Here is a 55,581-nt window from a genome sequence, read left to right on the forward strand (position 1 = left end):
GTGCCGCCGTCACTGGTGACGGTGCCCTTGTAGGTCCCGGTCGGCCGGTAGGTGCCCCAGTTGTCGACGATGTAGTACTCGACGAGCGGGTTCGAGGTCCAGCCGTAGAGGGCGAGGTAGCCGTTGCCGGAGGGGTTGAAGCTGCCGGAGTAGTTCACCGTCCGCCGGCTGCCGTTGCTCCACCCCTTGCCCCCGACGAAGTTCCCGACGTTGCTCCAGTTCATCCGGTAGTTCCCGCCGGAGCCGAGCGTCATCTGGACGGAGCCACCGCCGTCGGTCCAGAAGGAGTAGTAGTAGCCGCCGTTGTTCCCGGTCTGGCTGGTGGTGATGACGGTGTCGGCCCGGGCGACCCCGGGCAGCAGGGTGGCGATGAGCGCAAGGGCGGCCCCACCGGCGAACACCCTGAAGCGATTCTTGGTGAGCATGCTTCCTCCTCGTCGAGGCTGGCGATGGGGACAGCATGTGATCGCAATGGGTGACGGGACAATGACTTTCGGAAAGTTTCGGGAGTACGGCAGGGTTTCCCTTAGCTCGCTCGACGACGTCGCGGGGCGGCGATCAGCCGGATCCAGGCTTTCCCGCCGGCGGTACCGACGGGGCGGTAGGTGTGGGCGAAGCACCGTTCACTGTGCCGAACGACCTCGTCGAAGATCCAGTCCGACGCGGCGACGGCGAGCACGGCATCGGTTTCCCTCAACGCGTGCTTCAACTCGACGGCATCGACCAATCGGTGGGCATGAAGAATGGACGAACCGATAGCACCGTGGTCGTCGTAGGACACTTCCCCGGCGTGCAGGGCGAGCCGGAGCCGGATCTGTTCGGGTGGCCGGTGAACCTTGTTGTGGGCGGCAAGCTCATCGGCGAGGGCGGGGACGAGCAGGTCGGCGAAGAGGGCCTTCGAGATGTGGGCGGGGACGAGGACGAGAACGCCGTCGCCGAGGTCTTCGTGCCGACAGGCGGCCCACGGGATACCAGCCTCGATGAAGGCGCGCTCGAGTGAGCGGTACATTCCCCGGCGGATCCTGATCTTGTTGGGGTTGGTCCGGCTGTAGCGCCCGAAGCCTTCGACGTCGACCACGACAATCGTGCAGTGGGAGGTGTTCAGTCCGAGGCTGCCTTGCCAGTCGATCTCACGGGGGAACGGCCTCGTCGGAACCACCCCGACCGCGCCCGGCAGCGCACCGGACCGCAGGGAAGCCCGGCGAATCCTCCCACTGGGTCGTGTCCGAGGCTCCGACATGGCTGCGATTCATCCGTTTGGGGGCTCCGCCGTCGGCGAGTCTCGAGCCCGTCCCGAAGAGTTACCGCTAGGTTAGCTGAACCAGTGGCGTGCAGTCCCTGCACCGGAATATTGTTCGGTTACCGTAACCGGTGCGGAGGACTACCTCGGATGACTGTGCCGCCGTCGCCCGTAGTGGCGTCGTGGGAGCTTGCGCTGCGCCTGAAACAGCGGCGGAATGAGCTGAACATCAGCGTCGAGACCGTCACCAAAGCACTGGGGTTCACCCGCAACTACTGGTCGGCCGTCGAGAACGAACGCAAGCTCCTGTCCTCAGAAGCACTAAAGCGGGTACTCGACCTGTTCAGGTTCGAGGCCCATGAGAAGGCTGAACTCAGGGCGCTTCGCGCAGCGGCGAGAGAACGCGGCTGGTGGTCCGCCTACTCGGCACTCTTCGACGCCGACATCCAACGGCTGTTCGGGCTGGAGCACGGCGCTCGCGCCATCAGGGACTACGAGTCACTCCTCATTCCCGGCCTCCTGCAGACGGCCGACTACATCCGGGCGATCATGATGCCTGCGGTGACGCTGCCGCAGGTCGAGGTCGATCAGCGCGTCGAGGCCCGGCTACATCGGCAGGCGCGGCTCGCCGACCCGAACGATTCCTTCACTCTCACTGCCGTCATCAGCGAAGCAGCCCTGCGACAGCAGATCGGCGGCCGGAACGTGCTCAGGCAGCAGCTCATGCATCTGGCCGAGCTGATCGAGAGCCATGAACGGAAGCTCGACGTCCGCGTGATTCCTTTCACCGCCACTGAATGCGGGCTCTTCGGAGCCGCGACCGTACACCTCATCGAATTCGAGAATCCCCAGCTGCCCACACTGGCCTGGCAAGAATCCGTAACCGCCTGGGGGGTCATCAACGACCCAATACAGGTACGAGATATCACCACAACATACGAGGAGGCCTATCGCACCACGGCGGCTCCTCGTAATCAGACCCTGCAGATAATTCGTGATCACATACGGGAACTTTGAGGATAAATTGAATCAAGATCTTCCGCAATCTCTCGTGCCGTGCGGCGACGGATGGTTCAAGAGCAGCTACTCCAACGCCGGCGGCAGCTGCGTCGAAACCCGGTTGACTTCCGATGCAGCACTGGTCCGCGACACCAAGGATCGTCGGCCGGGTCAGCCGGTCATCGAGTTTTCTGCTACCGCTTGGACTTCCTTCCTCCACCTAGTCTCGCCGGGAGACTCGACTGCCGGCCGATGAGTGGGGTGGGGGAAGCTCTGCAGGGCCCCTCACCCCGAAGCGCGTTGGTCCGGCCCATCCGGACCGACCAGCCGGATCCACGCACGTGCCGCTGTTTCTTTCTCCCGGACAAACACCGGTTCATAATAATCCGGGCAGCTCAACGGACTGTGCCGGATGATCTCCTCGTGATACCACCCGGAAGCGATCAACGCGAGGCCCCCACCCGAGCAAGCGGAATTCTCCTTCAGCACCGCGGAATTGAGCAGCCGGAACGCGTGCACGATCGCCGATCCCGTCGATCCGTGCGTGTCGTAAGTTACTTCTCCCGCGTGGAGCACCAATCGGAGCCCGAGCTGCTCCGGTGGTCGGTGGCAACGGTTGTGCTCAGCCAATGACTTCGTGAGTGCGGCAGGGAGCAGTTCGCTGAACACCGCTTTCGGATAACCCGCCGGCGCCAAGACCAGCACCCCGTCACCGAGGTCCGCGTGGTCGCAGTCGTTCCACCGCACGCCGCTTTCGGCCAGTGCCAGCTGGAACGCGCGGTACAGCCCCGCCCGCAGCGTCAACCGGTGCAGGTTGGTGCGGTCGGGGGTCGAAAACCCGTCGATGCCGACCGCGAGAATGGTGCGGTGCACCGGGTCCCCGACCGGTTCCAAGGGCGGCACACTTCCCCAAAGCCACCGCCACGCATCCGTCCACGACATGACGTGATCGTGAACGCTCGTGGTTGACACATCGGTTACCAACCGGTGGACAAATTCTTGACAGCCCCTTGACCTGCACTGAAACGCGCCCGTCGCCGGGTTACCGTGCTGGGCAGGAAGTCCCTGCCGACCAACCACAAGGTGCGATGCAGTTCCGGATCCTGGGGCACGTCGAACTCCTGCTCGGCGACCGGGAGGTCGCGCTCGGGCGGGCCAAGGAACGGTCGCTGCTGGGCGTGCTCATGCTCCACCACGGCAAGGTCGTCGCCGTGCGGACCGTTACCGAAGCCCTCTGGGACGACCCTCCCGACCATGCCCGGAAAGACCTTCATGCCTACGTCAGCCGGTTGAGAGCCTCCCTGCGCGACGCCGGCGTCTCGGCGAAGATCGTCACCCAGCACGCCGGCTACCAGTTCCTGCCCGAGGGCGACGATCTCGACTACGCGCGCTTCAAAGAACTCGTCCGGAACGGCGAGCTGGCGCGGGAAGCCGGCCGGTTCGACGATGCCGCCGCCGCCCTGCGCGAAGCCATGAGTCTCTGGCGCGGGCCCGTCGTCGAAGACCTCGGCACCGTCTGGATGGAGCAGAAGCGGGAGGACATCGACCGCTACGAGCGCGTCGCCGGCTACCAGGCGTTGTGCGCCGTCGAGCTGGAGCGCCGGGACTACCGCGCTGTGCTGCGGATCCTCGACGAGGCCATGGTCGACCACGAGCTGGACACGCAGTACATCGCGCAGCGGATCACCGCGTTGAACGGGCTCGGGCACTACGAAGTCTTCGACACCTACTGGAAACAGGTCTACGACCGGTTCGCGCGGTCGTTCGGCACCGGCCCCGGGCAGGACCTGCAGGAACTGCACCAGCAGCTGCTGCAGTCCCGGGACTCGCCCGCGCCCGCCGATCGGCAACGGACCCAGGCAGCCCTGCGCGCCGTTCCGCCCGCGCAGCTGCCTTCGACGGTCAGCCAGTTCGTCGACCGCACCGAAGACGTCGGCCGGCTCGACGACCTGTTCGTGCGCTCCCGGGTCGGCGGCCCGCCCGCGACCCTCATCGTCGCCGTCACCGGGCCGGCCGGCGTCGGCAAGACGGAGCTGGGACTGCACTGGGCGCACGCCGTCCGCGAGCGGTTCCCGCACGGCCAGCTGCACGCGGACCTCGGCGGCTACGGCACCGGCCCGCCCCGGGACGCCGCCGACGTGCTGGCCGAGTTCCTCGACGCGCTCGGCGTCGCCGCGTCGGCGATCCCGGCGAGCCCGAGCGCGCGGATCCGGATGCTGCGAACCCTCCTCGACGACCACCGCGTGCTGGTCTTCCTCGACAACGCCCGGGATTCCGCGCAGGTCGTGCCGCTGCTGCCGGGCAGCGCGCACTCCGTGGTCGTCGTGACGAGCCGGCACCGGCTCAGCGATCTGGTGACCCACCACGGCGCCTTCCGGCTGGAGGTGCGGCCGTTCTCCGAAGCCGAGATCGCCCGGCTGCTCGGCAACCTGCTGCGCGACACCCCGGCCGAGCCGCCCGATCCGGCGGCGGTGCTGGCGCTGACCGGCGGCGCCCCGCAGGCCGTCCGCACCCTCGCCGAGCTCCTGCCCGGCGCCGGTGGCCTGCCGAGCCCGGCCGAGCTCCTGCTGGCCGGCGAACTGGCGTCCGGCACGATCCTGACGTCGGTGCTGTGGTCCTACCACGCCCTCGGCGCACCGGCCGCGCGGCTCTTCCGCTCACTCGCACTGCACGTCTCGCCCGGCCTCGCGCTGGAAGCGATCCTCGCCCTGGACGGGACCGACGAGGAATCGACCCGCGGCGCGCTGACCGCGATCGGGTCCCTCTACCTGGTCAGCCGGGACGACGGCCGCTACCGGATGGACGCCCTCACCCGCGCGGCCGGCGAACGGCTCGCGCTCGCCCACGACTCCCCCGCCGACCGCCGGCAGGCCGAGGCACGGCTCCTGGACTGGTACATCGCCCGGGCCACCGACGCCGCCGAGGTCCTGGCGCCGGCCTTGCGGCGCACCGCGGAACTGCCGGCCGGCCGCCTGCCGGATTTCGCGGCCGCGGAAGAGTTCCTGGCCGGAGAAGAGGCGAGCCTGTGCGCCGCGATCCGTCGCGCGGCGAGCGACAACCTGGCGCGGGCGGTGACGCTGCTGCGGCTGGCGCGGCCCCACCTCGCCTTCGACGGCGCCGGATCCGACTGGCCCGAAGCCGTCGAGACCGTCCTGCTCGCCGCCCGGGACGGCCACGACCTCGACGGCGAGGGGCAGGCGCTGGCCACGCTGGCTCGGATCCACGACGACCCGGACAAGATCGCGGAATCCCTGGAGCTCGCGAACACGATCTTCGGCAACACCGGCAACGGCCGGGACCGGTCCGAAGTCCTGCTCCTGCTCGCCCGACACGCGGAAGACGCCGGTGACCGGGCTCGGGCGCTGTCGTGCCTGCGGGAGGCCCTCGACATCCAGCACAGCCTCAACGAACCCGGCCAGTGCGCCGCGGCGCACGGCGACCTCGGCACGTACCTGCGCCGTCAGGACGAGCTCGAAGAAGCCGAGACGCACCTCTCCCACGCGAAGATGCTGTACGCCGAACTGGGCGACCACCGGCGCCACGCCGCGACGGCACTGGAGCTCGGCCTGCTGAGCCGCCGCACCGGCCGGACCACGGAGGCCATCCGGTGGTTCACCGAAGCCGTCGAGCTGCACGAGCGCTACCCGGCCGGCCACGAGCAGACGCTGACCGCGCTGGTCGAACTGAGCGAAACCGCCTGCGACGCCGAAGAACACGGCGATGTCCTGCTGTACGCCCGGAAGGCGCTCGGCGTCTCCCGCGCCGACCACGTCCAGGTCGTCCGCGCGCTGGTCGCCCTGGTCCGCTCCCTGGCGGCGACCGGCAGGCAGGTCGAGGCGTGGACCGAGTCCCGCCAGACGCTCGCCCTCGTCGCCGACGTCGACGACCCGGTCCGCGGCCACGTCCGCGAGCAGTTCACCAAGCTGGGGCTCTGGCCGCCCGATCGGGATTAGGGAAATCCCGTCTCGTTCCCGGCTACCTTGGCCGGCGCAGGAGTTCCGGCAACGAGGGGGCAGTTCCATGAAACGCATTTCCCTGGCGATCGCGATCGGCCTCGCCGCGGCGGCCTTGCCCGTCATCGCGAGCCCGGCGTCGGCCATCACCTGTGGTACCCAGTGGACCCAAGGCAGCTCCGGCCCGAACGCCCGCGACTACCAGTGGGGCAACTGCGGCACCACCGCCACGAAGATCAAGGCGTACTCGCTCACCTACGGCGGCGCCTTCAAGACCCTGATCGGCGAAAAGTGCGTCCCCGCCGGGGCTGTGGTTCCGCTCGGGCGGACCACCGACTGGCGCGTTCTCTCCTACACCGGCGAAGACACCGGCGCGGGCTGCTGAAACCGTGCGGGTGAGCCGGCTCCGGCTCACCCGCACGGTTTCACTCCCGCAGGCCGATCGCGTCGATGGGCCGGGACCGCAGCGCCACCCACGTCGACAGCCCCATCGTCACCATGCCCAGCAGCGCCGCGCCGCCGACGATTCCGAAGTAGACGGACGGCGGGCCCGACGGCAGCGGGCTCCCCCGCAGCCCCACGTTCAGCAGACCCAGCGGTACCAGCGCGACCACCGTCCCCAGGGCCACCGCGATCCCGACCGTGGCCAGGGCCTCGAGCCGCATCATGTGGGTCACCTGGCGGCGCGTCGTGCCGACCAGACGCAGCAACGCGAACTCGCGGGACCGCTGTGCCGTCGTCAGGACCAGCGTGTTGGCCACCGAAATCGCCAGGTACCCGACGATCACGCCCACCGCGACCAGGTTCAGGTAGAACTGCGCCTGCCGCTCGCCGCCCTCGGGAGCCGGTCCCGGAGAAGCCACCGTCAGCCCCGGGTACGGCAGCGAGCGCAGCGCCGAGGAAACCGCGGCGGGATCGGCGTTCACCGCACGCCGGACGAGCACCGAGTCGTCCAGCCGGCCACCGTTGTGCTCCCGGGCCAGCCCGACCGGCAGCACGAAGTCGCCGAACGCCAGGTCGTGCGTGTACGTCGCCACCAGGCGCAGCTTCGCCGGGACGCCGTCGCCGAAGTAGAACGACACCTCGTCCCCGATCTTCTTGTCCAGCCAGTCGGCTTCCGAGCGGCTCAACGCCACCGTGTCACCGCGCAGGTCCGCGAGCCGCCCCGAGTCGACGCCCAGCTCGAGTGCGCCGCGGACCTGGTCGCCCGCCAGTCCCTGCGCGGGCTTCCGCTGGACGTCCATGGCGTCGCCGGTGGCCGTCGCGACGATCACCGAGGTCCGCACCACCGGCGTCGCCGCCGCCACGCCCGGCAGCCGCCCGGCCGCCGAAGCGACCTCCGGCGAGACACCCGCCGGGCCGGCCAGCACGTAGTCGGCTGTCGTCGAGCGGGCCGTCTCCTCCGCCGCGGCCGCCGTCGACGACGTCTGGCTGTAGAACGTCGCCAAGGCGAACGCGATCGACAGCATCAGCGGCGTCACCGCCGCCGCCAGCCGCCGCGTGTTGGCCTGGGCGTTCGCGCCGGCCAGGTACCCACTGATCCGCCAGACCCGCCCCAGCACCGGCGCGAGCACCCGCGTCACGAGCGCGGTCACCTGCGGGCCGACCACCGCCAGCCCGATGACGACGACCAGCGTCGCCATCGTCGAGATCGCGGTCGCGATGTCGCCGCGCAGGAACAGCGGCACCAGCGCGCCGCCGAAGCCGGCCAGCACCAGGCTCCAGCCGGTGATCAGGCGGCCCCGGCCGAGCTCACGGCGCTCCACCGCCGCCTCGCCGAGCGCTTCGACCGGCCGGATCGTCGACGGCCGCCGCGCCGCCGCCCACGCCGCCAGCCGGGCCGCTCCCAGGCCGAGCAGCAGGGCGGCCAGCGACGGCAGCGGGCTGATCGCGAGCCCGAAGTCGGCCGGGATCACCCCGATCGCGGCGAACGCGTCCCGCAGCCCGGACGCCACCGCCAGGCCCAGCGCGCCGCCGAGCACACCGGCGACGAGCGCGACCAACGTCGTTTCGGTGCCGATGAGCTTGCGGACCTGCTTCGGCGTCGCCGCGACCGCGCGCAGCAGCGCGAACTCCCGGCGCCGCCGGTTGATCGTCAGGGCCAGGGTGCTGGCGACCACGAACACGGCCACCAGCAGGGCGAACCCGCCGAACGAGCCGGCGATGGCCAGCAGCAGCATCCGCGTCTGGCTGACGTCGAGGAACTCGATCGTGCTGCGTTCGACGCCCGTGGTGACCTCGGCGCCGTCCACGACCGCGCCGATCGGCCCGGCGAGCGTCTCCGGCGCCACCCCGGGATCGGCCAGGACGCCGATCGCGTGGGCCCGGCCGGGCTGCCCGGCCAGTTCCGCCGCCTCCTGCGGGGTGAAGAACAGCGCCGACTGCCGCGACAGGGCGTCGACGATGCCGCTCACCCGGAACGTCTGCGGCACCGACCGCGTCGCGATCCGCACCTGGCCACCGACACCGACTCCGGCCCGCTGGGCGAGGGCGGCATCGAGGACGACGTCGTCGGAGGCCGAAGGGGCGGCGCCCGCGCGCACGGTGAACGGCGCCAGCACGGCCGCGTCCCAGTTGTGCCCGAGGGACTGCGCACCGCCGAGCACCTCCCCGGAAGCCGTCACGACCTGCGCCGGGAAGCTCTGCTCGGCCACCGCCGCGCGGACACCGGGCACCGAAGCGATCCGCCCGGCCAGTGCCTCCGGGACCGACGGCTGCTCGCCGACCTGCTCGGACGTCAGCGCGTCGGCCCCCGGCGGGTGCACGGTCTGGGCGCCGCCGACGACGACGGCCGCGGCCGCGTAGCGCTGGGTGGGGACGCCGGCGCGCAGGCCGGACTCCATGAGGACCCCGCAGCCCGCCACCAGGGCGGTGCCGCACAGGATCGCGATGAACGCGCCGGCGAACCCGCCGAGCCGCGTCCGGATCGTCTGCCAGGCCAGGGACAGCACGGTCACCACTCCCCGAGGTGCGTCATCCGCTCCGCCACCCGCTCGGGGGTGGGGTGCGGGAGGTGCCCGGCCAGCTTGCCGTCGGCGAGGAAGAGCACGCCGTGCGCGGCCGAGGCCGCGACCGGGTCGTGGGTCACCATCAGCACGGTCTGCCCCATGCCGTCGACGACGGCGCGGAGCAGGTCCAGCACCTGCCGCGCGGTGCGGGTGTCGAGGGCGCCGGTCGGCTCGTCGGCCAGCACGACGTCGGGCCGCGCGATGAGTGCCCGGGCGATCGCGACGCGCTGCTGCTGCCCGCCGGACAGCTCCGCCGGGCGGTGCTCCAGCCGCTTCGCCATCCCGACGCCTTCGACGATTTCGCGCAGCCACTGCGGGTCCGGTTTCGTGCCGGCCAGCCGCAGCGGCAGCGTGATGTTCTGCAGCACGTTCAGCGACGGCATCAGGTTGTAGGCCTGGAACACGAACCCGACGCGGGTGCGCCGCAGCCGGGTCAGCTCGTTCTCCTTCAGCCGCCCGATCTCGGTGCCGCCCAGCAGCACCCGGCCCGACGTCGGCCGGTCCAGCCCGGCCGCGCAGTGCAGGAAGGTGCTCTTGCCCGAGCCCGACGGGCCCATCACGGCGGTGAACGTCCCCCGCCGCACGTCCGCCGTCACGCCGTCCAGCGCGGTGACGGCGCCGTCGCCGGAGCCGTACACCTTCCGCACCCCGGCCAGTTCCAGCGCATTCGCTGTCGTCATCGGTGATCCCCTTTGTTCTGTCACCGGGAAAACTAGGGCGGCGGGGGCGCGCGTTCGATCCTGTGGAGGGGTGGATCCGGGGTAGCGCCAGCACCACCACGGGGGTGGGGTGGGACACTGTCGCCGTGACGACCCGCCTGCGCGAGTGCTGGTCGGCGGCTCGTTACCTCGTCGTCGGCGCCGGCACGTCGCTGTTGTCGATCTTCGCCCTCGCCGGGCTCTTCGCCGTGCTGCTGCTGTGCCCGTTCGGCGTCGGCATCCCGTCGCTGGCCCCGGCGATCCGGCTGGCGCGGTGGCCGGTCGGGGTCGACCGGCGCCGGGCCGCGCGCCGGCTGGGCGAGGCCATTCCCGAGCCGTACCGGGACGGCTCGCCGCTGAAGGACCCGGCGACCCGCCGCGACCTCGCGTGGCTCGCGATCCACGCCGCGACCGGGCTGGTCCTCGGCAGCCTGGCCGTCGGGCTGCCGCTGGGCGCGGTCCAGCAGGTCGTCACGGTGATCCTCTGGCCGGCGGTGCCCGGCGGGATCGAAGGCTCCCTCGGCATCCTGGTGAACTCGTGGCCGCGGGCGGGGCTGGACTTCCTGGTCGCCGCCGCCATGGCCGCGGCGACGCTCCTGCTGCCGCGAGCCGCGCGCTGGCAGGCGCGCACCGCGCGGAAGCTGCTGCGCCCCGCGCCGGGCGTCGTCCTCGCGGACCGGGTCGCCGAGCTGACCGCGACGCGGGCGGCCGCGCTGGAGGCGCACGGCGCCGAGCTGCGCCGCATCGAGCGTGACCTGCACGACGGCACCCAGGCGCGGATCGCCGCGGTCGTGCTGCAGCTGGGCATCGCCGGCCAGCTCTACGACCGCGACCCGGAAACGGTGCGCGACCTGCTGGTCAAGGCCCAGGACACCGCGACCGACGCGCTCGCCGAGCTGCGGACGGTCGTGCGCAGCATCTACCCGCCGCTGCTGAGCGAACGCGGCCTCGCCGGCGCGGTGCAGGCGCTCGCCGAGCGCACGCCGGTGCCGACCGCCGTCACCGTCGAGTACGAAACCGGCCGCCCGGCCGCGGTCGAGGCCGCCGCGTACTTCGTCGTCGCCGAGGCGCTGGCCAACGTCACCAAGCACGCCGACGCGTCCACTGTGGACATCACGCTCGGCGGCACGGCTTCCCTGCTGACCCTGGAGATCCGCGACGACGGCCGCGGCGGCGCCGACCAGAAGCGCGGCAGCGGGCTCGCCGGCATCCGGCGCCGCGCCGAAGCCTTCGACGGAACCCTCACCCTGACCAGCCCACCCGGTGGGCCGACCGTGCTGCGAGTGGAGCTGCCATGCGGGTCGTGATCGCCGAGGACGACGCGTTGCTGCGCGAAGGCCTCTCACTGCTGCTGAAGACGGCGGGCATCGAAGTGGCCGCCACGTTCGACAACGCCGAGGCCTTCCTCGCTTTCGTCGAAGGCGACCGGCCGGACGCCGTCGTGATGGACGTCCGGATGCCGCCGACCCACCGCGACGAGGGCCTGCGCGCCGCCGTCCGCGCCCGCGAGATCCACCCGGGCCTGCCGGTGCTGGTGCTCTCGGCCCACGTCGAGACGAGCTACGCGGTCGAGCTGCTCGCCGACGGCGTCGGCGCCGTCGGGTACCTGCTCAAGGAGCGGGTCGGCAAGGTCGAGCGGTTCCTCGAGGCGCTCGAGCGGGTCGCCAAGGGCGGCACGGCGATGGACCCGGAGGTCATCGGCCAGCTGATGTCCCGCCGTCGCGCGAAGGACCCCCTCGAAGCGCTGACCGCGCGGGAGCGCGAAGTGCTGGCGCTGATGGCCGAGGGCTACAACAACGGCACGATCGCCGAGCTGCTCGTCGTCAGCGACGGCGCGGTGCTCAAGCACATCCGCAACATCTTCGCGAAGCTCGGCCTGCCGTCGGACGAAGGCGGCGGCCACCGCCGGGTGCTGGCGGTGCTCGCCTACCTCGGCCGGGACGCGGGGTAGCGCAGGCACCACCCCGGATCCGGGTGCGGACGGCATCGTTTCCGTCCTCGTGCGGTTCTAGCGTTTGCGTCATGACCAACACCACCGCACCCACCCGCACCGCGACTCCCTTCGTTCTCTGGCCGGTCCTGCTCGTCAGCGCCGCCGTCAACGCGATCGGGTCCTTCACCGGGCTGGCCGACCCGTTCCGGATCACCGCCGGCGCGATCGCGACGGTCGCCCTCGTCCTGCTGGTCGTCCACTACGTCCGGCGCCGGAGGGCGTGAACCACCAGCGCCGCCGCCACGAGTCCCGCGGCGACCCGGAACGGGTTCGCCGCCCCCGCGAGCACCGGGCCGGCCGTCGCGCCGATGTTGAGCGCGGCGGTCGCGTAGGAGCCCGCCATCGTCGGGGCGCCGGCGGCCAGGTGCAGGATCCGGGTGATCACCGTGCCGCCGACCGCGAAGGACAACGCGCCCTGCGTGAAGGCTTCGACGACGAGCGCCGCGGGCACCCGGGCGGTGAGGGCCAGCACGACCCAGCCGGCGAGCAGCAGTGAGCCCCCGATCGTGATGACCCGGCCGGGCCACCGGTCGGCGAGGCGTCCCGCCGCCGTGATGCCGGCGAAGCACCCGGCCCCGAAAGCGGCGAGGACCACCGGCACCGGCGCGACCCCCTCGGCGACCGGCGCCAGGTAGGTGAAGACGCCGAAGGTGGCCGCGTTGACGAGCGCGCCGAGCAGGAGCACGCCGGCCAGGGGACGGAGTTCCCGGAGTTCGCTCCGGAGGTCGGCGGTGCCGCCCGCCGGGGTGTCGGGGACGCGCGACACCGCCGCGAAGGCGGGCAGGCAGAGCCCGGCGACCGTCCAGAAGGCCGCCCGCCAGCCGAAGGCGGCGTCGAGCAGCGCCCCGCCGGGGATGCCGGCGACGCACGCCAAGGTCGTCCCGCCGAGGAGGACGGCGATGGCGCGACCCCGGCGTTCGACGGTCAGGGCGACGGCGAGAAACCCGGCGTTGGCGACGGCGGCGACCACCCGCGTCGCGAGCAGCACGGCGAAGGACGTCGTGAGCCCGCCGACGACGTGCGCGACGACGAAGAGGACCAGGAAGGCCCGCAAGGCGATGCGCCGTCGCCAGGTCCGCGAAAGGGCGGCCATGAGCGGCGCGCCGGCGACCATCCCGGCGGCGAAGGCGGAGGTGAGGGAGCCGGCTTGCGCGACGGAGACGCCGAGCGCGGCGGCGATGCCGGGCACGAGCCCGGCGAGCATGAATTCGGACGTGCCCATGGCGAACACGCCCAGGGCGAGGAAGTACAGGAACACAGCGAAGACTCCAGGGAGCACGAAGACGGTGGACGCTTCGTGGTCACCCGGGACCCGGGCGTGCGGGAGTTACCGGGCCACCGGGATGACCGGCGGCCCCACCCTGGACGCTTCGGGGCTCGACACGGACCCGACTTTACCGGGGTCCGGTGTGCCGTTCGAAGGTGGCCGCGCTGCCGTGAATGACTCATTCACGTCGTCCGACGACAGGAATGAGTCATTCACGTCGTTTCGAGCCGCCGGCCGTGCGAGCCGGGCACGACCCCCTCAAGACACCCCGGCGGCCCGGAAGCTCGCCCGGTAGGCCTGCGGGCTGGTCCCCACCACCCGCTTGAACCGCTCCCGGAACGCACCCGGCGAACCGAACCCCACCTGGGCCGCGATCCGGTCCACCGGCTCACCGGTCGCCTCCAGCAGGTGCTGCGCCCGCCGGACCCGGGCCCGCAGCAGCCACTGCAACGGCGTCGTCCCCGTCTGCTCGCGGAAGCGCCGGTTCAACGTCCTCGTACTCATCCCCACCCGCGCCGCGACGCCGGACAGCGTCAGCTCCGAAGCGCAGTTCTCCTCCATCCACGCCAGCACCGGCTCCAGCTCGGACCCGCGGGGCGTCGGCGGTACGTCGTGCGCGATGAACTGGGCCTGGCCGCCCTCGCGCTCCAGGGGCATCACCGACAGCCGGGCCGCTTCGGCCGCCACCGCCGAGCCGTGGTCGCGGCGGATCAGGTGCAGGCACAGGTCCAGCCCGGCCGCCGCGCCCGCGGAGCTCAGGAGCTGTCCGTTGTCCACGTACAGCACGTCCGGGTCCACCTCGATCGCCGGGAACGACCGCGCCAGCTCGGGCGCCGCCGCCCAGTGGGTCGTCGCACGCAAACCGTCCAGCAGGCCCGTCTCGGCCAGCACGAACGCGCCCGAGCAGATCGACGCGATCCGTGCTCCCCGCGCCGTCGCGTCCCGCAGAGCCGAGATCACCGCGGGAGGTACCGGTGGGTTCGACGCCCGCCCCGGCACGATGATCGTGTCCGCGTCCGCCAGTCCGCGCAGGTCCCACGGCGGCCGCAGGGTGAACATCCCCGCGTCGAGCTCGGGTGCCGGACCGCAGATCCGGACCTCGTAGGCCGGTGAGCCGTGCAGGAGCGTCCGCGAGAAGACCTCGATGGGCGTCGCCAGGTCGAACGGGACGACCTGGTCCAGCGCGAGGACGGCCACGATGTGCATGTCCCCACGATAGATCGTCCACTAAGGACGGAGGCTGCGCAGCATCAGGTTCGCGAAGTGCTCCCCCACCTGCTCGCCGGACAGCTCGCCGTCCGCGTGGTACCACATGCCGAGCCTGTGGATGGCGCCGAAGTGGTAGTTGATCACCAGGTCGGCCGGGACGTCGTCCCGGAAGACGCCCGTGCGCTGGCCTTCGGCGACCAGGTCCCGCACGCGCTCGTGGTAGGTGCGCCGCTCGGCGCGCACCTGGACCTGCTTGGACTTCTCCAGCAGCGGGAACGACAGGAAGAACACGGTCGCCGCGTCGAGGTCGGCGATGCTCGTCACGACCACGTCCACGATGATCGCGTGCAGCCGCTCCGGCAGCGGCAGGTCCGACTCCGCGATCGTCACCATCCGGCGGGTCTGCATCCGCAGCATCGCCGTGTAGATCTCGAAGAGCAGGTCGTCCTTGGACTCGAAGTAGTGGTAGAGGCCGCCCTTGGTGACGCCCGCCTCTTCGACGATCTCACGGACCGTCGTCGCCTCGAACCCCTTCTCCGCGAACAGGCGCACCGCCGCCCGCACGACCTTGTCCCTGACCGTCATGCCACCACCCTATGTGAGCGGGCGGGCCGGCTCGCGCGGCGCCACGAGCCGGCCCGTTCCTCACCTACCCAGCAGATTCACCTGCTCCGGGGTGGCGCGTTCACCGGAATACGGCGTGATGGCCCCGGTGCCCCGGTCGGTGACCGACGGTGGCTGGATCACCGTCGTCGTGGTGTCCGGGTTGATCTTGAACACGTACGCACCCGTGTAGCCGGAGTGCGAGTCCTTCGAGAACCCGAACGGCGTCAGGCCCGGCCCCTTGAGGGCGCCCGAGCTCATGGCGTCGACGATCTTCTGCCGCGTCGGGTCCGGCCCGGCGGCCTTCAGCGCCTGGCCGAACGTGTACGCCTGCACCATCCCGTAGAACAGCGTGTTGGTGAGCGGCTCCTTCGGGATGTACTTGTCGTGGATGCCCTTGAAGTAGGCGACCCACGGGTCGGACGTCTGCGCGACGTCGGGCAGGTAGCCGGTGCCGATCAGCCCGTTGAGCAGCTGCGCGCTCGACACGCTCGCCCCGCCGCGCTTGGCGAAGTCCTGCAGCAGCCCGGACAGCGTCGCCGGGTCGGCGCCGATGCTGCTGACGACGAACTGCGGCTTGTACCCGATCTTCGCCGCGGCCAGGATCGCCAGCGCGGTGAACGCCGGGATGCACTCGCAGACGACGACCTCGGCGCCCGCGGCCTTGAGCGCGGACAGCTGCGGCGTCACGTCGGTGTTGGCGCTGTCGTAGCCCTGCCGCGCGACGGTCTGGTCCTTCACGAACTGGTCGAGCCCGGCCTGGGTGTCGCGGCCGATGTCGTCGTTCTGCGTGAAGTACCCGATCTTCTTGCCGGCGAAGGTGTCCTTGACGTACTTGCCCTGGATCTTGCCCTCGCGGGCGTAGTCCAGCTGGTACCCGAAGGTCATCGGGGACTTCTGGGGGTTGTCCCACGCCAGCGCGCCCGAGGACACCAGCAGGTCCGGCACGCCCTCGGAGTTGAGGTAGTCGACGACCTTCGAGTGCGTCGGCGTGCCCAGGCCGCCGACGATCGCGAACACCTTGTCCTGCAGGACGAGCTTCTTCACGACCTCGACGGTCTTCGTCGGGTTGTAGCCGTCGTCCTCCACCTTGTAGTCGATCTTGCGGCCGTTGATCCCGCCGCCGTCGTTGATCGCCTGGTAGACCGCGCGGGCGCCGACGGAGATCTTGCTGTACCCGGGCGCGGCCGGGCCGGTCAGCGGCTGGTGGGTGCCGATGACGACGGCGTCCTTCGTGACGCCGACGGCCGAGTCGGCGGCCTGCTGACCGCCGCCGTCGCTCTCCCCCGCCCCGCCGCACGCGCTGAGCGCGAGCGCCAGCACCGCGATTCCCGCGACGGTTCTAGTGGTTCTCATGGTTCTCCTTCTTTTCGGCGGATCGACGGAGAAGCCCGCGCAGCCGTTGGAACCCGCCCTGGATGCCGCGCGGGAAGGCGAGCACGACGACGATGAGGATCACGCCGTAGACCGCGAGCGGGAGGTTGTTGGCCACGTCGGTGTTCAGGTGCAGGGCGTCGGCGAGGTCCTCGGACCAGGCCTGGAAGTAGACGAGCGCGACCGCGCCCCACAGCGCGCCCCACAGGGAGCCGAGCCCGCCCAGCACCACGGCCGCCAGCAGGCTCAGCGACAGCGCGGGCGTGAACGAGCCGGGCGCGGCGGTGCCGAGCAGGAACGCCTGCAGGCCACCGGCGAGCCCGCCGCAGACCGCGCTGATCAGGAACGCGAGGATCTTCGTGCGGCCGACGGCGATCCCGCCCAGCGACGCGGCGACCTCGTCGTCACGGACGGCGCGGAAGTCGCGGCCGAGCCGGCCGCGGACGATGTTCAGCACCAGCACCAGCGCGATGAGCACGCTGAGCCAGACGATCCAGGTCTGCCAGCGCAGTTCGGGAACGCCGATCCCGGCCGGTCTGCTGTGGACGGTGAAGCTCAACCCGTTGCTGCCGCCCAGGAAGTCCTGGAACCGGCGGGTCAGCGCGGGCAGGCCGACGGCCAGCGCGAGCGTCGCCCCGGCGAGGTACGGGCCGCGCAGCCGGGCCGCGGCGGCCCCGGCCAGCAGCCCGGCGAGCCCGCCCGCGGCCGAGGCGAGCAGCAGGTCGGCCCACAGCGGGAACGACGGGACCCGCCGCACCAGCAGCGCCACCGTGTACGCGCCGATGAACATGAACGCGCCGTGGCCCAGCGAAACCTGCCCGGTCAGGCCGGTGAGCAGGGTCAGCCCGGCGACCGCGACCAGGTAGTAGCCGATCGTCGCGATCCGCAGGTTGGTGAACTCGTCGGTGACCAGGGTCAGCACCACGACGACGGCGAACGCGCCCAGCGCGAACAGGACGTGGCGCAGCAGCGGCGGCACCGTCCGCTTCTTCGTCACCGGCTCGACGCGGGTTTCCGGAATACTCGTGCGCACGGTCATACCCGCCTCACCTTCGCGCGGCCGAACAACCCGCTGGGACGCACGATCAGCACGACGACGAGGATCGCCAGCGCGGCGATCGTCACCATCTCCGGTCCCAGGTAGCCGGACACATAGGACAGTCCGACGCCGAGGACGAACCCGCCGGCGATGGTGCCGAGGGGGTTGTCCAGGCCACCGAGCACCGCCGCGGTGAGGGCGTAGACGAAGACGCCGTCCAGCACGTTCGGGAAGAGGAACGGCGGGGTGGCGAGCAGCCCAGCCAGCGAGCCGACCGCGGCCGCCAGGCCCCAGCCGACGGTGAGCATCAGCCCGACCCGCACGCCGAGGGTGCGGGCCACCTCCGGGGCGAACGCGGCCGCGCGCATCCGCAGGCCCAGTGGGGTGTACTTGAACACCACCAGCACGAGCGCGGCGATCACGAGCACCACCAGCACCACGAACAGGTCGTTGGCGGAGAACCGGCCGACGAAGTCGAAGGCGTACGGGAACGCCAACGGCTCGTTGGACCAGATCATGCCCGCGATCGCCTGCAGCACCAGCAGGAGCCCGAGGGTGACGATGATCGAGCTCAGTTCGGAGCGGTGCCGCAGCGGCCGGATCAGCAGCCGTTCGGTGGCGACGCCCAGCACGGTCCCGGCCACGATCGCGACGGCGAAGCCGAGCCAGTAGCTGCCCGTCGCCCTGGTCACCGAGTACGCGAGGTACGTCGAGATCAGGGCGAGCGCGGGCTGCGCGAAGTTCACCACCCGGGTGGCCCGGTAGATGATGACCAGCGCGAGCCCGAGCGCCGCGTAGACCGCGCCGGCGGAGATCCCGCCGAGGGTCAGGTCGAGGAATTCCTGCATACCGGACCGTTCTCTCCCTGGTGGTTGCTCAGAAACCGAGGTAGGCGTGACGGAGGCCGTCGTCGGCCAGCAGCTCCGCGGCGGTGTCGACGGCGACGACCCGGCCCAGTGCCAGTACGTAGCCGCGGTCGGCGATGGACAGCGCGCTGTGCGCGTTCTGCTCGACGAGCACCACGGTGAGCCCGGTCGAGGTCCGCAGGTCCCGCAGGATGCCCATGATCCGCGCGGTGATCAGCGGCGCGAGGCCCAGCGACGGCTCGTCGAGCAGCAGCAGGTCGGGCCGGCTCATCAGGGCGCGGCCGATGGCGAGCATCTGCCGTTCGCCACCGGACAGCGTCGCGGCGGGTTTCGCCGAACGTTCCTCCAGCGGCGGGAAAAGCTCGTACATCTCCTTGCGCGCGGCCTCGCGGTCGGCGCGGTCGCGGCGCCACAACGCGCCGAGCCGGAGGTTCTCGTCGACGGTCAGCTCGGTGATCACGCCGCCGCCCTCGGGCACGTGCGCCACCCCGCCGCGGGCGATGCGGTCGGCCGCCAGCCCGGTGAGTTCCCGGCCGTCCCAGGTGATCCGGCCGCCACGCGCCGGCTGCAGGCCGCTGATCGTGCGCAGCAACGTCGTCTTGCCCGCGCCGTTCGCGCCGAGCACCGCGGTGATCCCGCCGCGCTCGACCGCCAGGCCGACGCCGTCGAGCGCGCGGACGGCGCCGTAGGCCACGGAAAGCTCGTCGATCTCAAGCACCGGGCGCCTCCTCGGCGGGGTCACCGAGGTAGGCCTCGGCCACGCGGGGGTCGGCCTGGATCTCGGCCGGGGCACCCGCCGCGATCACCTCGCCGAAGTTGAGCACCACGACGCGGTCGCAGACCTGCATGACGAGGTCCATGTGGTGTTCGACGAGCACGACCGCCATGTGCCGCCGCAGCGAGAGGATCAACGTCGAGAGCTCGACGAGCTCGGCGGCCGAAAGCCCGCTGGCGGGTTCGTCGAGCAGCAGCAGGTCCGGTTCGGCCACCAGCGCCCGGGCGAGGGCGACGCGTTTTCGCACGCCGTAAGGCAGAACGCCGGGCAGCCGGTCGGCGAGGTCGGCGATCCCGAGCTCCCCGAGCGTCGCCCGGGCACGCGCGGCCAGGTCGGATTCGTCGCGCGCCGAACGCCCGGCGCCGACGAGCGCGGGGAGCACGCCGGTCTTCGCGTGGCGGCCCGCGCCGGCCATCACGTTCTCGAGCACGGTCAGCCCGGCGAAGAGGCCGAGCCCCTGCAGGGTGCGGACGATCCCGAGCCCGGCGAGGTGCTCGGGGCGGTGCCGCACGAGCGGTTCGCCGCGCCACAGCACCCGGCCGGACTGGGGCCGGACGAACCCGCAGATGACGTTGAAGAGCGTGGTCTTCCCGGCACCGTTGGGTCCGATGACCCCGACGACGGTGCCGGCGTCGACGCTCAGCCGCACGTCGTGCAGCGCGGTGAGCCCGCCGAACCGCACGGTGAGGCCGTCCACCACGAGCAGGTCCTCGTCGGGCCGTGCCTCACCAAGAAGCGTCATCGTCGACTCTCCCGTCTCTCCTGTCCCACTATGTGGACCAGGCCGTACCGCGCGGTCGGTATGAAGAGGGTGGGGTGCGGCGCCGGTCGTGTCAAGGTGCGAACCAGCGGAAACCGGATCACCGTGACCGGTCCGTGAATTTCGGGAAGCCCGTGCGCCGGGAGAAGTCCTGACCACACAAGAAGGGCGGGTGCGCTCTTCAGCGCACCCGCCCTTCCCCGCCGGCCCCGGTCAGCCGGTACTCGCCTGCGGCGTGATCATCGCGGAAGCGTCGAGCTTCGTCTGGACGACGCCCAGCTGCTGCAACAGGTCCGGCACCCGCTGGATGCGGCGAGCGTCCAGGGTGGACCCGAACGCGGGCATCACCATCAGGCTCGCGATGTCCTGGTCCACTTTGGCGTTGCGGACGACGAGCGGCTCGATCCGCGCGCGGTCGACCGCGGCGCGCGTGGCGTTGAGCATCGCGCGCTGGAACGCGAGCATCGTCTTCGGGTGACCCTGGACCCACTGCGCCGTCGCGCCGAAGCCGGTGAGGGGGAAGGACTGCGTGCTGCCGCTGGCGGCGTCGATGACCGGGACCGCGCCGGCGACCTTGGCCGCCTGCGTGAGGAACGGTTCCGGCTGGTAGGCGGCGTCGACGCGGCCCTGCGCCAGTGCGGCTCCCATCTCCGGCAACGGCATCGGCACCCACTGCACCTTGTCGAAGCCGACCCCGTGATCGCGCATGACCGACCGGGTCAGCACGTCCGAGGCGGCGTTCTTCGAGCTGATGGCGATCCGCTTGCCGTTCAGGTCTCCCACCGTCTTGACCGGCGAGTTCGGCACGGTGACCAGCTCGTTGCTGCGCGGGCTCGCCGAGGTGGCGTCGGCGATCAGCTTCACGTCCGCCCCGTTGTTCTTCGCCAGGAAGAACAGGGTGTAGGTGGACAGCGCGAGGTCGTCCTGGCCGTTCGTCATCCGGTTCAGCGCCTCCTGGCCGCTGGCGCCGGTGTCGGCCTGCACGTCGAGCCCTTCGGCCTTGAAGTAGCCGCCTTCCTGGGCCAGCCAAAAGGTGGCGAGGTCGACGGCGGCGAAGATCGCGACGCGGATGGCCGGTTTTTCGACGGCACCGGCACTGCCGGACCCGCCTCGCTGGTTGCACGCGCTCACCAGCAGCGCGAGGACGAGCGCGAGCACGGCGAACCGGCGGGTCGAGGCGCGTTTGGGCATGGCACTCCTCGGAAAGGAATCTTTTCGATCACGGGAATCCGGCTCGTACAGCCGTGATCGCCGGACTGTAGATGACGTTTTCCGGGTCCGCAAATATCGATTCGGGAAAGCCTGAACGGCGTTCAAACGCGTAATCCACTGACTGGACGATGATCACCAGGGGAAACAAACCCACAAGAAACCGGCACACAGCGTGATCGATGTCCGCCAACCAGCCGAGCGCACTACCGCGGATGACCCATCGGGAAAGGAATCGCCCGCGCGCGGCCCGGCAGCGGAAAACCGATTCCGGCCGGCGCAGTAACAACCAGATCTTCTTCGGAGACTCTGGCGGGCGGAATGGGAGGGGACGCCGATGAACGTGTCGTGGAAGTACCGGCCGCCGATGCTCTCGCCGAGGTTCGCCCACGACGTGGCGACCGTCGGCGACGACGTCTTCGTGCTCGGCGGGTCGGACGGGAAGGTGGTCTTCGGCTCGGTGGAGACGCGCAAGGTCACCGGCGGCGGCGCCTGGCACTACGTCAGCCCGATGCCCACCCCGCGCGGCAACCACGCGGTCGGCGTCGTCGGCGGGTTGGTCTACGCCGCCGCCGGGATCACCCCGGACGAGCGCACCACCGACGTCGTCGAGGTCTACGACCCGGCGGCCGACGAGTGGCGGCCGAGCCCGTCGCTGCCCGTGCCGATCGGCGCGGCGTCGGCGGCCGGACTCGGCGGAAAGCTTTATGTGGCAGGTGGTTTCGTGGGCGACAGCGACCCGGAGGAGCACGCCACGGACGCGGTGCTCGCGTTCGACCCGGCCGCGCGGCGCTGGGCGCCGGTGGCGCCGATGCTCACACCGCGCGCCCGGCACCGGCTCATCGCGGCGGGGAAACACCTCTACGCGCTCGGCGGTTTGCCGAGCAGGCAGCAGAACGCGCTCGATTCGGTGGAGCGGTACTGCCCGGAGACCGATCGCTGGGAGTCGGTCGCGCCGATGCGCAAACGGCGGGGCGCGCCCGGCGCGGTGCGGGTGGGCGACCGGATCGTGGTGGTCGGCGGCGGCCCCGCGCCGGTCGAGGACCCGACCGCGCGGGACCGCACGACCGAGGTCCTCGACGTCCGCACGGGGGAATGGGTGCTGCTGGGCACACTGCTCCCGCACGGCCGGGCGTCGCTGGTCTGCGCGGCCACCCCGGCACACCGGGTCCTCGCCATCGGCGGGAACGCCAACCTCTACGGCAGCCTGGTGACGGTGCCGGACGTGCTTTCGCTCAAACTGCCGTGAGCGGTCAGCAGAACCAGCCGGCCTGGATCCAGCCGCGCTGGTTCACGTGGCCCATCGCGTAGCCCTCGGCCCAGTCGCCGCTGGGCGAGTACCGCGACAGCTCGAAGTGGTCACCGCGGTAGAGGGTGCCGATGATGACGCCGGCCGGCTGCGTCCGGACATAGAGGTCCTGGGCGCAGATTTCGTGCACGGTGCCCGCCGAAGCGACGGGCGCGAAGGTGATCGCCGCGGCGGCAGCGAGGGTCGCGGTCAGGATGACGCGGTTCATCGGTTCCCTTTCAGTTCAGCGTGAAGCAGTCGCGGAGCAGGAAGCCCCATTGGCTCGTGCCGTGCCAGAAGACGTCGGCCGAGTTGTGGTCGGAGGTGATGTAGCGGACGCCGATGTAGTTGCCCTGCACGAGCGTCGCGATCGGGTCGGAGTGCCCCTGCCCGGCGGTGTAGTTGCCGAAGAGGGTGGCGGTGGCGCAGGTGATGTGCGCGGCCCGGGTCGGCACCCACGGGTCGCCGATCGTGCCGCTTCCACTTTGGACGGTCGCCTCGGCGGGCGCGGCGGCCAGGCCTGCCGCCGCGACGGCGAGCAGTGCGGCCACACGGAGTCGGTTGAGCATTTCGGTCCTTTCCGGACGGACGAGGTCGTCGGGAAAGAACTACCTTCCGGCACGGTCGGGCGGAAGCCCACGCGATGACCGGGTGTGCACACTTCGGGTCCGTCCGTGCAACGGCGCCGGTCAACGCGCTGCCGACCACCCGCCGCGCCCCCGCACCGGGCCTGGACGCACCAGGCGCCCGCCCCGAACTCCGGATGGCGCTCCCGGCCGAGTTCGAGCGCCCCGATGTGGCGTTCGGTGCGTCAGACGCACCGAACGCCACATTGGGTGCGCTGGACGCACCCAACGCCACATTGGGCCCGGGCGACCCGGCGCCACCCGCCGGCGCACCCGCTCGCGGCACCACCCACTACCCCACGGCGGCCCTGGCCGGCGTCGCGAAGCGGCGCAAACCAAGCCTCTCCCGACACCGCCCACTACCCCACCGCAGCCCTGGCCGGGGTCGCGCAGCGACGCAAGCCCGGCGTGCCCGCTCCCACCATCGCCACCGCCACCACGCACAGCAGCCCGCCACTGACCAGCGCCGCCGTCCCCGACGTGACCCCCGCGAGCAGCCCGCCCCGCAGGTTGCCGAGGTCCGGGCCCGCCTGGCCGACGACCTGCTCCGCCGCCGCGACCCGACCGAGGAGCGCGTCCGGCGTGTTGAGCTGCACCAAAGCCCCGCGCGACACCACCGAAACCGTGTCCGCCGCACCCGCCAAGACCAGGCACGCCAGGCCCAGCCACGGATCCGGCGCCACCCCGAACCCGACGAGCGCACCGCCCCAGGCGGCCGATCCGGCGAGCATCACCAGACCCTGGCGGGGCAGCCGGGTGAACGCGCCCGAAAACACCGACGCCGCCACTCCGCCCACCGCGATCGCCGACAGGAACAGTCCCAGCGTCCGTGGGTCGCCGGCGAACCGTTCCGCGTTCACCAGCGGGAACAGGCTGATCGGCATCGACAGGACCGTCGCCGCCAGATCGGTCAGCAGCGCGCCGCGGACCACCGGGGTGCGCACCAGGAACGCCAGCCCGTCCAGCACTCCGCGCAACCCCGGCCGCGAAGGGTCGCCGTCGGGCCGCATCGGCGGGAGGCCGAGGACGCCGTAGAACGCCATGGCGAACGTCAGCGCGTCGACGAGGTAGCAGCCGCCCACCCCGAACCGGCCCAGCAACAGCCCGCCCAGCGCCGGGCCGAGCAGCATCGCGCCCTGGAAGGCGATCCGGTTCAGCGCCAGCCCGGCCGGGAGCTGCTCCGGCGCCAGCAGCCGCGGGACGAACGTGCGCGCCGCCGGCCCGCCGCCCGCGACGAAGCAGGACTGCACGGCCACCAGCCCCAGCACGGCCGGCACCGGCACGTCACCGAGAAACCCCTGCACGGCAAGGAGAACCGAGCAGACGGCCTGCCCCGCGGTGGTGAGCAGCGCGAACTTCCGCCGGTCGACGCGGTCCACCAGCGACCCGGCGAACAGCCCGAACACGACCACCGGCAGGGCCTGGGCGAGCCCCACGGCACCGACCCAGACCGTGCTCCGGGTCTGCTCCCAGACCTGGAACATCACGGCGACGAGCGTCATCTGCGCCCCGAAGCCGGAGCACACCCGGCCCAGCCAGAGCCGCCGGAAGGCCGGCGACACGCGAAGCGGGGTCAGGTCGACGAAGGCACCGGTCACGGACACCGCGAAATCATAACAGCGCTTATACGTTTCGGAACTCCAGCAGGCTGCGCCCGTCGCTGACGTCCGTCACGGCGTCGAGCGCCAGCCCGTGGGCCGAGGCGAGGGCCTCGAACTCCTCGACCCGGCGCTCCCGGCCGCCGAAGATGACGAGCATGGCCAGGTCCATGTCCGTGGCGGCCCGCCGCCCGCCGACCTGCTCGACGACCAGGATCCGCCCGGCCGGCCGGGCCGCCTCGGCGCAGCGGGCCAGGATGCGACCGGCGTGCTCGTCGTCCCAGTCGTGCAGGATGTCGCACAGCAGGTAGGCGTCCGCCCCCGCCGGGAGCGGGTCGAAGAAGCTGCACTCGACCGCCTCGGCCCGGTCCTCGAGCCCGTGCGCGGCGAAAGTCCGGGCGGCCGCGGCGGTGTCGAGTTCGACCAGCCGGCCCCGCGCCCCGGGGTGGGCCGCCAGGACCGCGGCGAGCAGCGTGCCCGGGCCCCCGCCGACGTCGACGATCGTGGCGAAGCGCCCCCAGTCGAAGCCGGCCACCAGCTGCGGGACCTCGGCGCGCAGCCGGTGCGCCATCTGCCGGTCGAACGACTCCCGCAGGGGCGGCTGCTCGGCGAGGTCGCTCCAGAAGTCCCGCCCGTACCGGCGGTCGTACCCGGCCTGTCCGGTGGTGACGCTGTGCAGGAGCTCGACGAACGCCAGCTCGGCGCGCCCGCCCGCGGTGTCCAGGTTCAGCAGGACGGTGGTCAGGCTGTCCCCGCACAGGTTCTCGCCGTACCCGGTGGTCCGGTAGCCGGCAGCCGTCCGCTCGAAGAACCCCAGGGTCGCGAGGTGTCCCAGCAGCAGGCCGAGCGGCACCGGCGCGACGCCGAGCTCGGCCGCCAGCCGATCGACGGCGACCTCCGCACCGCGGAGCCGGTCGGGCAACCCGAGGGTCACCGCCACGCGCAACGCCATCGGTGTCGCCAGGCTCGCCATGCGCAGAATCGTGTTCGCGTCGTCACTCCCCATGACGATCGATCCTGGCACCCGGCGGATTCCCTCCACAAGGGACGGTCGGTGACCGGATGACCACCGGCGGCAAGGGGAAGCGGATTGGAAGCCGTCTGGGGCAAGATCAGCGGCATCCCGAACCTGAGGAGTCGAACCATGAGAGCCCGCTTGCTCCAGGCCGTCATCGGCACGGCCTTCTTGGCCGTCCTCGTCCTCGCGCCCGCCGCCCAGGCGGCCGAGAACCCGCCTCAGACCGGCCCGTCCATCGGCGTCGGTCCCTACATCGGCGACTCGCCCCGGCCCGGCACGGCCAGCGCGGAAACCAGGTAGCCCGCGCGCAGGACGGCGTCGCGCAGCACCGCGCCGCTCTCCCGGACCCGGGCTGGGGCGAGCACGAACCCCGCGTTCGTGTGCTCGCCCCAGCCCGCCATCACGTGCGGCTCGCCGAACCCGCGGATCGGGCACGGCAGCGGCGGCGCCACGGGCACGTGCGCGTCGCTGGCCAGCAGGCTGACGTCCGCGCGGGCCGCCTGCTCCGGCACGGCCCGCGCGGCCCGGTCCGGCGGCGCCTGGTGCGCCACGACGAGTGCCCGCGGGACCCCCAGTCCCGCGGCCACCCGCCGCTGCGCCAGCCGGTAGGCGACCAGCGCGCCGAGCCCCGCACCGAACAGCACGTGCGGGCGGGCGAGCACCGCGGCCAGTTCCGCCGCGAGGGACTCCACGAGCAGCCACATGTCCCGGTACGGGTGCTCCTCCCGGCGCTCGCCCCGGCCGGGCAGCTCGACGACGTGCACGGAGATCCGGGGATCGCGCCAGGCCCGGTACCGGCCGGCTGCCTCCCCCGCGTCCGGGAAGCAGACGAACAGCAGTCGCTCGGCTTCGTCGGTGTCCACCCGCGGCCCCCTTTTCTCCTCGGCCGGGGATAGGGTCGAGGACGGCACTTCCGTTCCGCTTCGGTCGGCCTTCTGGGGGCTCCACGTGCGCTACCGCCTGCTCGGGCCGGTCACGGTCCTCGGCGACACGGGCGAGGTCCGGCCCGGCGGCCAGAAACAGACGTCCGTGCTGGCCGCGCTCCTGCTGTACCCGAACCGCGTGGTCAGCGAAGACCGGCTCATCGACCTGACCTGGGGCGAGAACGCGCCGCCGAGCGTCCGCGGGCGGCTGCAGGTGCACATTTCGGAGCTGCGGAAGCTCCTCGGCCGCGACGTCATCGTCCGGCGCGCGCCCGGCTACGTGATCGAGGTCGCGCCCGGTGACCGGGACCTCGACGTGTTCGACGACGAGGTCGCCCGGGCCAGGGCGACGTCGGGGCCGGAAGCCGTCCGGCACCTGCGGGCCGCGCTGGCGCTGTGGGACGGCACCCCGCTCGGCGGGGTGAGCGAGCCGCTGGCCGAGCACGAAGGCCCGGCGCTGGCCGAACGCCGGCTCGTCGTGCTGGAGGAGCTGTACGAACAGGAACTGGCCTCCGGACGGCACGGCGAGGTGGTCGGGGAGCTGCGCCGGCTCGTCGAGGAGCACCCGTTCCGCGAACGGCTGCGGGCCGCGCTGATGCTCGCGCTGCACCGCTGCGGCCGCGCGCCGGAAGCCCTCGAGGCCTACGCGCGGGCGCACGAACTGCTGGTGGACGAGCTCGGCATCGAGCCCGGCCAGGCCCTGCAGGAGCTGCGGATGCGGATCCTGCGCGGCGAAGGGGAACCGGCGCCGGCCGCGGGCCCGGTCGTGCCGCGGCCCGCCGAGCTGCCGCTGGACGTCCGCGGGTTCACCGGCCGGGCGCCGGAGCTGGCCGCGCTCGACGAGCCCGGCGACGTCTGGGTGATCACCGGCACCGCCGGCGTCGGCAAGACCGCGCTGGCCGTGCACTGGGCCCACACCGCGCGCGCGGGCTTCCCCGACGGTCAGCTGTACGTGAACCTGCGCGGCTTCGACGCCGACGACGAGCCGCTCACGCCCGCCGCCGCGCTCGCCCAGCTGCTGCGCACCCTCGGCGTCGACCTCCGGGACGTGCCGCCGGGCATCGACGACCAGAGCAAGCTCTACCGGTCGCTGCTGGCCGACCGGCAGGCGCTGGTGGTGCTGGACAACGCCCGCGACGTCGCCCAGGTGCTGCCGCTGCTGCCGTCGTCGGGCCGGGTGCTGGTGACCAGCCGCCACCGGCTCGACGAGCTCGTCGCGCGCACCGGCGCGCGGTCACTCGGCCTGAAGCAGCTGCGGGAGGACGATTCGCGCGCGCTGCTGACCGTCCTGCTCGGCGAGCGGGCCGCCGCCGAGCCCGGGGCCGCCGACGAGCTGGCCCGGCTCTGCGGGCACCACCCCCTGGCGCTGCGGATCGCGGCGGCGAACACCGGGGTCGCGAGCCTCGGCGAGCTCGTCGACGAGCTGCGCGGCGACCCCCTCGCCCAGCTGGGCTTCGACGGCGCCGAGGAGAGTGCCGTCGCGAAGGCGTTTTCGGTGTCCTACCAGGCGTTGCCGCCGGGGCTGCGGCAGGCGTTCCGGCTGCTGGCGCTGGTGCCGGGAGCCGACTTCACGGCGATCGCCGCGGCGGCCCTGCTGGACGTGCCGGCCGAGGAGGCGACCCGGCGGCTGCGCGGGCTGGCCGCGGCGAACCTCCTGGAGGCGCACGCGCCCCGCCGCTACCGGTTCCACGACCTCGCCCGGCGCTACGCCGAGCGGTGCGTCCGCGCCGACGAAGACGAAACCGCGCGCGAAAAGGCGTGGGAGCGGCTGTTCACCGGGTACTGCGCGGCCGCGGACGCCGCCGTCGCGCTGTTCGGCGCGCGGATCGTGGCGCTCCCCCGCGACGACGCCCCGGCGGCGCCGAGCCCGGTCGCGTTCGCCGACGCCGCGGAGGCCGTGGCCTGGCTGGACGTCGAGGTGCCGAACCTGGCGGCGGCGCTGCGGCTGGCGGCGACGCGCGGGCCGTACCCCGCCGCGTGGTACCTCGCCGACGCGCTGCGGCGGTTCTTCCACGACCACGGGCGCCGCGCGGAGTGGCTGGAGCTCGCGCCGATCGTGCTGCGCGCGGCACGCGAACACGGCGCCCGGCCGGCCGAGGCGCTGGTGCACCTGTCGATCGGCGGCGCGTACTTCCGCGAAGGCCAGCACGAGGCGGGCATCCGGCACTCGGAGAAGGCGGTGCTGGCCAGCCGGGCGTGCGGCTGGCGCGAGTGCGAGGCGACGGCGGTCGCGAACCTGGGGTCGATGCTGGAGTGGACCGGCCGGATCTCGGAAGCCGTCGAACACAGCCGGCGCGCGATCCAGCTGTTCCGCGAGCTGGCGAACCGGTCGGGCGAGGCACTGGCGCTGAACTCGCTGAGCTGCCACTACCGGCAGCTGGGCCGGCTGGAGCAGGCCGAGGACTGCCTGTGCGAGGCGGTCGCCCTGTGCCGCCGGGAGGAGCTGCGGTTCTGGGAGGCCGCGAACCTCGCCGACCTCGGCTGGGTGCTGCTGGAGACGGGACGCTTCGAGGAGGCGGCCGAAGCGGTGGAGGGATCCCTGAGCGAGTTCCGCGGCCTCGGTTCGAGCTTCGGCGAGGCGACCGCGCTCACCGCGTTGAGCGCGCTGCAGAGCGCCCGCGGCGATCACGACGCGGCGGCGCGAACGGCGGAAGAGGCACTGGAGCGCGTCCGCCGCGACGGCGACCGGCAGGTGGAGGCGGCGGCGTTGATCGCACTCGGCCGCGCGTCGGAAGCCGGCGGCGACCTGGCCTCGGCGGAGCGCGTGCTGAGCGAGGCCCGCGAACTCGCGGTCGAGTCCGGCCTGCGGGGCCGGCTGGCGGAGGCGTCGGCGACGCTGGCGTGGGTCCTGGCCGCGGCCGGCCGGGTCCCGGAGGCGGGCGAGCACGCGCGAACGGCGTTGGACGCGGCGCGAGCGGGCGGTTACCGGCTCCTGGAGGCCCAGGCCTTGCTCGGTCTCGCGGCGGTGGAAGGCGCGGCGGGGCGGTCGATGCTGGCGGACGGGACGGCGCGGGAGGCGCGGGGGCTGTACCGGTCGGTGGGGCACGTCACGGGCGAGGCGCTGGCCGAGCGCTTCCTGGCCGACCTCGCCCGCCGCGCCACGGGCTGAGCTCACCTACCCCCGGTTCGAACGCAGTGAATGACTCATTCCTGTCATCGGATGACATGAATGAGTCATTCACTGCACCGGAGGCGGCCCGGAACGAGTCGTTCATGACGCCGCGCGTGGTGTTACCTCCGGCCCGCCCGCGCGACATACTGAAGCCATGCCCCGTCCGAAACACGTCCCCGCGAGCGATCTGCGGCTCCCGGACGCACTGCAGCCGGGGCGGCCCAAGGGCGACCAGCTCCGCGAGATCCTCGAAAGCGTCGCGACCGAGGCCGGTCCCGGGCGGCTGATGCCCTCCGAACGGTTCCTCGCCGAGCACTTCGGCGTCGCCCGCGGCACCGTGCGCCAGGAGGTCAACCGCCTGGTCTCCGACGGCGTTCTCTACCGCCAGCACGGCACCGCCACCTTCACCGCCGAACGCCAGGCCGCGCACATCGACATGCTCACCTCGTTCACCGAGGACATGAAGGCCCGCGGCGTGGTCCCGAAGACGAAGGTGCTGCACGCCGAGGTGCTGAGCGCGGGCCCGCGCATCGCCGGGCGCCTCAACGTGCCGCCGGGTGCGCGCGTGTTCCGGCTGGAACGGCTGCGCTACGTCGAAGACGAGCCGTTCGCCGTCGAGCGCACCAACCTGTCCGTCGACCGGTTCCCCGACATCGAGCTGTTCGACTGGGAGACGCAGTCCCTGCACCGCACCATCGAGGAGCGCTGGGGCGTGCACGCCGAATGGAACGACACGGCGATCTCCGCGGTCCTCCCCAACACCCACGACGCCGGCCTGCTGGGCATCGAGCCCACCCAGCCGTGCCTGATCATCGAAGGCACGCTCCACGACCAGAGCGGCGGCGTCATCGAAGCGGGCCGCTCGCTCTACCGCGCCGACCGCTACACCGTCTTCACCCAGGCGCGGCGCAGCCCGGCCTGACCGGGCAACCCCCCGGTGCCCGTCGCGCGTGAAACGGCGGAAGGGGCGCACCGATGACTCGCCGGGCCAAGGGACACCGAGCACTCGTGCCGGCCGTCGTCTTCGTGGCGTCGGCAGCACTGGTCGTCTGGTCCGCGCACGAGGAACGGCAGTCCACGGCGACCGCGCTCCTCGTGACCGGCTTCGCCGTGATCGGCGTGGTGCTGTGGGCGATCGCCTGGGTGCGGGACGCCTGGGGACCCCGCACCGGCCACGTTCCGCCGGCGCTGAGCCTGGTCGGCTTGTTCTTCCTGGCCGTCGGCGGGCCGGCGCTGGTGACCGACGTGGTCCTGGCACACCGCGGCACGCCGACCGAGGTGGAAGTGGCACGGGTGTCCCCCTTCCCGGACGGCGGCGACTACCCGCTCGTCCTGCCGGGCGGATCGACCCCGGTGCGGGGCGACCTGCGCGACGACGGAGGGCTCGCCGCCGGCGAGCGGCTCACCGTGCTGGCCGACCGCGGCCGGTTCGTCCGCCCGATGCTGCCCGAGGACGTCGACCCGGCGTTCCCCGCGCTCTACGTGCTGACCGGCGCGGGGCTCCTGGCCGCCGCCGGGCTCCGGTCCGGCTTCCCGCTCACTCGCGCGAACGCATGACGTCGTGCGCCCGGAGCAGCGTCAGGCAGTGCTCCACCAGCACGTCCCCGGCATCCGGGCCGAACAGCGTCACGTACGACTCGTAGACCCCGTCGCGGTGCCCGTCCGCGTCCGGCAGGTAGCCCAGGTAACCGTCGGAGTAGCCGATCACCCGCGTGTGGCGGAACGGGCTCTCCCGCCGGATGCGCAGCCCCAGCGACGCGAACAGCTCGAACGGCGTGTGCAGCCACGCGATCTCGCCCAGCGACACCACGGTGACCGGGACCTCCGCGCAGCCCTTCGGCCGATCGGTGGCCGCCATCGCCGCGAGCATCGCGCAGCCCTCGTACCGCGTCTGCGCGATCCGGACCGCCGGGTGGTCCTCGCCGTGGCGGGCCAGCTCGTGCTGCCATTCGCGCTCGGCCGACTGCCGCAGTTCCTGGCTGTCCTCGAGGGACGGCACGTCGCGGTAGGGCAGGTGCAGCGGCGACCGCGACAGCCGGATCGGGCCCGTCGCGGCCGGGGACGACGCCGCCGCGAGCGTCCGCGCGATCGACGTCGCCAGGTGGCCGCCGAGCGCGCGGACCTCGGCGTGGTCGCGGCCGCGCCGGACGAAGCGGGAGCTCGCATCGCCCGCCGCGCCCTGCAGGAACACCGCCACCGGCTGCCCGATCAGCGCCGCCAGCTCGCGCCGCGTCGCGCCCGGCCAGTCGGCCGACCACGAGAGGTTGTCGGGCCCGAGCACGGTCGGGTGGCTGGCGTAGTCGAACAGCAGCGCGGCCGGGGAGCCGTCGTCGCGGCGCAGCTCGAGCACGCCGAACGACGTGTCGTGCGGCCCGTCCGGCCGGTAGCGGTTGCCCCCGACGGCCTCGGTCGACCCCGCGTGCCAGCGGGCCCGGACGCGGCCGCGGCCCGCGCGCAGCCGCAGCGCCGCGCCGGTGACCGTCTCCGCCATGCGGCCGACCAGCCCGGCGTCGCGCTGCCCCGGCAGCCCGGGGTGCAGCTGGCCGGTCCAGCCCTCGGGCCCGGAATGCGTGTGCGACGCGCAGACGAGCACCCGCGCCGGGTCGATGCCCACCGCGGCCGCGACGGCGTCGGCCAGGGTGCGGGTGAGCCCGGCGTCGACCGCGAGCGCGTCGAGCGCCACCCACAGCACCCCGGGGTCGTCCTCGGTGGACAGCCAGATCAGCGACGCTTCGAGGTCGTCGTGCGTGCCGGTCGCGACGCCGTTCCGGGCCAGGTAGCCGCCGAGCGGGTGCCCCGGCCCCGGCGTGATCCGGACGTCTTGCGCGGCGAGCAGGAGCGCGGCGGTCACCAGGTGGATTCCAGGACGTCGACGACGCCGTCGCGGCCGGCGGCGCGGGCCACCCCGGCGAGCTCGGTGACGTCGTCGGTCGTGTGCAGCAGGACCTCCAGCAGCATCGGCAGGTTGAGGCCGGACACCAGCTGCAGGCGCGGGTGCACGGCGGCGAGCGCGCGGACGGCGTTGAACGGCGAGCCGCCGTGCAGGTCGGCGAGCACGAGGGCCTCGGTGGCCCCGCCGAGCAGCGTGAGCAGCCGGACGCCGAACTCCTCCGGGCTGTCGTGCGGGCTCAGCTCGCAGACCTTCAGCCGCGACTGCGGCCCGAGGATCATCTCGGCGGCTTCCCCCACGCCGGAGGGCAGCCGCCCGTGCCCGGCGAGAACGATCGGGACGGACATGGCGGTCTCCTTAACTCTTCGCCGGGGCCGACGGCGCGAACCAGCCGAGCCACCCCAGGACGACCCCGGCGACGACGACGATGCCGATCGTCCAGACGGGCCGCAGCCGCGCCTTGGCCGTCAGCAGGTACACCGCGGCGGTGACGAGCACCGGCAGCAGGAACGGGACCAGCTCGTCGAGCCGGTCCTGGATCGCCACGGCCTGCGTCACCGGCTGCCCCTGGACCGTCGTGGCCTGCCGGTACGTCAGCGTGGTGACGACCTTGACGATCGACGGGATGAACCCGCCGAGCACGACGAACCCGAGCACGGTGGCCCCCTGCGCGACGCGCGCGAGCGCGCCGGCGGCGAGGTGGCCGGCCAGCCGTTTCCCTTCGCGGTAGGCGAACCCGAACTGCCAGCGCCGCACCAGCGCGTACGGCACGAGGACCATCACCGCGGCGAAGGCGGGACCGAGCCAGTTGCCCTGCAGCGCCCACGACGCGCCCATGGTGAAGACGATGCTGTTGTACAGCGCGAAGACGAGGGTGTCGCCGATGCCGGCCATCGGCCCCATCAGCGCGACCTTCGTGCTCGCGGCCGACTTCGGCGTGCCCGCCTCTTCCAGCGCGACGCTCGAGCCGAGGATCAGCGGGCCGCCGACCAGCACCGAGGTGTTGAAGAACTGGAGGTGCCGCTGCAGGCCGGCGACGTAGTCGGCCTTCTCCGGGTAGAGCCGGCGCAGCACCGGTTCCATCGAGTACGCGAACCCGAGCGCCTGCATCCGCTCGTAGTTCCAGGAGATCTGGCTCGACCAGAAGTACCGGCGGAACACGCGGCGCAGGTCCTGCTTCGTCAGCCGAGCGTCCACAGTGGACTCTTCGGTGGGGCTTTCCGGGACCCCGATCACCGGCTCGTCGCGCTTGAGCGTCACGAACAGCATCGCGACCGCGACACCGATCAGCGCGATGCCCAGCAGCGGCACGTGGAGGTAGGCGAAGGCGACGAACCCGATCAGCAGCAGGTACCAGTACCGCGACAGCTCCATCATGCCGAGCAGCAGCGCGAACCCGACGGCCGGCAGCAGCGACCCCGCGAGCGTCATGCCGTGCACGAACCCGGCGGGGATGCTCGCGGTGATGTCCTTGACCAGGCCGCCGGACGCGGCGAGCGCGGCGAGGAACGTCGGGATCGCGCGCACCGCCACCCACGGCACCAGGCTGACCCAGTGGATCATCGCCAGGCCGCGGGCGTTGCCGTCGGCGGCGTAGCCGTCGGCCCGCTGGACCAGCGCGGTCGTGACGATCTTGCCGACGGGGTCCAGCGCGGCCAGCAGGATGGCGGCCGGCAGCCCGACCCCGATCCCGATCGCGGCCTGGGCGGACGTGTCACCGGCGGCGCCCGCGGCCAGCGCGGTGCCGACGATCGCGCCGGTCTGGTAGTCCGGGATGGTCGCGCCGCCGTAGGTGTAGACGCCGAGCGAGGCGAGCTCCAGCGTCGCGCCGACCAGCAGGCCGAGCAGCGGGTGCCCGACGATCAGCCCGGCGATCGAGCCGGCGATGAGCGGGCGCTGGGCGTAGATCAGGAACGGGCCGAGCCCGTCGTAGGTGCAGTAGATCGCCCACAGAGTCAGGGCCAACGCGACGAGCATGCGGGGCTAGAGCCCTTTCCGGTCGAGCAACGGGAGGAAATCGGCGGGCTTGTCGTGCGGCATCAGCTGCGTGACCAGCGGGACGCCCGTCGCGGCGAGCTTGCGGTAGGCGTCGGCCTCGTCCGCGGTGACCGCGATCGAGCGCGTGACCATGGTGTAGGTGGTGCCGGGCCGGGGCGCGACGTTGCCGACGTTCACGATTCCGGGGTGCAGGCCGCCCTCGACCAGGCGGAAGGCGTCCTCGGGATCCTTCGCGACGATCATCAGGTCCGGCCCGGTTTCCGCGGTCAGCGTGTCGGCGACGGTCAGCACCTCCGTGGGCAGCCCCCGGGCGGCCTGCGGCAGGAGCGCCCGCTGCAGGTCGTCGGCGGCGACGTCGTCGTTGCAGACGAGCAGCCGGCGCACGCCGAGCCGCCGGGTCCACGCGACGGTGACCTGCCCGTGGATCAGCCGGTTGTCGATCCGGACGTGTGCCCCCGCCATGCGTCTCCTCCCGGCCGGCAGCACCCATACTGGTTCGTACCAGTATCTGTGTCAACACTGCCCGTGACCGGCAGGCGAACGACGGCTTCGCGTGGCCGACGGAAGGACCCCTCAGACCTTCCGTCGGCCCGCGAACGCGAAACCCCCTCGGTTTCCCCGGACCCTCCCATAAAGGTATATACCAGTATGGACGTACGAGATCGACTGTCAAGACCTGCGCCGACGATCGGCGCGGAAGATCATTTTCAATCGAACGACCGAATTTCAGTGGGCGATTCACCCCAAGCTGTCCGTTCTTGTCAGTGACAGCCCACTCACGCGCTGCCTATCATCCTCGGTGGTCTAGACCGCACTTCTCGTCCCCTGCCGCACCGGGAAAGGCGGACCTCCCCCATGACCACGAGAACCCGGCGCCTCGCCGCGCTCAGCACCGCCCTCGTCTTCGCCACCGCACTGCTGCCCTCGGCCGGCGCGGCCGCCGGTGACGGCACCGAGCAGCTGCCCGGTCACCTGCGGCAGCAGACCGCCGCCGCCGCGCCGATGTCGACCGTCTGCGACGGTGACGGCACCAGCGGCAAGCGCGTCCAGGCCCTCTACGTCCGCGGCGCCACCCAGGCCGACCGGTACGCCCAGTTCGTCGGCCAGTTCCAGACCTTCGCGAGCCAGATCGACGACAGCTTCGTCGAAGCCGCCTACCGGCTCGGCGGCGGCGTCCGGCACGTCCGGTACGTCACCGACGCCGGCTGCCGCGCCACCGTGGACAACGTGACCATCGCCCAGTCCGACATGGCGACCGTCGACACGATCACCAACGCCATCAAGGCGCGGGGCTACAACCGCGCCGACCGCAAGTACATCGTCTGGTACGACAAGGACGGCTGCGGCCTCGCGTTCGGCAACGGCGGCAACGACAGCCCCGGCTCGGACAACCCCTACAACGCCGGCCCGCACTACGCCACGGTCGGCACCGGCTGCTGGTCCTGGCAGGCCACCGGGCACGAACTCCTGCACACCCTCGGCGCCGTCCAGGGCAGCGCGCCGCACTCCAGCGCCTACGGCCACTGCTGGGACGACGAGGACATCATGTGCTACGACGACGGCGGCCTGCCCAACCCGCCCGGCGGCCTCGTCAAGGTCTGCCCCGGCGCGCCGGAGAACCAGTTCGACTGCCTCGGCGACGACTACTTCAGCACCAACCCGGCGCCCGGCAGCTACCTGGCGACGCACTGGAACGTCGCGACCAGCGCGTACCTCATCGCGAGCGGCACGCCCTACCCCGCCGGCACCATCACCGGGGTCGGCGGCAAGTGCGTCGACGTCAGCGCGTCGAACACCGCCAACGGCACCGCCGTGCAGCTCTGGACCTGCAACAGCAGCGCTGCCCAGCGGTGGACCAGGCAGAACGGCACGATCCGCGCCTTCGGCAAGTGCCTCGACGTCGCCTCCAGCGGCACGGCCGACGGCACCCTCGTCCAGCTGTGGGACTGCAACGCCACCGGCGCGCAGGCGTGGCAGGCGCGGTCGGACGGCACGCTGCTGAACCCGCAGTCGGGCAAGTGCCTCGACGCGCCCGGCGGGTCGACCGGCGACGGCACCCGGCTGCAGATCCGGACCTGCGCGGCGACGGCGAACCAGCGCTGGGTGCTCGCCGGGTAAGAAGGGCGCAACCTGCTCGCGCCGCCGTCGTTAACCGCTTCGTCAGTTCAGGGGAGGAACCATGCCGGCCGTCACATCGAACATCGTCCCGCTCCGGCACGCGCGCCCGGGCGTGGTCGCGTACGTGAAGAGCCCGGCCGAGTGGTTCGTCTCGAACAGCGGCTGGATCCAGGGCAGCGAAGGTGTCGTGCTCGTCGACACCTGCGGCACCGAGCAGGCGACGCTGGAGCTGATGCGCGACGTCCGCAAGTACGCGGGCGAGCAGGAGCTGACGGTCGTCGTCACGCACGCGCACGGCGAGCACCACAACGGCGTCGGGGTCGCGCTGCGCGACGGCGGGACGGCGCTGGCCGCGCACGGCAGCGTCGACCTGGTCAAGGCCGGGCCGCAGACCTACGGCAACGTCTTCACCTACACCCAGTGGGGCGTGCTCGAGCCGCCGGAGCCGGACGCCGTCCACCCGGTGAACGGCTGGCAGCGGCTCGACCTCGGCGGCGCGGTCGCCGACGTCGTGGCGGTGCCCGGCGTCGCGCACACCGCGGGCGACCTGGTGGTGCACGAGCCGCGCTCGGGCACGCTGTTCACCGGCGACCTCGTGTCCATCGGCGACACGCCGCTGGCGGTGCACGGCTCGATCCTCGGCTGGCTCGACGCGCTCGACTGGCTGCAGGACACGTTCAACCCCCGGACCGTCGTCCCGGGGCACGGTCCGGTGGCGACCCCGGGCCACAGCTCGCTGCACGCGATGCGCGTCTACCTGGAGTGGCTGCTCGAGGTGACCGGGCGCCAGACGGACTTCACGAAGCTGGCGAACCAGGCGTCGCTGCGCTGGCCGACGTGGCGCAACCCCGAGCGGCACATCGGCAACCTGATGCGCGCCTACGCCGACCAGCACGGCCGGAAGCTGGACGTCGACCTGGCGATCGACGCGGTGCTCGCGGCGGCGGGCGGCCGGATCGACCTCGACTGCCTATTGGGCGGGGAGCCGGTCCGCCGCATCTCCTAGCCTTGCTCCGGACGGGGGCTGATACCTATCAGCCTTTGACAACCGCTCGCCGAGCCACCTCCAATGGTCTGGACAACTTGCGATCACCGGCCTCGACGAGGAGACGCCCGTGCGCACCAGACCGTTCTTCGGACGACTCGCCACCCTGGCCGCGGCGGCCGCCGTCGCCGCCGGGCTCGCCACCGCCCTTGCCCCGGCCGCCGATGCGGTACCGGCCACGATCCCGCTGAAGATCACCAACAACTCCGGCCGCACCGACCCGGTCTACCTCTACGACCTCGGCACCTACCTCGCCACCGGGCAGCAGGGCTGGGCCGACGCGAACGGCACGTTCCACGCGTGGCCCGGCGGCGCGGTGCCGCCGGTCCCGGCGCCCGACGCGTCGATCCCCGGGCCCGCCAACGGCCAGTCGATCACCATCCGGATCCCGAAGTTCTCCGGCCGGATCTACTTCTCCTACGGGCAGAAGCTCGTGTTCAAGCTCGCCACCGGCGGGCTGGTGCAGCCGGCGATCCAGAACCCGTCCGACCCCAACGTGAACATCCTCTTCAACTGGTCGGAGTACACGCTCAACGACGGCGGGCTCTGGATCAACAGCACCCAGGTCGACATGTTCTCCGCGCCCTACGCGGTCGGCGTGCAGCCAGTCGGCGGCACCACGAAGAACACCGGGCACCTGAAAGCGGGCGGCTACAACGGGTTCTACACCGCGCTGCGCGGCCAGCCGGGCGGCTGGGCCAACCTGATCCGGACGCGGTCCGACGGCACGGTCCTGCGCGCGCTCGCGCCGAGCCACGGCATCGAGGCCGGCGCGCTGCCCGCGAACGTGCTGCAGGACTACATCGACCGCGTCTGGACGAAGTACAGCTCGTCGACGCTGACCGTGACGCCGGTGGCCGACCAGCCGAACGTGAAGTACTACGGCCGGGTCTCGGGCACCGTCATGAACTTCACGAACACGTCCGGCGGGTTCGTGACGGCGTTCCGGAAACCCGACTCCGACAGCGTTTTCGGCTGCTACAAGAACCTCGACGCCCCGAACGACGTCCGCGGCCAGATCTCGCGCACGCTCTGCGCGGGCTTCAACCGCTCGACGCTGCTGACGAACGCCAACCAGCCGGACACCAGCTCGGCCGGGTTCTACCTGGACGCCGTCACCAACCACTACGCGCGCAAGATCCACGCGCAGATGGCGGACGGCAAGGCGTACGCGTTCGCCTTCGACGACGTGGGCCACTTCGAGTCCCTGGTCAACGACGGCAACCCGGCGACGGCGTACCTGACGCTCGACCCGTTCGACTAGAGCCGCACCACCTCCGGCGCCACCGGCGTATCCCCGAGCCACGTGCAGGCGGGTACGCCGGTGCTTTCCGGTGCCGGCGCCGGCACCGCCTTGCCCACCTTGACGAGGACCGCCGGCTGCCCGCAGGCGGCCAGGTCCAGCACCAGCAACGGTATGACGAGCAGTATTTTCCGGATCCGCATCTCAGCTCACCCCGGTTTTGTCTCCACACTCCCATCCGGCACACGGCGGCCGCGGCGCGCCGGTTCAGCGCGAACGGGTGAACTGCCGGATGGCCCGCAGCCGGAACTCGCGTGCCCCGGGCCGTGACTCGCGTGATCGGAGACGTAACTCGCGTGATTGGAGACGTGACTCGCGAGTTCCGGCTCCGATCACGCGAGTTCCGCCTTCCATCACGCGAGTTCCGAGTCCCGTCACGTGCGTTCCGGCCGGATCACACCCACCTCGCCCCCGCCGGGTCATGATGGAAGCGTGCGGATCACGGCCTGGTGGCGGGGGATCAGCCCGCGGCGGCGGCTGCTCATGGGCGGCCTCGCCTTCGTCGTGGTGGCCGTGCTCGTCGCGGCCGTCCTCGCCACGACCGGGACCAGCGCCGCGCCGCAGGCCGGGACGCCCGAGCAGGACAAGCCCGGGCCCGTCCTGCTCGTCCCCGGCTACGGCGGTGGCCAAGGCGCCTTGAACGAGCTCGCCGCCCGCATCCGCCAGGCCACCGGCCGCAGCACCGAAGTCCTCACCCTGGCCGGCGACGGCACCGGCGACCTGGTCGAACAGGCCGGAGTCCTGGCCGAAGCCGCCGAAAACGCGTACGCGCGCGGAGCACCTTCGGTGGACGTCATCGGCTACTCCGCCGGCGGCGTCGTCGCCCGGCTGTGGGTCAGCCGCGACGGCGGTGACCACCAGGCCCGCCGGGTGATCACGCTCGGCGCGCCGATGCACGGCACCGGGCTCGCCGCGGCCGGCGGCGCGCTCGTCCCGGGCGGCTGCCCCACCGCGTGCGTGCAGCTGGCCCCCGGCAGCACGCTGATGCAGGAGCTGGCGAGGGAACCCATCCCGGCGACGCTGCCGTGGCTGTCGGTGTGGACCGAACGCGACGAGACGGTCACCCCGCCGGAGTCCGCCCGGCTCGACGGCGCCGTCAACGTCGCCCTCCAGCAGGTCTGCCCCGGCAACCAGGCCGGCCACGGCGACCTCCCCACCGACCCCGCCGTCACCGAGCTCGTCCTGCAGGCCCTCGGCACCGGCCCGCTCGAAGCGCCGGCCGAGTGCCTCAGCTCGTGACGTCCTTCGTCGCGAAGTTCGCCCACGCCGCCCCGAAGAACACGACGATGTAGCCCGCCTGCAGCAGCAGCCCGTGGTCGATGGTGCGCCACAGCACGGGATCCCGGAAGAAGTCGATCCAGGACAGCCAGTAGTGCGTCGGCAGGTACGGCTTCACGGACGCGGCGGCGTCCAAGGTTTCCAGCACCGAGCTGGTGATCAGCACGGCCAGCCCGCCCAGCGCCGCCCCCAGCGCCGAGTCGCTCACCGTCGACAGGAACACCGTGATCGCGGCGAACCCGAGCATCGACACCACGATGTAGGACACCGCGCCCAGCAGCCGCAACCCCAGCCCGGACGAGCTGAGCGACTGTCCCGACAACGACGTCACCCCGGTCGGCTGCCCGCCCGGCCCGGCGACCCCCGGTGTCCCGCCCGTGCCGAACAGGATCACCCCGAGCACCAGCGACGTCAGGACGACGATGACGATCGCCGCGGTCACGTACACGGCGAGCGCGACCATCTTGGCGCCGAGCAGCCGCGTCCGGCCGACCGGGCGCACCAGCAGGTAGCGCAGGGTCCCGGTGGACGCCTCGCCCGCGATCGAGTCGCCCGCGGCGACCGCGACCGCGATCGGCAGGAACAGCGGCAGGACGAGCGCGAGCGCGGCCGCCGGGAACAGCGCGCCGTCGGAGACGACCGCCGACAGGAACGCCCCGCCCTGCCCGGGCGGCGGCGCGAAGTCGGCCGTCGCCAGGAAGACGCCGACGATCGCGGGCAGCAGGCAGAGCAGCAGCACGCTGACCCACACCCGCGGCCGCAGCGCGAGCTTCCGCAGCTCGACGGCGATCATCCGGCGGCCCCGAACCGGTCCGAGCCCGGACCCGTCACGTCGAGGACGACCTGTTCCAGCGTCCGCTGCTCGGCGTGGATCGACGTCACGCGCACCCCCGCTTCGACGAGCATCGCGTTCAACGCCGCCGGGTCGCCGTGCCGGATGACCAGGCGGTCGCCGTCGCGGGACTCGAGCTGCCCGTCGAGGACCGCGATCGCCTCGGCCGGGTCCGGCGTGCCGACCAGGATCCGGCCGGTCGCCGCCCGCAGCGTCTCCAGGTCTTCCTCCAGCACGAGCCGCCCGCGGTCGACGACGCCGACGCGCGTGCAGAGCTGCTCGACCTCGGACAGCAGGTGGCTGGACAGGAAGACCGTGGTGCCGCCCGCGTTCAGCTCGACGAGCAGTTCCCGGATCTCCTTGATGCCCTGCGGGTCGAGGCCGTTGGTCGGCTCGTCGAGGATCAGCAGCCGCGGCTTGCGCAGCAGCGCGCCGGCGAGCCCGAGCCGTTGCCGCATGCCGAGCGAGTAGGCCTTCACCGGACGCTGGTCGACCGCACCGAGCCCGACCTGCTCCAGCGCGTCGCCGATCCGGCGCCGCCGCGTGCGCCGCCCGCCGCCGCGCCCGGCGGCGTCGAGCAGCGCGAGGTTGCGGCGCCCGGACAGGTGCGGGTACGCGGCCGGGCCCTCGACGAGCGCGCCGACCTCCGGCAGCACCTCGGCGACGCGCTTCGGGACGGGCTTCCCGAGCACCTCGATCTCCCCGCTGGTCGCGTAGACCAGGCCGAGCAGCATCCGGACCAGGGTGGTCTTGCCCGAGCCGTTCGGGCCCAGGAAGCCGTAGCGGTCGCCTTCGTGGACCTGCAGGTCCACGGCGTCGACCGCCAAGGTGGTGCCGTACCGCTTGGTCAGCGCGCGCGTGCCGATCATCGGCCGCTCCGGCGCAGCGTCGACAGCTCTTCCGCGACGGTCTTCAGCACGTCCGGTGTCACCGTGCCGGCCAGCAGGTAGGAGCGGCGGAAGACCGACGAGCGGACGATCGCGAGCGACAACGGCGTGATCGACAGCTGCACCACGGTGCCCGCCGGCAGCCTCGTCTGCACCGCGCCGGCCTTCCCGGCGGCTTCGCTCGCCGCGTTCCCGACGGCGCGCGGCACGGCGATGACCGCGAAGGCCGCCAGCCCGGTGCCGTAGAGCGCGGCGCCCTCTACGCCGCCGAGCTTCGACGACGCCACCGGGCGCCCGGCGAGCGTCGCCGGCAGCGGCACCTGGCCCAGCGCGCCGAGCGCGTTCGAGACGTCCGGGGCGCTCGCCACGGTGAAGCCCGAGCCGAGCACGGGCCGCGGCGCTTCGACGACCGGTGTCGCCTGCTCGAGCTGCTGGAACTCGGTGACCAGGATCGGGGCCTGCTGCCCGCGGGCGGTGACCTCGACGCGCACGGCCACGCCGGTCGCCGGGTCCGCCCAGACGTCGACGCGCCCGATCGTCGTGGCCGGATCGGCGGGCACGAGCCGCAGCCCGGACGCGGCGACACCGGCGACGTTCCGCCCCGGCAGCGCGCTCACCGGGTCGCCCTTCGCCGCCCGGAGGATCCGCCGCGCGAGCTCGGGCGGCAGCAGGTCCCCGGCCCGCGGGAGCCGGACGTCCGGATCCCCGATCAGCTCGGTCAGCGTGTTGTCGCCGTAGTCCCACGTGTATTCGCCGTCGGGCAGCCGGTAGACGTCGTGTTCGCCGGCGGTGCCGAGGATGTCGACGCGGTAGCGGTCGGGCCCGGCGTACCACGCGCGCATCGGCGTCCGCTTGGAGAAGAGCGCCGTGACGGGGGCGAGGTTCGGCAGCTCCGGCAGGGCGAGCGAGCCGGCGCTTTCGGCGTACCCCTGGTACGGCCGCGTGGCCGACTGCAGCACGAGTTCGCGCAGCCGGCCCGGGTCGGCCGGCGCCCCCGCCGGGGCGAGCGCGGCGACGACCGACGGCACGGACACGAGCACCGCGGCCACGGCGGCGACGACCGCCCACCGGCGCCGCTTCGCGTGCCGCACCACCGAGGGCGTCATCCGGCATCACCTCTTCGTCCTTTGTACGCCATGGCACCGCGTCCGGGGCTATGGTCGAAGGGTGACGAATCCCGTTCATGCTGCCGTCCTGAGCTAGTCCCGCTCCGGAAGTCCACGTGTCCCGCACCTCTCGCGGGTTCCTCGTCGTGCCCGCAGCAAGAACGGAAACCCTTTCCCGTGGCTCTTCTCGTCGTGCCCGGCGAACCCCCTCGCCGGCTCTTCTCCCCTCCGTCCCGGCGGGCGGTCTTCGCCGACGACCGCCTGTCGGCCGACGCCGCCCTGCGCACGGCGTCCACCGGCGTCGCCCTGCTCTGGCAGGGGGACTACCCCGCCGCCCGGCAGCTGCTCGACGCCATGAACCGGCGGATCCCGGCGCCCCCGCCGGACGACTACGCCCGCTACCGTGCCGATCGCGCTTCGCGAGCGCGGCTGCTCTCGTTCCTCCACGTGCCGCTGGACCCCGGCCACGTCGTCCCGCTGCGCCGGGCACCGGACGTCACCGAAGCGTGCACCGCGGTGTACGGCGCGCTCGACGTCCCCGCGGCGGTGCCGCTGCGAGAGCTGCTCGGGGTGCTCGGCGCGGCGGAATGGCGCCGGAAGGGAATCGCCGTCCCGGCCCTCGGCGCGCGGATCCACCCGCACTACGGCGTCTTCGCCCCGATCCGCCAGGAGTACGTCGACCTGGTCGCGGCGGCGCCCCTGCCGCCGGGTTCCCCGGCTTTCGACATCGGCACCGGCACCGGGGTGCTGGCCGCCGTGCTCGCCCACCGCGGTGTCCCCCGGGTGGTGGCGACGGATGCCGATCCCCGCGCGGTCGCGTGCGCGACCGAGAACCTGGCCGGGCTCGGCTTCGGCGCACGCACCGAGGTCGTGCTGACGGACCTGTACCCGCCCGGCCGGGCCTCGCTGGTGGTGGCGAACCCGCCGTGGCTGCCGGGCCGCGCCCGCACCCCGCTCGACCACGCCGTGTACGACCCGGGAAGCCGGATGCTGCGCGGCTTCCTCGACCGGGCACGCCGGCACCTCACGCCGGACGGCGAGGCATGGCTGGTGCTGTCGGATCTCGCGGAGCACCTCGGACTGCGCACGCGCGACGAGCTCCTGGCCTGGATCGCGGCGGCGGGCCTGCGGGTCGTGGACCGGACCGGGACCCCGGCCCGGCATCCCCGCGCCCTCGCCCCCGACGACCCGCTGCACCGGGCCCGGGCCGCCGAAGTCACCTCACTCTGGCGACTCAGTCCATAGTGGACACGAGGCTCGCGACCGCCTCGACGGCTTCCCGCGTCTCCCGGACGTTGTGGGCGCGGAAGACCGCGGCACCGGCGTGCGCCGCGATCGCCGTCGCCGCCAGGGTGCCGGCCAGGCGGTCGTGGGCTTCGACGTCCAGGGTCTCGCCGATCAGGTCCTTGTTCGACAGCGCGACGAGCACCGGCCAGCCGGTCGCCACCAGCCGGTCGAAGTGGCGGAGCAGCTCGAGGCCGTGGCGGGTGCTCTTGCCGAAGTCGAACGTCGGGTCGACGAGGACGCCGCCGCGCGGCACCCCGGCGGCGACCGTCCGCTCGGCCGCCGCGGTCAGCTCGGCGACCACGTCCGCGACGACGTCGTCGTAGCGGGGCCAGAACGGCCGGTCCGGGGTCGGCGCCGGGTACGGGTCGGTGCGCACCGGCATGCCGCCGACGTGGGAGCACACGTAACCCGCGCCGAACTCGGCCGCGATCTCGACCAGCTTCGGGTCGGCACCGGCCCACGTGTCGTTGAGCAGGTCGGCGCCCGCCTCGCAGACCCGGCGCCCGACCTCGTGGCGCCAGGTGTCGACGCTGATGACCAGGCCCGGGTGGCGTTCCCGCACCTCGGCGACGAACGGCACGACCCGGTCGATCTCCTCGTCGACGTCCACCTCGGGGCCCTCGCCCGCCTTGACCCCGCCGATGTCCACGATGTCGGCGCCCTCCGCGACCGCGCGGTCGACGGCGTCGCGTGCCGCGTTCTCGGCGAAGGTCGCGCCCTTGTCGTAGAAGGAGTCGGGCGTGCGGTTGACGATGGCCATGACCAGCGCGCGGTCGCCGGGCATGCGACGGCCGCGGAAGACCACCTCCGGCCGGTGTGACGTCATACGCCCAACCCTGCCAGGTCACGGCTCGGCCCGGAACGCCGCGTCCGCGGCCGCTGTCCGGTTATCCTCGGCGCAACCGACAAAGGGGGACGAATGAGCACGACCGGAGAGGGCCCCGCCCGCAGCGAAGCCGAGGCGATGATCGCCGAAGCCAAGAAGGCCTTGTGGGTGATGGTGGGCCTGCTGGCCGTGCTGTGGGTGATCCAGCTCGTCAACGCTCCCACCGGCTACGACCTGAGCCGCGAGTTCGGCATCGAGGCACGCGACCCGGCGTCGCTGCCGGAGATCTTCAGCGCGCCGTTCATGCACTCCAGCTGGGGTCACATCGAAGGCAACTCGGGGCCGTTGTTCGTGTTCGGCTTCCTCGCCGCCTACCGCGGGGTGAAGAAGTGGATCGGCGTGACCGTGCTGATCATCGTCGCCAGCGGGCTCGGCGTCTGGTTCATCTCGCCGTCGAACTCGGTCACGGTCGGCGCCAGCGGGCTGGTGTTCGGCTACTTCGGCTACATCATCGTGCGCGGGCTGTTCGACCGGCACGCGATCGACATCGTGCTCGGCCTGGTGATGGCGCTGTGCTTCGCCTACACCTTCGCGTCCCTGCTGCCGACCGAGGAAGGGGTCAGCTGGCAGGGCCACATGTTCGGCTTCCTCGGCGGCATCGTCGGCGGCTGGCTGTTCCGCGACCGCCGTCCCAAGGCCGTCGCCGCTCCCGACCCGGCGACCACCCTGCTGCCGAAGGACCTCGGCTAGCGGGTCGCGCGGACTGAAGGGCACCTTCAGCCCGGCACATACGAGCTTCACAGCCGCTGTGAAGTCACTGTGCATCCGGCTCGTGGCGCTGCCAACCCGGTTCCGGTGTGGTGATCTGGAGCGGTGGCGATCAAGTTCCTGAGGCCCGCGGCGGCGGCCGCGGCGGCCGTTCTGGTGCTCGGCGCCGGCCTGGTCGCCGGCACGGGCACGACCGCCGACGACGCCTATGCCGCGGGCGCGCCGGTCACTTCCCCGGCGGCTTCGGCCACTTCGGCGACGGTGACTCCGGCGAGAAGTGTTTCCCCGGTCGGGGCGTTGTTCGCGAACGGGAGCCATTTCTGCACGGCGAGCGTCGTGCATTCCGGCGCCGGTGACCTGGTGCTGACGGCCGCGCACTGCGTCAAAGGCGGAATGTCCTTCGCTCCCGCTTATCACGACGGTGTCGCGCCGCTGGGAATGTGGACGGTCACCGGTGTCGCCGTCGCGGACGGCTGGACGTCTTCGGCCGACCCGGATCTGGATTTCGCGTTCTTGACCGTGCAGCAACCGGGGAACACGGCTTCGCTGGAAAGCCTCACCGGAGCGAATGTTCTCGGCACCGACCGCGGATTCGACCATGCGATCACCCTGACGGGTTACCCCAACACGACCGATTCCCCGGTGGTGTGCACCGGTACCACCACGCGGTTCGAGACTTATCAACTGCGCGTCGCCTGCCCCGGTTTCCCGGACGGCACCAGCGGTGGCCCGTGGGTGACCGGCGGCGCGGTCGTCGGGGTCATCGGCGGCTACCAGCTCGGCGGCGACACCCCGGACGTCTCCTACAGCCCGTACTTCGACGACGACATCGCGAAGCTGTACGCCTCGGCCGCCGGCTGAAAACGCGAACCGGGCCCGCGTCCCTGGCGGAGGACACGAGCCCGGTTCACCTCTCGCGAGCCTTCAGCAGGTCACGATGAGCCCGGTGAGCGCCGAGCACGTCTTCGACGCGCTGTCGTTGGCGCTGGTGGGATCCTCCGGCGAGCTGGCCGTGCGCACCGCCGTCGTGGTGTACGAGCCGAGCGCCAGCAGGCCGCCGTTGACCGAGAACTTCGCCGTCGCCGAAGCACCGGACGCCAGTGAGGCGACGTCGCAGTTCAGCGACCGGGTGCTGCCCACACGGGTGCAGCCGGTGGCGCTGGCGAACGACAGTCCCGACGCATACGTGGCCACGACCCGGATCCCGGACGCGGCCGACGGGCCGGCGTTCGTCACGGTCAGCGTGTAGTCGATGCGTGCGTTCAGGCCGCCGTGGCCGGTCGCGGCGAGCGCGACCTTGACGTCGGCGAAGGTCGACGGGCTGCCGACCGTGATCACCGGGCCGTCGAGCGTGTCGAAGGCGTAGTTGTCGCCCACGAACTGGTGCTGCAGCGTGAACTGGCCCGGCGCCGCGGTGTCCTTGACGCGCAAGGTCCACACCGTGGTCTTCGTGCCGCCCGCCTCGAGGTCGCCGAACGCGGCGCGGTAGCTGCTCCCGGCCTGGAAGCAGCCGACCGCGGTCGTGTTCGTGCAGGAAACGACGTCGACGACGTCGGTGATCGGCGTCGGCGTGCCGTAAATGGCGGCCTTGGCGAAAGTGACCGTGAAATCACGGTCGTTGTGCACGGTTTGCGAGATGGTGAACGTCTGTCCCGGGAGCACCGTGGTGGTGCTGACTTCGACAGAACTGGAGGGCACGTCCGCCTGCGCGGCGGGTGCCATCGCGAGGAACGCCGTGGCCAATGCGGCCACCGAGGACAGGATCGTGGTTCTTCGCCAGCTTCGTTGCATAGTCGTGGTCTCGCCGTTTCGGTCCGGGGAATGCCGCTCTGACGGATGCTGCGTGGTCTTGGTGGACAGCCGACGCTGATCAGTCGTCGCAAAACCGGCATTCGTTACCGCCATCCGGACGCGCCGCGGCAGGGCCGTCAGGACGGACGCCAGCGGCCGTTCATCTCACCCGGGCGCGGCGGCGGGCCGGGCAGCTCGCGCTCTTTTCCCGCTTCCAGCCCCTCGACGAGCATCGCCAGGTAGCGGCGGCGCAGCTGGGCGGTGCGCTCCGGGTCCTCGACGCGGATCGCCGCGCAGCACTCGAGGATCATGCCGATGTCCTCGGTGACGGCGTCCTCGCGGAGCCGTCCGGTCCCGCGCGCCCGCGCGAAGAGGCCCGCCGACAGCTCGTTCGCCCGTCGCGCGTCGGCGCCCATCTCTTCGGTCGGGGTGAACGTGCCCGCGAGGTGGACGGTCAGCGAGTGGACGTCGGCGTCGACCACCCGGCGGAGGAAGCCGGTGAGCGCCGTCCAGCCGTCCGGCTCCTCGTCGGCGGCCTCGGCTTCGGCGATGTAGGTGCGGAGGCCGTCGTGGCAGAGCCGGCAGAGCAGGAACTCCTTGCTGGGGTAGCGCCGGTAGAGGGCACTGATCCCGACGCCCGCGCGCTCGGCGACGTGCGAGATCGGCGCCTTCGGGTCCACGAGGAAGACCTGGCGCGCGGCGTCGAGGATGACGAAGTCGTTGCGGGCGGCCTGGGCGCGGCGACCCGGCAGGGCGGTCTCGGGCATGGGTGGAGATTACCACTGGAACGGATTATTCCGCTCTGCTACAGTTCGGAACGAAGCATTCCGTTCCATCCTTCGAGGAGTAGCCATGACGGTCCCCGCCCTTCGCCCGTTCCGCGCCGAGATCCCCCAGTCCGCCCTGGACGACCTGCGGGATCGGCTCCAGCGGGCGCTCTGGCCGGACGACCTGCCCGCCGAGTACGGCGTCACGAACGAGCGGGTCCGCGCGCTGGCCGGGCACTGGCTGGAGGAGTTCGACTGGCGGGCGTTCGAGGCGCGGCTCAACGCGTACCCGCAGTTCGTCACGGAGATCGACGGCGAGACGATCCACTTCCTGCACGTCCGGTCGTCCCGCGCGGACGCGACGCCGCTGGTGCTGACGCACGGCTGGCCGGGTTCGATCGTCGAGTACCTCGACGTCATCGGCCCGCTGACCGAGCCGGAGTCGGCCGACGCGCCGGCGTTCCACCTGGTGATCCCGTCGCTGCCGGGGTTCGGGTTCTCGGGCCCGACCCGCGCGGCGGGCTGGGGCACGCACCGCACGGCGGCGGCGTGGGCGGAGCTGATGAGCCGTCTGGGCTACGAGTCGTACGGCGCGGCGGGCAACGACGCGGGCTCGATGATCTCCCCGGAGATCGGGCGGCTCGCGCCGGAGAAGGTGGTCGGCGTGCACGTCACGCAGCTGTTCTCGTTCCCGTCCGGCGACCCGGCGGAGATGGCGGACCTGAGCGAGGCCGACCAGGCCGCGCTCGCGCACCTGCAGTGGTTCTACGAGAACATGTTCTCCTTCAACACGCTGCACAGCCAGCAGCCGCACACCCTCGCCTTCGCGCTCGCCGACTCCCCGCTGGCGCTGCTGGCGTGGAACGCCCAGCTCTTCGGCGAGCACCTCGACGCGGACTTCGTCATCGCGAACGTGGCGCTGTACTGGCTGACCGGCACGGGCGGCTCGTCGATCCGCTTCTACTACGAGGACGCGCACACGACGTCCCACCCGGAGGGCCCGACGACGGTGCCGACGGGCCTGGCGATGTTCGCGGGCGACTTCCAGTCGATCCGCCGCTTCGCCGAGCGCGACCACGCGAACATCGTCAGCTGGAACGCGTACGACACGCGCTCGGGCAGTGGCGGCCCCCGGGACGCGGCCGGCCACTACTCGGCGCACGAAGCGCCGGAGGTCCTGGTCGCCGACATCCGCACGTTCTTCGCCGGGCTTTCTTCGCCATGGCCGCTTCTGGCCTCGGCCCACGAGGCGTTGCGCTCGGCGGCGGCGGGCGTGACGGACGGCGCTCTCCCGACCCCGTGCGCGGAGTGGACGGTGCACCAGGTCCTCCAGCACGCGGGCGGCGACCAGCAGGGCTACTCGGCCTTCATCACGGGCGAGCCGGGCCCGGACTTCGACCCGTTCGCCCCCTCGGGCGCACTCGAAGACGTGTCGGCGTTCCTCGAGCCGAAGCTGGCCGCGGCGGCCGCGGCGTTCGCGACGGTTCCCCCGGGCGCGGAGGCGGTCCCGACGCCCCTGCCGCAGGGCGCACTCCCGGCCGCGGTGGCGGTGGGCGCGGCGGCCCTGGACGCGGCGATGCACGCGTGGGACATCGCGGTGGCGACGGGCCAGGAATCCCCGCTGACGAAGGAACTGGCGGAGGCGCTGCTGCCGACGGCGAAGGAACTGGCGGAGCCACTGCGGGGGTTCGCCTACGCACCGGCCCTCGACGGCCCGGCCGGCGACGACGCGGTGTCGGAGCTGCTGCGGTACCTGGGCCGCGATCCTCAGTGGACGGCTTGAGGATCCGTTCCCGGGCCGGGGGAACCGCGAGAGCGGTTCCCCCGGCCTGGGAAAATCCGTTGCCGCCCAACGAATCCCGAACCTACGCTGGCCTCATGACGAACCGACCGTTCCGGTGGGACCTGGTGCGTCCCGACCAGGTCGGGACGCTCCTCGACAACGCCGGAAAACCGCATCTCTGGTTTCTCGACGACCTCACCACCTGCACCGCCAAGGTCCTCGCCCGGTGCGGCGACGGCGAACTCCACTTCGTCGGCCGGTCGCTGGACAGCATGCACGACCTCCTCGGCGGCGCCCTCGAACAGACGTCGTGGCAGGAACGCGTCCACCAGCTTCCCCTCTCCCTCAAGCCACGGCAGGGATTCGGCCGCCGGGACGTGCGGCTGCTGCGCGAAAACCTCGCCGCCGCCGGGATCACGCCCCACACGCTCGCCCGCGGGACCCGGCCGACCGTGTTCGCCGACCTCGTCTACGAAGGCGACACCTTCACCGAGTTGTACGTCCAGCTCAGGGACTGGATCGACGAAGACCGCGAAGCGTGGCACGTCATCCGGCGCAAGCTGCGGTTCCTCGGCGTCACCCTCCGCCAGCCGACTCGCCCGGACGCCTGGCGCTGGCAGGAGGACGTCGCCTGGACGCGCGAACTGCCCGCGGCGGCGGTTCGCAACGTGTCGCTCGCGCGGGACGTCTGGTGCTACTTCGGCAACGACCAGCCGAAGCTGACCCCGTCCTTCCCGCGGCAGCGCTGGACCGACGAGACCGTCCGGACGCCCGACCACGGCAAGGCCACGCGCCGCGCGCTGGCCGAGGCGTTCGCGCTCGTCGACGCCGGCCGGTCCGCCGAGGTGCGCGACCGGCTCGTCCGGACGATCTCCGCCGAGCCCGCGATCGCCGGGCCGTGGCTGCGGGCGCTCGTCCGGGAACTGCGTGCCTGACCGACTTCCGGGTGTTCCCGGGATGGGTACCGTTACCCCATGACGCGCAAGGAGGTCGCCGTCCGGCGGGAGGAGATCCTGCTCGCCGCGCTCGACCAGGTCCGGTTGAGAGGCATCGCCGGGGTGCGGGCCGCCGACGTCGCCAAGGACCTCGGCGTCAGCACCGCGCTGGTCTTCTACCACTTCGGCACCCTCGAAGCCCTCATCATCGAGGCCTTCCGGCAAGCGGCCGAGCGCAACCTCGCCGTCCTGCGCGACGAGCTGGCCCGCCCCGGCCCGGCCGGCGAACGGCTTCGCGCCGTGCTCGTCCTCTACGGGCCGACCGAACCCACCGCGGGCTGGCACCTGTGGATCGAAGCCGGTGCCGCCGCGATGCGCGACGCCGAGCTGCGGGAGGTGGTCCAGCGGCTCGACCTGCGGTGGCGCGACGCCGTCGTCTCGCTCATCACCGAGGGTGTCGCCGCCGGCGAGTTCCGGTGCCGGGACCCGCACGGTGCGGCGTGGCGGCTGACCGCCCTGCTCGACGGGCTCGCCGTGCAGTTCGTCGCGCGCGAGGGCACCGTCACCGCCGACGACTGCGCCCGGTGGGTCGGCCAGGCGCTGGCCCACGAGCTCGGCGAGACCGAACCGGCGCTGACCGCGGAGGGCCGATGAGCGAGCCGGCGTTGCTCGAAGTGGCGTGGACCGACCCGGTCACCGGGTGCCGGGGCTACCTGGTGATCGACCGGCTGGTCCGCGGCGTGGCCAGCGGGGGCCTGCGGATGCGCCGCGGCTGCACACTCTTCGAGGTGCGAGGCCTGGCGCGGGGGATGACGCTCAAGGAGGGCCTCAACTACGACCCCGACGGCCGGTACGTCCCGCTCGGCGGCGCCAAGGGCGGCATCGACTTCGACCCGTACGACGAGCGCGCCCGCGAGGTCGTCGCCCGCTACCTGGACGCCATGCGCCCGCTCATCGAGCGTTACTGGACCATGGGCGAGGACCTCGGCCTGCGGCAGGACGTCATCGACGACGTCATCGCGGAGATCGGCCTGCTCAGCCCGGTCCAGGCGGTCTACCCGCTGCTCGAAGACCGCGAGGCGGCGACCGAACGGCTGGTGGACGCCTTCCGCATCGAGGTCGGCGGGCTCGGGCTCGACGAGCTGGTCGGCGGCCTCGGCGTCGCCCAGGCCACGCTCAGCGGGCTCGAGATGCTCGGGCTCGGCGGGCCGAACCGCGTCGTCGTCCAGGGTTTCGGCTCGATGGGCGGGGCCACCGCGCGGTTCCTCGCCGAAGCCGGCCTCCAGGTGGTCGGCGTCTCGGACGTGCGCGGGGTCGTCGTCAACCCGGACGGCCTCGACGTCGAGAACCTGCTGCGCCACCGAGACCGCTTCGGGGGCATCGACCGCGACAACCTCGGACCGGGCGACGAGCTCCTCCCGCCCGAAGCGTGGCTCGACGTCCCGGCCGAGGTCCTCGTGCCGGCCGCGATCTCGTACTGCGTCGACAGCGACAACCAGGCCAAGATCGGCGCGAAGCTCATCGTCGAGGCCGCGAACCTGCCGGTGACGGCCGACGCCGAGGCGCTGCTCGACGCCCGCGGCATCCGGGTGCTGCCGGACTTCGTGGCCAATTCGGCGACCAACTCCTGGTGGTGGTGGACGCTCTTCGGCGACGTCGGCGCGGACGCCGAGGAAGCTTTCGGCAAGGTCCGGACGCGGATGCGCGACCTCGTGACCGGCGTGTTCGAGCGCGCCACCCTCGACGGGCTCAGTCTCCGCGCCGCCGCCCTGCAGTTGTCGGAGAAGAACCTCGAAGCCATCCAGACCCGCTTCGGCTGAGTCGCCGTGCGGCAAGAACGATCAGTCGCCCTGTCTCACTCAAGAAGGAACGATCGGTCGCTCTCCCCGCCGGCGCCACTGGACCGCTCGCACCCCTCCCCCACCAGAACGATCGTTCGCCCCCACCCCCACGGGAACGAATCCACCTCCCAGATAGTTGAACGCTCTATGAAACTCGGCATCTACAGCTTCGGCGACCGCGCGCCGGACCCGCGCACCGGCGAGCAACCGTCCGTCGCGCAGACGCTGGCCAACACCCTCGAGCGGATCAAGCTCGCCGACGAGCTGGGCCTCGGCTTCTACGGCCTCGGCGAGCACCACCTCGACCAGTACGCGATCTCCAGCCCGGGCACGGTGCTGGCCGCCGCGGCGAGCGTCACCAGCCGGATCACGCTGAGCTCCGCGGTGACCGTCCTGAGCACCGAGGACCCGGTCCGCGTCTACCAGCAGTTCACGACCCTCGACCAGCTCAGCCGCGGCCGCGCCGAGCTGCTCGCCGGGCGCGGGTCGTTCACCGAGTCCTTCCCGCTCTTCGGCAACGACCTCGGCGATTACGACGAACTCTTCGAGGAGAAGCTCGCCCTCCTCCTCCGCATCGACCGCGAAGACCCGCTCACCTGGTCCGGCAAGTTCCGCCCGCCCCTCGACAACGCGCGGATCCTGCCGCGCCCGTACGGCGGCCGCCTGCGCATCTCGATCGGCACCGGCGGCAACCCCGAGTCGTCCATCCGCGCCGGGCTGCTGGGCCTGCCCGTGGTGTACGCCGTGATCGGCGGGCGCCCCGAGCGCTTCGCCCCGCTGGTCGACCTCTACCGCCGAGCCGGCGAAGCGGGCGACCACGCGAAAGAAGACCTGCACGTCACCATGAGCGCCATCGGCTTCATCGCCGAGAACTCCCAGGAAGCCAAGGAAAAGTTCTACCCGTACTGGCTCGAAACGATGAAGTACGGCGCGCAAGCCCGCGGCTGGGCGGTCCCGACCCGCGCCGAGTACGACCAGCACACCCGCGACGCGCAGGCGTTGTTCGTCGGCAGCCCGCAGGAGATCGCCGAGCGCCTGATCTCCGTCGGCAAGCTCACCGGGGCGGACCGCTACGCCCTGCAGATGGACTGGTCGGGCGTGCCCCACCAGGACATGATGCGCGCCATCGAACTGCTCGGCACCGAAGTCCTTCCCTTGGTCGAGAAGGAGTTCTAGACGTCGTTCCCGGCGATGAACCCGAACGTCATCGCCGGGCCGATGGTCGAGCCGGCGCCGGCGTAGCTGTGCCCCATCACCGCCGCGCTCGCGTTGCCGGCCGCGTACAGGCCCGGGATCACCGAGCCGTCCGGGCGGAGCACGCGCGCCCGGGCGTCCGTGCGCATGCCGCCCTTCGTGCCGAGGTCGCCGGGCACGATCTTGAACGCGTAGAACGGCGGCGCCCACAGCGGCGCGAGGCAGGAGTTGGGCAGCACCAGCGGGTCGGTGTAGTAGTGGTCGTAAGCGCTCGCGCCGCGCCGGAAGTCACTGTCCACCCCGGACCACGCGAATCCGTTGAATCGGTCCACAGTGGACTTCAGTGCGGCGGCCGGCACGCCGATCGCCGAGCCGAGAGCCGGGATGGTCGACGCCTTGACGACCGCGCCCGCCGCGTACCACGAGTCCGGCAGCGGCAGCAGCGGCAGGGTGTCGCGGAACAGGTACTTGTTCCGGTAGTTCTGGTCGACGACCAGCCACGCGGGGATGTCCGGCTCGGCCGGGTTCTTGTCGTACATCGTGTGCACGACGTCGCTGTAGGGCGCGGCTTCGTTGACGAACCGCTTGCCCGCCTGGTTGACGATCAGCCCGCCGGGCAGCGTCCGCTCGGCCAGGCAGAAGTACGGGTCGCCGGGGATCGGGATGGCCGGGCCCCACCACGCGTCGTCCATCAGGTCGAGCGCGGCGCCGGCGCGCTGCCCGGCGCGGTGGCCGTCGCCGGTGTTCTCCTTGGCCCCGACGGTCCACGCGGTGCCGATCGGCTGCCGCTGGTACTGCGCGCGCATCGCGGCGTTGTGCTCGAACCCGCCGGAGCCGACGATCACGCCGCGCCGGGCCCGCACGAGCCCCTGCGGCACCAGAACCCCGGTGACCGCGCCGTTTTCGACGTTCAGGTCGACGAGCGGGGTGTTCAGCAGCACCGGGACGTTCGCCTGCAGCAACCCCACCCGCAGCCCGGCCGCGAGCGACTGCCCCATGGTGAGCGGCTTCTGCCCGGCCAGCGCGGCGGCCGTGCCGCGGGCGAGGCAGGCGGCGGCGACCGCCGCGCCCTTCGCGTTGACGGCGGCCAGGTTCAGCCACTTGTAGTCGGCGCTGAAGACGACCAGCCCAGCCGGCGTCGCGAGGTACGGCGGGTTCAGGTTCGCCAGTTCCGCGCCGAGCAGGTTCCCGTCGAACTGGTCCGGCTCGATCGAGCGGCCGTTCGGCAGGCCGCCCGGGAGCTCCGGGTAGTAGTCGCTGTAGCCCTCCATCCACCGGAACCGCAGCGGGCTGTTCGCCATGACGAACGCGATCATCTCGGGTCCGTTGCGCAGGAACGCTTCCTGCCGCGCGGCCGGCACGTCCGGCCCGACG

The 55,581-nt window shown here is 72.2% G+C and carries 55 protein-coding genes (2 of these 55 running past the window's edge); 23 read left to right on the top strand and 32 right to left on the bottom strand.

Annotated elements, in window-relative coordinates; genetic code table 11:
* On the bottom strand, positions 1 to 425 hold the 5' portion of the coding sequence (locus tag QRX60_RS04120; RefSeq protein ID WP_285999462.1) for a glycoside hydrolase family 11 protein. 235 nt of this gene lie to the left of the window's left edge; only the first 425 of its 660 coding nucleotides appear in the window; its start codon is at positions 423 to 425; its stop codon lies off the left edge, out of view.
* Positions 426 to 526: 101 nt separating this feature from the next.
* Entirely contained in the window at positions 527 to 1,078 is a 552-nt protein-coding gene (locus QRX60_RS04125; protein ID WP_285999463.1) for a hypothetical protein, read from the bottom strand.
* 312 nt (positions 1,079 to 1,390) lie between these two features.
* Between QRX60_RS04125 and QRX60_RS04130 the strand changes: the two genes are divergently transcribed.
* Complete coding sequence (locus QRX60_RS04130; RefSeq protein ID WP_285999464.1) at positions 1,391 to 2,257, top strand: Scr1 family TA system antitoxin-like transcriptional regulator; 867 nt, start codon at positions 1,391 to 1,393, stop codon at positions 2,255 to 2,257.
* A gap of 34 nt (positions 2,258 to 2,291) precedes the next feature.
* Positions 2,292 to 2,495: a DUF397 domain-containing protein gene (locus tag QRX60_RS04135; RefSeq protein WP_286003498.1), complete on the top strand. Its 204-nt coding sequence runs from the start codon at positions 2,292 to 2,294 to the stop codon at positions 2,493 to 2,495.
* A gap of 29 nt (positions 2,496 to 2,524) precedes the next feature.
* Here QRX60_RS04135 and QRX60_RS04140 read toward each other — a convergent pair whose 3' ends face one another.
* Positions 2,525 to 3,181, bottom strand: a complete 657-nt coding sequence (locus QRX60_RS04140) for a hypothetical protein (RefSeq protein WP_285999465.1) — start codon at positions 3,179 to 3,181, stop codon at positions 2,525 to 2,527.
* 146 nt (positions 3,182 to 3,327) lie between these two features.
* Between QRX60_RS04140 and QRX60_RS04145 the strand changes: the two genes are divergently transcribed.
* Positions 3,328 to 6,192 (top strand): AfsR/SARP family transcriptional regulator, encoded by a 2,865-nt coding sequence (locus QRX60_RS04145; protein ID WP_285999466.1) that lies wholly within the window; start codon positions 3,328 to 3,330, stop codon positions 6,190 to 6,192.
* 67 nt (positions 6,193 to 6,259) lie between these two features.
* Positions 6,260 to 6,577 (top strand): hypothetical protein, encoded by a 318-nt coding sequence (locus tag QRX60_RS04150; protein ID WP_285999467.1) that lies wholly within the window; start codon positions 6,260 to 6,262, stop codon positions 6,575 to 6,577.
* Between the two features lie 40 nt (positions 6,578 to 6,617).
* Here the strand turns inward: QRX60_RS04150 and QRX60_RS04155 are convergent, their stop codons facing one another.
* A complete protein-coding gene (locus QRX60_RS04155) occupies positions 6,618 to 9,152 on the bottom strand; it encodes an FtsX-like permease family protein (protein ID WP_408630204.1) in 2,535 nt (844 codons plus the stop codon).
* Positions 9,146 to 9,880: an ABC transporter ATP-binding protein gene (locus QRX60_RS04160; protein WP_285999468.1), complete on the bottom strand. Its 735-nt coding sequence runs from the start codon at positions 9,878 to 9,880 to the stop codon at positions 9,146 to 9,148. The genes QRX60_RS04155 and QRX60_RS04160 overlap by 7 nt, the downstream gene beginning before the upstream one ends.
* Positions 9,881 to 10,005: 125 nt before the next feature.
* On the opposite strand from QRX60_RS04160, the gene QRX60_RS04165 reads away from it, so the two are divergent.
* From QRX60_RS04165 to QRX60_RS04175, 3 genes are all read left to right on the top strand, one after another.
* Positions 10,006 to 11,205, top strand: a complete 1,200-nt coding sequence (locus tag QRX60_RS04165) for a sensor histidine kinase (RefSeq protein ID WP_285999469.1) — start codon at positions 10,006 to 10,008, stop codon at positions 11,203 to 11,205.
* On the top strand, positions 11,193 to 11,849 hold the full coding sequence (locus QRX60_RS04170) for a response regulator transcription factor (RefSeq protein ID WP_285999470.1): 657 nt from the start codon (positions 11,193 to 11,195) through the stop codon (positions 11,847 to 11,849). Before QRX60_RS04165 ends, QRX60_RS04170 begins: the two co-directional genes overlap by 13 nt.
* A 71-nt stretch (positions 11,850 to 11,920) precedes the next feature.
* Positions 11,921 to 12,115 carry a hypothetical protein gene (locus tag QRX60_RS04175; RefSeq protein ID WP_285999471.1) on the top strand — a complete coding sequence of 65 codons (195 nt, stop codon included), beginning with the start codon at positions 11,921 to 11,923 and terminating at the stop codon, positions 12,113 to 12,115.
* On the opposite strand, the gene QRX60_RS04180 is transcribed toward QRX60_RS04175, so the two are convergent.
* From QRX60_RS04180 to QRX60_RS04225, 10 genes are all read right to left on the bottom strand, one after another.
* On the bottom strand, positions 12,091 to 13,113 hold the full coding sequence (locus tag QRX60_RS04180; protein ID WP_408630256.1) for an MFS transporter: 1,023 nt from the start codon (positions 13,111 to 13,113) through the stop codon (positions 12,091 to 12,093). The genes QRX60_RS04175 and QRX60_RS04180 overlap by 25 nt on opposite strands.
* Before the next feature lie 303 nt (positions 13,114 to 13,416).
* Positions 13,417 to 14,364, bottom strand: coding sequence for a GlxA family transcriptional regulator (locus QRX60_RS04185; protein WP_285999473.1), 948 nt, complete (start codon positions 14,362 to 14,364; stop codon positions 13,417 to 13,419).
* A 21-nt stretch (positions 14,365 to 14,385) separates the two neighbouring features.
* The gene (locus QRX60_RS04190) at positions 14,386 to 14,952 is read right to left on the bottom strand and encodes a TetR/AcrR family transcriptional regulator (protein WP_285999474.1); all 567 of its coding nucleotides are present in this window, start codon (positions 14,950 to 14,952) and stop codon (positions 14,386 to 14,388) included.
* A 60-nt stretch (positions 14,953 to 15,012) separates the two neighbouring features.
* The gene (locus QRX60_RS04195; protein WP_285999475.1) at positions 15,013 to 16,326 is read right to left on the bottom strand and encodes an ABC transporter substrate-binding protein; all 1,314 of its coding nucleotides are present in this window, start codon (positions 16,324 to 16,326) and stop codon (positions 15,013 to 15,015) included.
* Positions 16,313 to 17,383 (bottom strand): branched-chain amino acid ABC transporter permease, encoded by a 1,071-nt coding sequence (locus QRX60_RS04200; RefSeq protein WP_285999476.1) that lies wholly within the window; start codon positions 17,381 to 17,383, stop codon positions 16,313 to 16,315. Before QRX60_RS04200 ends, QRX60_RS04195 begins: the two co-directional genes overlap by 14 nt.
* On the bottom strand, positions 17,380 to 18,231 hold the full coding sequence (locus QRX60_RS04205; protein WP_285999477.1) for a branched-chain amino acid ABC transporter permease: 852 nt from the start codon (positions 18,229 to 18,231) through the stop codon (positions 17,380 to 17,382). Before QRX60_RS04205 ends, QRX60_RS04200 begins: the two co-directional genes overlap by 4 nt.
* 28 nt (positions 18,232 to 18,259) lie before the next feature.
* Positions 18,260 to 18,967, bottom strand: a complete 708-nt coding sequence (locus tag QRX60_RS04210) for an ABC transporter ATP-binding protein (protein WP_285999478.1) — start codon at positions 18,965 to 18,967, stop codon at positions 18,260 to 18,262.
* Positions 18,960 to 19,766, bottom strand: a complete 807-nt coding sequence (locus tag QRX60_RS04215; protein WP_285999479.1) for an ABC transporter ATP-binding protein — start codon at positions 19,764 to 19,766, stop codon at positions 18,960 to 18,962. The genes QRX60_RS04210 and QRX60_RS04215 overlap by 8 nt, the downstream gene beginning before the upstream one ends.
* 231 nt (positions 19,767 to 19,997) lie before the next feature.
* Positions 19,998 to 20,975 carry an ABC transporter substrate-binding protein gene (locus QRX60_RS04220; protein WP_285999480.1) on the bottom strand — a complete coding sequence of 326 codons (978 nt, stop codon included), beginning with the start codon at positions 20,973 to 20,975 and terminating at the stop codon, positions 19,998 to 20,000.
* A gap of 28 nt (positions 20,976 to 21,003) precedes the next feature.
* Positions 21,004 to 21,282 (bottom strand): hypothetical protein, encoded by a 279-nt coding sequence (locus QRX60_RS04225; protein ID WP_285999481.1) that lies wholly within the window; start codon positions 21,280 to 21,282, stop codon positions 21,004 to 21,006.
* Between the two features lie 48 nt (positions 21,283 to 21,330).
* On the opposite strand from QRX60_RS04225, the gene QRX60_RS04230 reads away from it, so the two are divergent.
* Positions 21,331 to 22,242, top strand: coding sequence for a Kelch repeat-containing protein (locus QRX60_RS04230; RefSeq protein WP_285999482.1), 912 nt, complete (start codon positions 21,331 to 21,333; stop codon positions 22,240 to 22,242).
* Positions 22,243 to 22,246: 4 nt separating this feature from the next.
* On the opposite strand, the gene QRX60_RS04235 is transcribed toward QRX60_RS04230, so the two are convergent.
* The 5 genes from QRX60_RS04235 to QRX60_RS04255 all read right to left on the bottom strand — a co-directional run bounded on the left by QRX60_RS04235 (position 22,247) and on the right by QRX60_RS04255 (position 26,386).
* Positions 22,247 to 22,510, bottom strand: coding sequence for an SH3 domain-containing protein (locus QRX60_RS04235; protein WP_285999483.1), 264 nt, complete (start codon positions 22,508 to 22,510; stop codon positions 22,247 to 22,249).
* A 10-nt stretch (positions 22,511 to 22,520) separates the two neighbouring features.
* Positions 22,521 to 22,850, bottom strand: a complete 330-nt coding sequence (locus QRX60_RS04240; RefSeq protein WP_285999484.1) for a hypothetical protein — start codon at positions 22,848 to 22,850, stop codon at positions 22,521 to 22,523.
* Between the two features lie 416 nt (positions 22,851 to 23,266).
* Positions 23,267 to 24,511, bottom strand: a complete 1,245-nt coding sequence (locus QRX60_RS04245) for an MFS transporter (RefSeq protein ID WP_285999485.1) — start codon at positions 24,509 to 24,511, stop codon at positions 23,267 to 23,269.
* 19 nt (positions 24,512 to 24,530) lie between these two features.
* Entirely contained in the window at positions 24,531 to 25,511 is a 981-nt protein-coding gene (locus tag QRX60_RS04250; RefSeq protein ID WP_285999486.1) for a methyltransferase, read from the bottom strand.
* Positions 25,512 to 25,771: 260 nt separating this feature from the next.
* Positions 25,772 to 26,386: a thioesterase II family protein gene (locus QRX60_RS04255; RefSeq protein WP_285999487.1), complete on the bottom strand. Its 615-nt coding sequence runs from the start codon at positions 26,384 to 26,386 to the stop codon at positions 25,772 to 25,774.
* An 85-nt stretch (positions 26,387 to 26,471) separates the two neighbouring features.
* On the opposite strand from QRX60_RS04255, the gene QRX60_RS04260 reads away from it, so the two are divergent.
* The 3 genes from QRX60_RS04260 (at position 26,472) to QRX60_RS04270 (ending at position 31,115) form a co-directional block, all read left to right on the top strand.
* Entirely contained in the window at positions 26,472 to 29,555 is a 3,084-nt protein-coding gene (locus tag QRX60_RS04260; protein WP_285999488.1) for an AfsR/SARP family transcriptional regulator, read from the top strand.
* Positions 29,556 to 29,712: 157 nt separating this feature from the next.
* A complete protein-coding gene (locus tag QRX60_RS04265) occupies positions 29,713 to 30,480 on the top strand; it encodes a GntR family transcriptional regulator (protein WP_285999489.1) in 768 nt (255 codons plus the stop codon).
* A 53-nt stretch (positions 30,481 to 30,533) separates the two neighbouring features.
* Complete coding sequence (locus QRX60_RS04270) at positions 30,534 to 31,115, top strand: hypothetical protein (RefSeq protein WP_285999490.1); 582 nt, start codon at positions 30,534 to 30,536, stop codon at positions 31,113 to 31,115.
* Here the strand turns inward: QRX60_RS04270 and QRX60_RS04275 are convergent.
* The 4 genes from QRX60_RS04275 to QRX60_RS04290 are packed head-to-tail and all read right to left on the bottom strand — an operon-like array spanning position 31,096 to position 34,908.
* Entirely contained in the window at positions 31,096 to 32,409 is a 1,314-nt protein-coding gene (locus QRX60_RS04275; RefSeq protein ID WP_285999491.1) for a hypothetical protein, read from the bottom strand. The genes QRX60_RS04270 and QRX60_RS04275 overlap by 20 nt on opposite strands.
* Positions 32,406 to 32,795, bottom strand: coding sequence for a PTS sugar transporter subunit IIA (locus QRX60_RS04280; protein ID WP_285999492.1), 390 nt, complete (start codon positions 32,793 to 32,795; stop codon positions 32,406 to 32,408). The genes QRX60_RS04275 and QRX60_RS04280 overlap by 4 nt, the downstream gene beginning before the upstream one ends.
* 10 nt (positions 32,796 to 32,805) lie before the next feature.
* Positions 32,806 to 34,413 carry a PTS system mannose/fructose/sorbose family transporter subunit IID gene (locus tag QRX60_RS04285; RefSeq protein WP_285999493.1) on the bottom strand — a complete coding sequence of 536 codons (1,608 nt, stop codon included), beginning with the start codon at positions 34,411 to 34,413 and terminating at the stop codon, positions 32,806 to 32,808.
* 18 nt (positions 34,414 to 34,431) lie between these two features.
* Complete coding sequence (locus QRX60_RS04290; protein WP_285999494.1) at positions 34,432 to 34,908, bottom strand: PTS system mannose/fructose/N-acetylgalactosamine-transporter subunit IIB; 477 nt, start codon at positions 34,906 to 34,908, stop codon at positions 34,432 to 34,434.
* A gap of 393 nt (positions 34,909 to 35,301) precedes the next feature.
* Here QRX60_RS04290 and QRX60_RS04295 point away from each other — a divergent pair, with 393 nt between their 5' ends.
* The 3 genes from QRX60_RS04295 to QRX60_RS04305 all read left to right on the top strand — a co-directional run bounded on the left by QRX60_RS04295 (position 35,302) and on the right by QRX60_RS04305 (position 38,873).
* Positions 35,302 to 36,564 carry a ricin-type beta-trefoil lectin domain protein gene (locus QRX60_RS04295; protein WP_285999495.1) on the top strand — a complete coding sequence of 421 codons (1,263 nt, stop codon included), beginning with the start codon at positions 35,302 to 35,304 and terminating at the stop codon, positions 36,562 to 36,564.
* Between the two features lie 61 nt (positions 36,565 to 36,625).
* Positions 36,626 to 37,570: an MBL fold metallo-hydrolase gene (locus tag QRX60_RS04300; RefSeq protein ID WP_285999496.1), complete on the top strand. Its 945-nt coding sequence runs from the start codon at positions 36,626 to 36,628 to the stop codon at positions 37,568 to 37,570.
* A 109-nt stretch (positions 37,571 to 37,679) separates the two neighbouring features.
* The gene (locus tag QRX60_RS04305; RefSeq protein ID WP_285999497.1) at positions 37,680 to 38,873 is read left to right on the top strand and encodes a glycoside hydrolase family 64 protein; all 1,194 of its coding nucleotides are present in this window, start codon (positions 37,680 to 37,682) and stop codon (positions 38,871 to 38,873) included.
* Here the strand turns inward: QRX60_RS04305 and QRX60_RS04310 are convergent.
* On the bottom strand, positions 38,870 to 39,055 hold the full coding sequence (locus QRX60_RS04310; protein WP_285999498.1) for a hypothetical protein: 186 nt from the start codon (positions 39,053 to 39,055) through the stop codon (positions 38,870 to 38,872). The two genes, QRX60_RS04305 and QRX60_RS04310, sit on opposite strands and share 4 nt — an antisense overlap.
* Before the next feature lie 289 nt (positions 39,056 to 39,344).
* On the opposite strand from QRX60_RS04310, the gene QRX60_RS04315 reads away from it, so the two are divergent.
* Positions 39,345 to 40,151 (top strand): esterase/lipase family protein, encoded by an 807-nt coding sequence (locus QRX60_RS04315; RefSeq protein WP_285999499.1) that lies wholly within the window; start codon positions 39,345 to 39,347, stop codon positions 40,149 to 40,151.
* Here QRX60_RS04315 and QRX60_RS04320 read toward each other — a convergent pair.
* From QRX60_RS04320 to QRX60_RS04330, 3 genes are read right to left on the bottom strand one after another with little or no spacing between them, the layout of a single operon-like run.
* Positions 40,141 to 40,983 (bottom strand): ABC transporter permease, encoded by an 843-nt coding sequence (locus tag QRX60_RS04320; protein WP_285999500.1) that lies wholly within the window; start codon positions 40,981 to 40,983, stop codon positions 40,141 to 40,143. The genes QRX60_RS04315 and QRX60_RS04320 overlap by 11 nt on opposite strands.
* A complete protein-coding gene (locus QRX60_RS04325; protein ID WP_285999501.1) occupies positions 40,980 to 41,891 on the bottom strand; it encodes an ABC transporter ATP-binding protein in 912 nt (303 codons plus the stop codon). The genes QRX60_RS04320 and QRX60_RS04325 overlap by 4 nt, the downstream gene beginning before the upstream one ends.
* Entirely contained in the window at positions 41,888 to 43,015 is a 1,128-nt protein-coding gene (locus QRX60_RS04330; RefSeq protein WP_285999502.1) for a hypothetical protein, read from the bottom strand. Before QRX60_RS04330 ends, QRX60_RS04325 begins: the two co-directional genes overlap by 4 nt.
* Before the next feature lie 177 nt (positions 43,016 to 43,192).
* Between QRX60_RS04330 and QRX60_RS04335 the strand changes: the two genes are divergently transcribed.
* A complete protein-coding gene (locus QRX60_RS04335; protein WP_285999503.1) occupies positions 43,193 to 44,260 on the top strand; it encodes a class I SAM-dependent methyltransferase in 1,068 nt (355 codons plus the stop codon).
* Here QRX60_RS04335 and folP read toward each other — a convergent pair.
* The gene (folP, locus tag QRX60_RS04340; protein WP_285999504.1) at positions 44,250 to 45,128 is read right to left on the bottom strand and encodes a dihydropteroate synthase; all 879 of its coding nucleotides are present in this window, start codon (positions 45,126 to 45,128) and stop codon (positions 44,250 to 44,252) included. The two genes, QRX60_RS04335 and folP, sit on opposite strands and share 11 nt — an antisense overlap.
* Positions 45,129 to 45,221: 93 nt before the next feature.
* Between folP and QRX60_RS04345 the strand changes: the two genes are divergently transcribed.
* Together QRX60_RS04345 and QRX60_RS04350 are read left to right on the top strand one after the other, a co-directional pair.
* On the top strand, positions 45,222 to 45,878 hold the full coding sequence (locus tag QRX60_RS04345) for a rhomboid family intramembrane serine protease (protein ID WP_285999505.1): 657 nt from the start codon (positions 45,222 to 45,224) through the stop codon (positions 45,876 to 45,878).
* 123 nt (positions 45,879 to 46,001) lie between these two features.
* Positions 46,002 to 46,757, top strand: a complete 756-nt coding sequence (locus QRX60_RS04350; protein ID WP_285999506.1) for a trypsin-like serine peptidase — start codon at positions 46,002 to 46,004, stop codon at positions 46,755 to 46,757.
* 63 nt (positions 46,758 to 46,820) lie between these two features.
* On the opposite strand, the gene QRX60_RS04355 is transcribed toward QRX60_RS04350, so the two are convergent.
* Positions 46,821 to 47,648, bottom strand: a complete 828-nt coding sequence (locus QRX60_RS04355; RefSeq protein WP_285999507.1) for a DUF11 domain-containing protein — start codon at positions 47,646 to 47,648, stop codon at positions 46,821 to 46,823.
* Positions 47,649 to 47,824: 176 nt separating this feature from the next.
* Entirely contained in the window at positions 47,825 to 48,454 is a 630-nt protein-coding gene (locus tag QRX60_RS04360; protein ID WP_285999508.1) for a TetR/AcrR family transcriptional regulator, read from the bottom strand.
* A gap of 85 nt (positions 48,455 to 48,539) precedes the next feature.
* Here QRX60_RS04360 and QRX60_RS04365 point away from each other — a divergent pair, with 85 nt between their 5' ends.
* From QRX60_RS04365 to QRX60_RS04385, 5 genes are all read left to right on the top strand, one after another.
* Entirely contained in the window at positions 48,540 to 50,237 is a 1,698-nt protein-coding gene (locus QRX60_RS04365) for a TIGR03086 family metal-binding protein (RefSeq protein WP_285999509.1), read from the top strand.
* 95 nt (positions 50,238 to 50,332) lie between these two features.
* Positions 50,333 to 51,172, top strand: a complete 840-nt coding sequence (locus tag QRX60_RS04370; RefSeq protein ID WP_285999510.1) for a hypothetical protein — start codon at positions 50,333 to 50,335, stop codon at positions 51,170 to 51,172.
* Positions 51,173 to 51,211: 39 nt separating this feature from the next.
* Complete coding sequence (locus tag QRX60_RS04375; protein ID WP_285999511.1) at positions 51,212 to 51,826, top strand: TetR/AcrR family transcriptional regulator; 615 nt, start codon at positions 51,212 to 51,214, stop codon at positions 51,824 to 51,826.
* A complete protein-coding gene (locus QRX60_RS04380; RefSeq protein WP_285999512.1) occupies positions 51,823 to 52,992 on the top strand; it encodes a Glu/Leu/Phe/Val dehydrogenase dimerization domain-containing protein in 1,170 nt (389 codons plus the stop codon). The genes QRX60_RS04375 and QRX60_RS04380 overlap by 4 nt, the downstream gene beginning before the upstream one ends.
* A 168-nt stretch (positions 52,993 to 53,160) precedes the next feature.
* Positions 53,161 to 54,189: an LLM class flavin-dependent oxidoreductase gene (locus tag QRX60_RS04385; RefSeq protein WP_285999513.1), complete on the top strand. Its 1,029-nt coding sequence runs from the start codon at positions 53,161 to 53,163 to the stop codon at positions 54,187 to 54,189.
* On the opposite strand, the gene kstD is transcribed toward QRX60_RS04385, so the two are convergent.
* A protein-coding gene (gene kstD / locus QRX60_RS04390) for a 3-oxosteroid 1-dehydrogenase (RefSeq protein WP_285999514.1) crosses the window boundary here: on the bottom strand, positions 54,186 to 55,581 show its 3' portion. It continues 338 nt past the right edge of the window; the window shows 1,396 of its 1,734 coding nt (coding positions 339-1,734); its start codon lies off the right edge, out of view; its stop codon occupies positions 54,186 to 54,188. The two genes, QRX60_RS04385 and kstD, sit on opposite strands and share 4 nt — an antisense overlap.

This window comes from Amycolatopsis mongoliensis, assembly GCF_030285665.1.
GTDB classification, from domain to species: Bacteria; Actinomycetota; Actinomycetes; order Mycobacteriales; family Pseudonocardiaceae; genus Amycolatopsis; species Amycolatopsis mongoliensis.

Bases quoted from the DNA above. Each gene is read 5' to 3' on its own strand.
- QRX60_RS04130 (WP_285999464.1), top strand. From the start codon at position 1,391: ATGACTGTGCCGCCGTCGCCCGTAGTGGCGTCGTGGGAGCTTGCGCTG.
- QRX60_RS04140 (WP_285999465.1), bottom strand. From the start codon at position 3,181: ATGTCGTGGACGGATGCGTGGCGGTGGCTTTGGGGAAGTGTGCCGCCC.
- QRX60_RS04145 (WP_285999466.1), top strand. From the start codon at position 3,328: ATGCAGTTCCGGATCCTGGGGCACGTCGAACTCCTGCTCGGCGACCGG.
- QRX60_RS04150 (WP_285999467.1), top strand. From the start codon at position 6,260: ATGAAACGCATTTCCCTGGCGATCGCGATCGGCCTCGCCGCGGCGGCC.
- QRX60_RS04160 (WP_285999468.1), bottom strand. From the start codon at position 9,880: ATGACGACAGCGAATGCGCTGGAACTGGCCGGGGTGCGGAAGGTGTAC.
- QRX60_RS04170 (WP_285999470.1), top strand. From the start codon at position 11,193: ATGCGGGTCGTGATCGCCGAGGACGACGCGTTGCTGCGCGAAGGCCTC.
- QRX60_RS04175 (WP_285999471.1), top strand. From the start codon at position 11,921: ATGACCAACACCACCGCACCCACCCGCACCGCGACTCCCTTCGTTCTC.
- QRX60_RS04180 (WP_408630256.1), bottom strand. From the start codon at position 13,113: ATGGGCACGTCCGAATTCATGCTCGCCGGGCTCGTGCCCGGCATCGCC.
- QRX60_RS04185 (WP_285999473.1), bottom strand. From the start codon at position 14,364: ATGCACATCGTGGCCGTCCTCGCGCTGGACCAGGTCGTCCCGTTCGAC.
- QRX60_RS04190 (WP_285999474.1), bottom strand. From the start codon at position 14,952: ATGACGGTCAGGGACAAGGTCGTGCGGGCGGCGGTGCGCCTGTTCGCG.
- QRX60_RS04195 (WP_285999475.1), bottom strand. From the start codon at position 16,326: ATGAGAACCACTAGAACCGTCGCGGGAATCGCGGTGCTGGCGCTCGCG.
- QRX60_RS04200 (WP_285999476.1), bottom strand. From the start codon at position 17,383: ATGACCGTGCGCACGAGTATTCCGGAAACCCGCGTCGAGCCGGTGACG.
- QRX60_RS04205 (WP_285999477.1), bottom strand. From the start codon at position 18,231: ATGCAGGAATTCCTCGACCTGACCCTCGGCGGGATCTCCGCCGGCGCG.
- QRX60_RS04215 (WP_285999479.1), bottom strand. From the start codon at position 19,766: ATGACGCTTCTTGGTGAGGCACGGCCCGACGAGGACCTGCTCGTGGTG.
- QRX60_RS04220 (WP_285999480.1), bottom strand. From the start codon at position 20,975: ATGCCCAAACGCGCCTCGACCCGCCGGTTCGCCGTGCTCGCGCTCGTC.
- QRX60_RS04230 (WP_285999482.1), top strand. From the start codon at position 21,331: ATGAACGTGTCGTGGAAGTACCGGCCGCCGATGCTCTCGCCGAGGTTC.
- QRX60_RS04235 (WP_285999483.1), bottom strand. From the start codon at position 22,510: ATGAACCGCGTCATCCTGACCGCGACCCTCGCTGCCGCCGCGGCGATC.
- QRX60_RS04240 (WP_285999484.1), bottom strand. From the start codon at position 22,850: ATGCTCAACCGACTCCGTGTGGCCGCACTGCTCGCCGTCGCGGCGGCA.
- QRX60_RS04250 (WP_285999486.1), bottom strand. From the start codon at position 25,511: ATGGGGAGTGACGACGCGAACACGATTCTGCGCATGGCGAGCCTGGCG.
- QRX60_RS04265 (WP_285999489.1), top strand. From the start codon at position 29,713: ATGCCCCGTCCGAAACACGTCCCCGCGAGCGATCTGCGGCTCCCGGAC.
- QRX60_RS04270 (WP_285999490.1), top strand. From the start codon at position 30,534: ATGACTCGCCGGGCCAAGGGACACCGAGCACTCGTGCCGGCCGTCGTC.
- QRX60_RS04280 (WP_285999492.1), bottom strand. From the start codon at position 32,795: ATGTCCGTCCCGATCGTTCTCGCCGGGCACGGGCGGCTGCCCTCCGGC.
- QRX60_RS04290 (WP_285999494.1), bottom strand. From the start codon at position 34,908: ATGGCGGGGGCACACGTCCGGATCGACAACCGGCTGATCCACGGGCAG.
- QRX60_RS04295 (WP_285999495.1), top strand. From the start codon at position 35,302: ATGACCACGAGAACCCGGCGCCTCGCCGCGCTCAGCACCGCCCTCGTC.
- QRX60_RS04300 (WP_285999496.1), top strand. From the start codon at position 36,626: ATGCCGGCCGTCACATCGAACATCGTCCCGCTCCGGCACGCGCGCCCG.
- QRX60_RS04310 (WP_285999498.1), bottom strand. From the start codon at position 39,055: ATGCGGATCCGGAAAATACTGCTCGTCATACCGTTGCTGGTGCTGGAC.
- QRX60_RS04320 (WP_285999500.1), bottom strand. From the start codon at position 40,983: ATGATCGCCGTCGAGCTGCGGAAGCTCGCGCTGCGGCCGCGGGTGTGG.
- QRX60_RS04325 (WP_285999501.1), bottom strand. From the start codon at position 41,891: ATGATCGGCACGCGCGCGCTGACCAAGCGGTACGGCACCACCTTGGCG.
- QRX60_RS04330 (WP_285999502.1), bottom strand. From the start codon at position 43,015: ATGACGCCCTCGGTGGTGCGGCACGCGAAGCGGCGCCGGTGGGCGGTC.
- folP (WP_285999504.1), bottom strand. From the start codon at position 45,128: ATGACGTCACACCGGCCGGAGGTGGTCTTCCGCGGCCGTCGCATGCCC.
- QRX60_RS04345 (WP_285999505.1), top strand. From the start codon at position 45,222: ATGAGCACGACCGGAGAGGGCCCCGCCCGCAGCGAAGCCGAGGCGATG.
- QRX60_RS04360 (WP_285999508.1), bottom strand. From the start codon at position 48,454: ATGCCCGAGACCGCCCTGCCGGGTCGCCGCGCCCAGGCCGCCCGCAAC.
- QRX60_RS04365 (WP_285999509.1), top strand. From the start codon at position 48,540: ATGACGGTCCCCGCCCTTCGCCCGTTCCGCGCCGAGATCCCCCAGTCC.
- QRX60_RS04370 (WP_285999510.1), top strand. From the start codon at position 50,333: ATGACGAACCGACCGTTCCGGTGGGACCTGGTGCGTCCCGACCAGGTC.
- QRX60_RS04375 (WP_285999511.1), top strand. From the start codon at position 51,212: ATGACGCGCAAGGAGGTCGCCGTCCGGCGGGAGGAGATCCTGCTCGCC.
- QRX60_RS04380 (WP_285999512.1), top strand. From the start codon at position 51,823: ATGAGCGAGCCGGCGTTGCTCGAAGTGGCGTGGACCGACCCGGTCACC.
- QRX60_RS04385 (WP_285999513.1), top strand. From the start codon at position 53,161: ATGAAACTCGGCATCTACAGCTTCGGCGACCGCGCGCCGGACCCGCGC.